Below are 55,050 nucleotides of genomic sequence, written 5' to 3'. Positions count from 1 at the left end.
GCCGGATCAGATCCAGCGGCAGCGGGAACACGATGGTCGAGGACTTGCCGTTGTTGGACATGTCGGCCAGCGTCTGCAGGTAGCGCAGCTGCAGTGCCTGCGGCTGCTGCGACAGCATCGCGGCGGCGTCGCGCAGCTTCTCGGCGGCCTGCATCTCGCCCTCGGCGTGGATCACCTTGGCGCGGCGCTCGCGTTCGGCCTCGGCCTGGCGGGCGATCGCGCGCACCATCGTCTCGTTGAGGTCGACATCCTTGATCTCGACGTTGGCGACCTTGATGCCCCACGGGTCGGTGGCCTCGTCGAGGATGGTCTGCAAGGTGTGGTTGATCGAGTCGCGCTGCGACAGGATCTCGTCCAGCTCATGCTGGCCCAGCACCGAGCGCAGCCGTGTCTGCGCCAGCTGGCTGGTGGCCTGCAGGAAATTCTCCACCTGCAGAACGGATTTGTCCGGTTCCACCACGCGGAAGTAGACCACTGCATTCACGCGCACCGAAACGTTGTCGCGCGAGATCACGTCCTGCGGCGGCACGTCCATCACGGTCACCCGCAGATCGACCCGGATCATCCGCTGCACGGCGGGGATCAGCAGCACCAGCCCCGGTCCCTTGGTGCCGGTATAGCGGCCCAGCGTCAGCACCACGCCGCGCTGGTACTCCGGCAGGATCTTGACCGCGGAGAACAGCAGCAATATGCCAAGGACTACGAGTATTCCGACGAATCCGAACATGACGCTATCTCCTGTGAATCGGTGAGATTGCCAACCGTGCCTTTAGCAAACCTTGCCCTTGCAGATCATGCCTGGCAGATCATGCCCTTGTGGGAGCGACTTCAGTCGCGACTATAGGTGCCTGCGGGGCAAGGGCATCGCGACTGAAGTCGCTCCCACAACAGGTCGCTCCCACAACAATTGGTCCTGCAATACAGGTCCCTTGTGTGGATCACGCCGGCACCACCCACAACAGCAAACCCTGCCGGCGCACCACGCGCACCCGCGCGCCGGCTGGCAAGGCGCTGTCGCAGTGCACGCGCCAGCGCTCGCCATGCAGCATCACCCAGGCCTCGCCGCCGGCGCTCACCGGTTCCAGCAGCACGCCGGACTCCGCGGTCATCGCCACGTCGTTGAACTGATGGGCGCGCCGCGAACGCAAGACCAGCCAGACGATCAGCCCCAGCAAGGTCGCCGCGCCGAAGGCCAGGCCGCCGATGACGCCGAGGTTGACGCCGTAGCCCGGCACATCCGCCTTCATCAGCATCACCGAACCGATCACGAACGAGACCACGCCACCGGCGCCCAGCGCACCTATCGTGGGATTGACCGCCTCCGCCACCAGCAGGCCGACGCCGAGCGCCATCAGCGCCAGGCCCGCATAATTCACCGGCAGCAATTGCAGCGCGTACAGGCCGACCAGCAGGCAGATGCCGCCGACGATGCCCGGCAACATCGCGCCGGGGTGCATCGCTTCCATCACCAGGCCGAACATGCCGGCCAGCAGCAACAGGTAGGCGATGGTGGGGTTGGTGATGACGGCCAGAAAACGCGTGCGGGCGCCCGGCGCGTAGTTGCGCACGCTTGCGCCCTTGAGCTGCAGCGTGACGCTGCGATCGCCTACCTGCACCTGGCGACCGTCCGCCCTGGCCAGCAGATCGGCAACGTCGGCCGCCACGAAGTCGATCACGTGGTGTTGCGCCGCTTCGCTGGCGGTCAGCGTGGCCGCGCCGCGCACGGCCTGTTCGGCCCACTGCGCATTGCGCCCGCGCAGTTGCGCCAGCGAGCGGATGTAGGCGATCGAATCGTTCAGCACCTTGCGCGACTCGGCATCGTCGCCTTCGGCCGACTTGTCTTTCAGCACGGAACTGGCGGCCGCAGGCATCGGCGTGGCGCCACCCAGCTGGATCGGCGTCGCCGCACCCAGGTGCGTGGCCGGCGCCATCGCGGCGATCTGCCCGGCATACAGGATGTAGGTGCCGGCCGAGGCCGCGCGCGCGCCGCCGGGCGCGACATAGACCAGCACCGGCAGCTTGCAGCCCAGCATGCCGGTGATGATCTGCCGCATCGAATCGGCCAGGCCGCCGGGCGTGTCCAGCCGCAGCACGATCGCCACCGCGCCGTCGGCCAGCGCACGCTGCGAGGCATCGTCGAAGTATTCCGCTGCCGCCGGGCCGATCGGGCCGTCCAGCGAGATCTGCGCCACCATGGCCTGGGTCGCCGTGCGATCGGCAGGCGGCGGGGCCGCGACCGCTGGCATCGACAGCAGGCAGAAAATCGCCACCCCGCCCAACCAGGACCAACGTGTCATCCCATCGAACTCCCGGCGACATCAATGTCGATGCGGCTATCGTAGCGCGGACGATGTATACAAACCGATCATTCGTCGCTACCGGTACGGGTCCCGCACCGCCGTTCAGCACATGGGGAACGCCACCTTGGCCGGCCGCTTCCGCCCTGCGCTCCGGCGGCCCGCGGCCACGGCCGCATCAGGCGGCGAGCTCCTGCCCGGTGCGGGTCGAGAGTTCGGGCACGGCGTCGATTTCGAACGCCCTCCACCACGCCGATTGAAGAACGGAATCGGGCGCTACGGTTTCGCCCGGGCGCGGCTGCACCAGCCGTACGCCCTGCTCCGCCGCCAGCGCGCGGATGCGCTCGGCCGGCTCGTCCCAGCGATGCATGGCCAGATCGAACGTGCCCCAGTGCACCGGCATCATCGTTCCGCCGCGCACCAGTCGATGCGCGGCGATCGACTGCTCCGGCTGCATGTGCACGTCCGGCCACAGTTCGTTGTACGCGCCGCATTCGATCAAGGTGAGATCGAACGGCCCGTGGCGCTCGCCGATCTGCGCAAAGCCCTCGTGCATGCCGGTGTCGCCACTGAAGAACAGGCGCTCGTTTGCGCCGAGTACGCACCACGACGCCCACAGCGTGGAGTTGCCGTCGCGCAGCCCGCGACCGGAGAAATGCTGCGCCGGCGTGGCGACCAGGGTCAGCGGGCCGAAACTCGCTTCCTGCCACCAGTCCAGTTCCACCACGCGAGCGGCCTCCAGGCCCCAGGCGATCAACCGCCTGCCAACCCCCAGCGGCGTGTAGAAACGCTCGACCTTGCCGAACAGCGCGCGGATGGTGTCGCGATCCAGATGATCGAAGTGATCGTGCGAGAGCAGCACCGCGTCGACCGGAGGCAGCTGCGCCACCGTCAGCGCCGGCGGCGTGAAACGCTTCGGCCCCGCGAACGGCAGCGGCGAAGCGCGTTCGCTCAATACCGGATCGGTGAGCAGGCGCAGACCGTCGATCTCGATCAACGCGGTGGAGTGGCCCAGCCAGGTCACCCGCAACGCCTGTGAGGCCGGGCCGCCCAGTACATCGGCACGCACCGGCGCCACCGGCAACGCCGTGCGCGGCTTGCGCCGGATGCCGCGGTTGACCCAGAACTCGCGCATCACGGCGCGCAAACTGCCGGCGCGAGTATCGGCCACATTGCGGAAACGGCCGCCGTGCCAGGCGACCGCGCCGGCGTGGCCGGCATCCACCGGCGCGCGGTGCAGCACGCGCCACACCGCGAACACGAGCCCAGGCACAGCGAAGACGATCAAGCTGGTTACCATCACGAATGACTCCGTCAGCAAGTAAACGATATCGTGTACTTTATGCCGGCGCGCAAAGAAAGTAAACTACTCCGTATACTTTCAGGAGCCGCTCTTGAACCGCAGCCTCAGCAAACGCAACGCCATGCTCGACGCCGGTATCGCCGAACTCGCCGAACAGGGGCTCGCCGGCGCCAGCATGGAATCCATCGCCAGCCGCGCCGAGGTTTCCAAGCGCACGCTGTACAAACACTTCCCGTCCAAGGAGGCCGTGTTCGAGGCGGTACTGTTGCTGCTGATCGAGCGCGTGGCGCCGCTGGGCAAACTGCACTTCGACAAGAAGCGCGACTTCGCCGAGCAATTGCGCGAGATCGCCGTGCTGGAAATGCTGCTGATCTGCGATCCCGACTTCATCCGGCTGAGCCGCGTGCTGATGGTCGAATGCATGCGCTCGGAAGAGCGCAGCCTGACCTTGATGGCGCAGTTCGGCGAGAAGGAACACGGCCTGTTCCGCTGGTTCAGCGAGGCCGGCAAGGCCGGCAGACTGGGCAAGCTCGATCCGCGCGCCGCCGCCGACACCTTCATGGCGATGCTGAAATCGTCCACTTACTGGCATTCGGTGATCGCATGGCAACCGCCGCCGGACAAGGCCACGCAGAAACGCGTCATCGACGAAGCGTGCCTCACCTTGATCAGCCGGCTGAACAGCGTCGGCACCCACTGAAGTAGATCCATCGCGGTCAACCTTTTACGGTCCACTGGAGATAGACATGCCCAAGATCGATGTGACTTCCGTAGCCCGGCGCAAGGGCTCGGGCTATCCGGCCCCGTTCGCGCAACACGCCAGCGAACGCGTCAGGCAGGCTCTAGGCAACGCCGGCGGGCTGACCGATTTCGGGGTCAACCTCACGCAGCTGCCTACGGGCGCGTGGTCGAGCCAGCGCCACTGGCATTCGCGCGAGGACGAGTTCGTCTACGTGCTGTCGGGCGAGCTGACCTTGATCACCGACGCAGGCGAGCAACTGCTGCGCGGCGGGGATTGCGCCGCCTTTCCCGCGAATGTCGCGGACGGCCACCATCTGATCAACCGCAGCGACACGATGGCCGTCTATCTCGAAATCGGCAGCCGCCGCGACGACGATACCTGCAGCTACCCCGACATCGACCTGCACCTGACACGAGCGGACGGCGGTTTCACGCACAAGGACGGTACGAAGTACGCCTGATCAACCGTTGTTTCGTCATTACCGCAAAAGCGGAAATCCGGTGTCTTTCGCTTCGCGCGGTGATGGGCAAGGCGCTGGGTCCCGGATATCGCTTCGCGATTCCGGGATGACGGGCGCGAAGTCAGGACGTTCCACTCAATCCCGCAGCGGCCAGCGCCCCAATACCTGCTGCTGCGGCTGTCCGACTACGCCGTGGATCAGAGCGACTTCGTCCACCCGCCACGGCACCGGTTCGATCGCCGTGGGCTGCAACAGCACGCCATGGCTATAGGCCAGGGTGACATGCGGCGTGAATGTCCGTTCCAGTTGCCGGCCCTGCCCGGCCAGCAACAGTGCGCGACGCAGCTCCTGCCACAATTGTTGCAGCGGCTCGGGCACCACCGAACAGCGCAATACGCACGGCGGCTGGCGCCCATGGAAACCCGCCGCATGGTCCAGCAGCCACTCGAAAGGCGCAATGCGGATGCTGTCCGCCGCCGTTTTTGCGGCAGCGACGATATCCGGCCGCAGCATCGGGTGATCGCCGAGGAAATGCAGCGTGGCGTGATAACGGACCGGATTGACCCATCGTGCACGCAGCTCGGGGCACTGGAACCTGAGCGTGTCGGCCACCGCGGCGAGGCGGGCACGCACGGAATCGCCGGGTATCAGCGCGAGGAACAGGCGATGGATTTCGGCCGGCCCGGCCTGCGCGTCGCCAAGCAGGTCGAGCTGCGGGATATCGCCGGGAGTTTGTCGAATCGCCATCTGTCTATCATGCCGTCCGCAACAAGTGAGTGACCACTCTTTCCTGGTGCCCATGACGCGCAGGGAAAGATGGCAGAGTGGATTGGGACGCCTGGCAATCCGCGTCCGCCAGAGAACGTCTGGACAGGCTTCTGCCCGTCGTCGAGATGCCTGTGTACCTGTGGGGAGCGACTTCAGTCGCGATGGCCGCGGCATCGCGGCGCCGCAGCTGCTCGACGCACAAGCGAGCGGCGCAACGACTGCTACACCGTCGCGACTGAAGTGGCTCCCACACAATCAGCCGCGGCCGATGTGCACCTTTCTCCTGATCGCAGAAGACTTCGTCCCTAAGGGTGGGTCTGGATAAGTCCGAATTTTCCAATGCCTGTCACCGCAAGTCATCAAGATAAAGCGCGCTCAATTTTTGCGTCTGGGCTTGTTTGGACCATCCCCTGAGACCAGCTTCTACGGCATGCGAGCCTGTCCGGCCGTACCCGCCGGCTCCGGCGTGGCACGTAGATGCTGGCCGACCAGGGCCGCACGGATCGCGCGCAGCTTGTTCTTGATCGTCGCCTCGTTGGCGGGGCCGACACGGAGCAGCAGCTTCTGGCCGGCCGACAGCGATTCCAGCGCCGGGTCGGCGTAGACGTAATAAGTCCTGGAGTGCACCAGTGCGGGCGGTTGCGCCGGTTCCGGCGCCGTCAGCAGGTCGTCGATCACCGCGATCAGCCGATCGTTGAAGTAGCCCTTGGGATAGCCAAGCTGCCGGTAGGCCTCCTGGAACAAGGGATACGCGTGCACGTACCAGGCCACCAGCGCCTGCGGATCGGCAGCTTCGATGATCTTCATGTAAGCCGCGTAGCGTGCCGCATTCCTGGCGCCGATCACGGTGGCGCTGCCGTTGTCGTCCGTGCTGAATGCACCTTTCGGCGTGCGTACCGGCAGCATGTAGACGCTCAATCCGCGGCGCGGCAGCGAATCGATGGTGGCCACGATGCGCGCGATGAGCTGCTGGCGCACCAGCAGCGACGACAGCTCGTCGCCGGCCAGCCTGGTGAGCGCCGAGGCTGCATCGGCGTCGCTGTCGCTCAGGGCCGGCAGCGCCGCGGTCGAGGCGGATGCCGGTCCCGCCTGCGCCTGTTCGATCGGATGCCGGACCGGCACGCTGGCAGCTGCAGCCGGCGTGAGGTTCGAGGCGGTTGAAGCTGCCGGTGCCACCGCGATCTGCGGCGCACTCAAATGCATGGCCTTGTATGCGAGGTACCCGCCTGCCAGCAGAATGCCCAGCACCACGATCACCGCGCCGATCCAGCTGCCCACCGATGCACGTCTTCTCACGATTTTTCCCGCCTCTTTGCTTGATCGTGGTGTTTGACTTGTCCACGCATGATTCGTTCATCCTGCTGCGGTTTTTCCCGTCCATCCGAGTCTGCGTGAACCCACCGCACAGGCATTCCATATAGGATGGTCGCGCTTGCGCTCCTTTCCGGCGTCTCGACGGTAAACGCCGCCTCGCTCCCTCTCACGCTTCATCCCGCCGGCATCGGCCGGGACGTCGCCCTCACTGGAGTGCCCATGCCGGGCTACACCACTCGCGAACTCGTGGTCCGCCTTGGCGGTCATGACTACCGCATCCGTGCGCTGAGCGACCTGCAGCAGTTCGCCGACCCTCATCAGCTGGCCGAGCGCGCCGGCATATCCTCGGCACTGTGGAGCCTGTTCGGGCAGGTGTGGCCGGCGGGCCGCGTGCTGGCGGAGGCGATGTCCACACACGACGTCGTGGGCAAGCGCATCCTCGAGCTCGGCTGCGGCCTGGGCCTGTCCAGCCTGGTGCTGCAGCAGCGCAGCGCCGACATCACCGCCAGCGACCACCACCCGCTTGCCGATCCGTTCCTGCGCCACAACGCCGCCCAGAACCAGCTGGCGGCGATCGGGTACTGCGACCTGCGCTGGGAAGTGCCCGACGTCGCGCTGGGCCGCTTCGACCTGATCATCGGCAGCGACATCCTGTACGAGAGCGGACACGCCGAGCTGCTCGCCGCGATGGTGCAGCGTCATGCCCTGCCCGATGCCGAGGTGCTGATCACCGATCCCGGCCGCGGCAACAGTGCACCGTTCACCCGCGCGCTCGCCGACCAGGGTTTCACCGTCATCGAACTGCGCAGCCGCTTCGATGCAGCCGATGTCGCACCGTTCCGCGGCCGCCTGCTGAGCTACCGGCGCGGCGACGTGATGGCGAATGGCCTGCCGACGCGGATCCACTGAACGGCGGCGGCCTGCCGATGCCGCTCCGGCATCCCTTCGATAACAACACGGTCACATGCCGGCGACACGGCTGCGACAAGAATCAGGCATCGCCGGTCTGCGCCCGCGCGGCACGCCCGTACCGACACGCTCCCCCGCGCGACCGATTGCCCGGCCGGAACAATGGAGAGAGCGCCCATGAAAACCCGATGCGTCTTCAGCACATCCGACCTGGCCGCCGCCCGAATCGCCATGGCCGCGGCACAGAAAGCCGGCATCGACGATGGCGACATCTCGCTGGTCGCCCGCGAGGACATCGAGCTGGAACGAATCCCCGATCACCTGATGCAGGGACGCAACGACTTCTATCCCGCCGCGCTGCGCGGCGGCGCCTGCGGCGGCGGCACCGGCCTGCTGCTGGGACTCATCGCGGTGGCCATACCGCCGCTGGGCGTGACTTTCGCGGGCGCGGCCGCGATCACCGTGGCGGGCGCCGTGTTCGGGAGCTGGATCGGCGAGCTGGTCGGGTTCGACGTACCCGACGTGGTCAGCCGCAAGTTCAAGGATGAAATCGCGGCCGGCTGCATCCTGGTGGTGATCGACGCCGACAAAGAACAGCTCGCGGTGGCCGAGCCCGCGGTCGCCCGCACCGGCGCCACTCCGCTGCCGTTCCATGCGCACACCGTATTGACCTAGGCAGCACATTGATCAGAGCGGGCTCGCGTCAGGTCTTGAGCCGGTAGCCGCTGCGGAAGATCCACCACACCAGTGCGAGGCAGGCGCCGAGAAACACCAGGGTCATGCCCACGCTGATGCCCAGGCTGACGTCGGACACGCCGTAGAAGCTCCAGCGGAAACCGCTGATCAGGTACACCACCGGGTTGAACAAGGTGACCTTCTGCCAGAACGGCGGCAGCATGTGGATCGAGTAGAAGCTGCCGCCCAGGAAGGTCAGCGGCGTCACGATCAGCAGCGGCACCAGCTGCAGTTTCTCGAAGTTGTCCGCCCAGATGCCGATGATGAAACCGAACAGGCTGAAGGTCAGCGCGGTGAGCACGAGGAAGGCCAGCATCCACAGCGGATGCGCGATCTCGAACGTGACGAACAGCCGCGCGGTGACCAGGATGATCAGGCCTAGGATGATCGACTTGCTGGCCGCCGCGCCCACATAGCCGGCCACGATCTCGAAGGCCGATACCGGTGCCGACAGGATCTCGTAGATCGTGCCCACGAATTTCGGAAAGTAGATGCCGAACGAGGCGTTCGAGATGCTCTGCGTCAACAGCGACAGCATCACCAGTCCCGGCACGATGTAAGCGCCGTAGCTGACGCCGTCGATCGCGGTCATGTGCGCGCCGATCGCCGCGCCGAACACCACGAAGTACAGCGAAGTGGAGATCACCGGCGAGACGATGCTCTGCAGCAGCGTGCGCCACGTGCGTGCCATCTCGAACAGGTAGATCGCGCGGATCGCGTAGATGTTCATGCACGCTCCCTCACCAGGTCCACGAAAATATCCTCCAGCGAGCTCTGGCTGGTCTTGAGATCCTTGAAGTCGATGCCCGCCTCGCCCAGCCGACGCAACAACGCGTCGATGCCGGTGTGCTCGCCCTGCGCATCGAACGTGTAGACCAGTTGCTGGCCGTCGGCCGACAACTCCAGCGGGTAACCGGACAGCGCGGCGGGAACGCCTTGCAGTGGATTCTGCAGCTGCAGGGTCAGCTGCTTGCGGCCCAGCTTGTTCATCAGCTCGGCCTTGTTCTCGACCAGGATGAGCTCGCCCTTGTTGATCACGCCGATGCGGTCGGCCATTTCCTCGGCCTCGTCGATGTAATGCGTGGTCAGGATGATGGTGACGCCGGTGTCGCGCAGCGCGCGCACCATCGCCCACATGTCGCGGCGCAGCTCCACGTCGACGCCAGCGGTGGGCTCGTCCAGAAACAGGATCTGCGGCTCGTGCGACAGCGCCTTGGCGATCATCACGCGCCGCTTCATGCCGCCGGACAACGTCATCAGCCGGCTGTCCTTCTTGTTCCACAGCGACAGCTCCTTCAGCACCTTCTCGACGTGCGCCGGGTTCGCGCTCCTGCCGAACAGGCCGCGACTGAAGCTGACCGTGTTCCACACCGTCTCGAACGCGTCAGTGGTCAGCTCCTGCGGCACCAGGCCGATTTTCGAGCGCGCCGCGCGATAGTCGCGCACCACGTCATGGCCGTCGGCCAGCACCGTGCCCTCACTCGGATTGACGATGCCGCAAATGATGCTGATCAGCGTGGTCTTGCCGGCGCCGTTGGGGCCCAGCAGCGCGAAGATCTCGCCTTGATGGATGTCCAGGTCGATGTGCTTGAGCGCATGGAAGCCGGACGCGTAAGTCTTGCTGAGTTGCCTGACTGAAATGATCGGCGGCACGTGAATTCCTCGATCGGTCGAAAAGCGGAGCGCCGATGGTATGCCCTGCACCGCTGCGCGGCCAACTCGCGGGGCCAGCGACGCCCCGATCCGCTCGCCGGGGCGGCATGATGTGCAGCCGCCCGGCCGACATTCCGTGAGCGGCGCGGTTGAACCATATCCGGCGCACGCGGTACTTACCCTTGCGTCTGGTCGGTTCAACCACTTCCGTGACTGCATCGACGCGCAGCACCTTCAAGCGAGGAGAACCGCATTGCTCCGCATATTGCTGATGGCGATACTGATGGCCGCCTGGTCTGGCGCGATGGGCGCCGTCGCCGTGCTGCCCAACCGGCCGGTGCCCACACTCGATCTTCAGCGCTATGCCGGCCGCTGGTACGAGATCGCGCATCTGCCGATGTTCTTCCAGCGCAAATGCCTGGATGCCGTCACCGCCACCTACACGCCGAACCCCGACGGCAGCATCCACATTCAAAACACCTGCCGTACCGGCGACGGCATGAAAAGCGTCGATGGCGTGGCAAAAGTCACGGCGGGCCGGCCCGCCGTGATCAAGGTGCGTTTCGCGCCAGCGTGGCTGGCTTGGCTGCCGCAGACATGGGCCGAGTACTGGGTAATCGAGGTGGACGCCGACTACCGCTGGGCCGTGGTCGGCAGTCCCAGCCGCAAATATCTGTGGATACTCTCGCGCCATCGCGAAATGCCGCACGAGTTGTTCGACGCCATCAAGCAGCGGGCACGGCAGCGCGGCTACCCGGTCGACAAGCTGGTGATGATGGCGCCGCTGAACTGACCGCGCTGCCCGGTCGGTCGCGTGATCGCAACTAGCCTGTACGCCCGCTGTCCCTCGCTTGAGAACGGAGGGGGGGGTCTCGCGTCGCGTTCACAATCCCGGGGCCACAGTGCGAGCTGCCCGAATCCGGGTTCCATCATCGGGCCAGCGTCATGGTGTTTGCGTATTCAGAAAACGTCGCATGCATGACGCGGCGGCCGTTCTGGATCCCGTTTAGAGAGAGGAAGGAGACGTGAAAGCGATCACGAGACGTGCGGGCGTCATCGCCATCCTGGCGGTGACGGTGTTGATGCTGGGCGCCTGCACCACCCTGCGCACCGACTACGTCAAGCAGCCATCGAAGGCGCTGCCCCCGGCTACCGCCACACCGAGTGGGCGCTACATCCGTGCGCAGATGAACCAGCACGTCGAGGAGTCCGGCTTCCGCCTGCTGACGCTCAGCAACAACGCCCTGATGAGCCGCGTGGTGCTCGCGGACCACGCGGAGCATTCGATCGATCTGCAGTACTACATCTTCAACAACGACGCGACCGGCCGGCTGATGGCGCAGCGTCTGCTGGCGGCGGCGGATCGCGGGGTACGGGTGCGCCTGCTGCTCGACGACATCAATTCGGCGAGCGCGGTCGACATGATGGACGCCCTGGACGCGCACCCGAACATCGAAGTCCGGCTGTTCAATCCGTTCCACACACGCAAGCCGTCGTTCCTCTCCAAGACCACGCAGTTCATGCTCGACGCGCACCGGCTCAACCGGCGCATGCACAACAAGTCGTTCATCGTGGACGGCAATGTGGCGATCATCGGCGGGCGCAATATCGGCGACGCCTATTTCGACGCCGGCAACGACACCAGCTTCCGCGACCTCGACCTGATCGCGATCGGTCCGGTGGTGAAGCAGGCCTCGCATGCCTTCGACGAATACTGGAATTGCGATGCCGTCTATCCGGTCCAGGCCTTCAAAGGCAAGCACGCCAGCCATTACGATCTGGCGCAGCTGCGCCTGGATCTGCGCCGCGATGCACGCACGTTCGCCCAGACCGACTACGCGCAGGCGACGCTGGACGAGCTGCCCAACGGCCCTTCCGGCGACCGCCCGGGCGCGTGGTTCTGGGGTCCGGCCACGCTGGTCGCCGACCAGCCGGCAAAGATCGATGCCGACAAGGAAGAGATTGGTGCGCTGCGCATCGGCCCGCAGATCGGGGCCATGATCGACCAGGCGCACCAGGACGTACTTCTGATCTCGCCCTATTTCATCCCCGGTGTCGAGGGCACGCGCTACCTCACCGGCCTGACGGGTCGCGGCGTAAAGGTAAAGGCGCTGACCAACTCGCTGGCCTCCACCGATGAGGCCGCCGTGCACGCGGGCTACTCGCGCTATCGCCGCGCGCTGCTCGAAGGCGGCGTGCAATTGTATGAACTGCGCCCCGCCGCCGGCGTGGAACAGCCGGCAACGTCGAAGGGAACCTCCTCCGGCGTCAGCCTGCACGCCAAGGCGATCGTGGTCGATGGAAAGATGGTCTTCGTCGGTTCGATGAACATGGACCCGCGCTCGCGACTGCTCAACACCGAGATGGGCATCATCATCGACTGCCCGGCGCTGGCCGTCGCGGTAACGAATTTCTTCGACGCCGCCACCCAGCCCGACAGTGCCTACCATGTGACGCTGAGCGAGCCGCACGGGGGGCGCATGCAATGGCAGGACAGCGAAAACGGCAAACTGGTGACCTATCACCACGATCCCAAGGCCAGCATGAAACGCCGCATGGAAGTGGACGTGCTGAGGCTCATGCCGATCGAAGGCTTGCTTTGAACGGCGCGCACGACAGCCACCCGGAGCGGTGCCGGCGGCACATCCTCGCCGGCGACGGAGCAAGTGCATGCGCAGGATGATCGCGGCGATGGTGCTGTTCGCTCTGCTGGCGCTGCCGGCATTCGCCCGGCAAGATGCCGAACAGCAGAGGATCGCCTACCTGATCGACTCGGTGGCCACATTGCAAGGTGCGACCTTCATCCGCAACGGCACCGGATACGACGCGACACAGGCGGCCGACCACATGCGCCTCAAACTGCGCTTTGCCGGCAGCCGCGTGAAGACCGCGGAAGACTTCATCACGTACTGCGCCACTGGCTCGTCGATGTCCGGAATCAAGTACACGATCCGGTTCCAGGATGGGCGCGTCGTCGATTCGGCGGCTTTCCTGCTGAGCAAGCTGGCCGACTACGCGAAGGTCCATGACGGTCAAGCCCCGAATCCGCCCGTCCACTGATGGGCGGAAATGATGGGCGGAGACCGGTCAGGTACCGACGGTGCCGCCTGATCCGCCGAGCCTGCGGCCCATCGGCCAAGAGCGCTCATCCAGATGGCTTGCAATTGTATAGCGCACTACTTAATATGCGCAGCCATGAGCACGTCCCGCCCGTCCCCGTCGGTCATCGTGGCGTCCACGCCGAGGCTGGATGCGCAGTTGTGTTTCGCGCTGTACTCGGCCGGTCTGGCGATGAACAAGGTGTATCGCAAGCTGCTCAAGCCGCTGGGCCTCACCTATCCGCAGTATCTGGTGATGATGGTGTTGTGGCAGGACAAGAGCCTGAGCGTGTCGGAGATCGGCGCGCGGCTGTTCCTCGACTCGGCCACGCTGACGCCGCTGCTCAAGCGCCTGGAAGCGGCCGGATTGGTGGCGCGGCTGCGCTCGCGCGAGGATGAGCGGCACGTCGTCATCACCCTGACCGCCCGCGGCAAGGCCTTGCAGGCCAGGGCCGGCAAGGTTCAGGAGTCGGTGTTCTGCGCCACCCGGTGCACGCCCAGCGAATTGAAGCACCTGAAAGGCGAATTGCAGGATCTGCGCAGCAAATTGTCCGACGGGGTCTGAACGACCCGGTTCTTTTTACCCATTCAAATAGTGCGCTATTGAATAGCCAACTATAGATAAGCAGCAATCCAACCACCCCAGCCAGGAAATATCCCATGTCCATCGAAAAAGTCCTGTACCGCTCCAAAGCCACCGCCACCGGCGGCCGTGACGGCCGCGCCACTTCGTCCGACAACATGCTCGACGTCAGGCTGACCACGCCGAAAGAGCTCGGCGGCACGGGCGGTGACGGTACCAATCCGGAGCAGTTGTTCGCCGCCGGCTACTCGGCCTGCTTCCTCGGTGCGATGAAGTTCGTGGCGGCCCAGCAGAAGCTGCAGTTGCCCGCCGATACCCAGGTGACCGGCCAGGTCGGCATCGGCCCGATCCCGACCGGCTTCGGCATCGAGGTGGAGCTGAGCATCTCGATTCCCGGCTTGCCGCGTGCCGAGGCCGAGGCGCTGGTGCAGAAGGCGCACATCGTATGCCCCTACTCCAACGCCACCCGCAACAACATCGACGTCACGCTGACTGTCGTCTGAGGCTGGTGCCCTTCCGAAGGCCCGGCGAGACGAAGACGGCGACCCGGAAGGCCCGTCTTCGTCCCGCAACCGCCTCTGGAGCAAGACGCTAGAACAACTGCAGCAGCAGCGGCACGCTGATGCCGGCGAACAGGACGGCGCCGAAAAGCCGGGGTTTGCGGCTATAGCGCCATGCCATGTACAGGCCGCTCGACACCGAAGTGAGCAGGCCCAACGCCACCAGGCCGAAGAAGGTCTTCATCGGCAGCAGGTTCTTTCCCGGTTTCGCATCGGCACGCCCGGCCGGCAACGGCTTCACTGTCGGGACATCCGGCTTTGCCACGGCGATCGGCGCTTCCGGTGGGCGCGCGCGCCGCAGCGGCATCACCGTAGTCTGCTTCTTGTGCAGTTGCGCCATGCTGGCCAGCCACGCCGGCGGCGCATAGCTGCTGCCCCGGCTGGTTTCGTGCAGGCCGAAGCTCTGCAACCCACCGGTAATCGCGAAGAACAGCAGCATCGGTGCGGTGAAGATGCCCAGATAGAGATGGACGGTGCGGGTGGTCCGCAGGAAATGATGGGACAGCGACATGAGCCTGCATGCGGCTAGGAAGGCCTGCGGATGTTAACCGGCCCGCCTCGAATCGGCAACGATAATCACTCTCATCTTGCGATACGCGGGGCCGCTTCACGAACGGGCCCGGCGACAGAGTTAATTCGACCGGCGCCGTGGCGCCGGTCGAAGCCTGCGGCGGCGCAACCGGCATCAGGCTTTTTTCAGGTAGCAGACCTTCAAGACCAGACCCTTGATCTTGTCCGAGTTGCCTTCGATGTGCTCGTCGTCGCCGTCGACCAGGCGGATATTGCGGATCACGCTGCCCTGCTTCAGCGGAATCGAGGAACCCTTCACCTTCAGGTCCTTGATCACCGTGACCGTGTCGCCACTGTTGAGGACGTTGCCGTTGACGTCCCGCACCACCACGCCGGCGTCCGCCGCCTCCGCGCCTGCCGCGATCGGCCATTCGTGGCCGCAGTCGGCACAGACATGGTTGTCTCCGTCCGGGTAGACGTTTTCCATGGCGCATAACGGACAAGCGGGAGTCTGGGGCATCGGTCGATCCTGGGCTGTTCAATCAGGCCGCAATTATAAGGACCAGTGCGCGCTTCTCCGCGGATGTGGCGCAACGCAATCCACTACTCGTCGTCCGCCAGGTCGAGCAGCTCCGGCATGCTGGCCATTTCCGCCAGCAGATCGTGCTTCTCGGGCTCGGGCTCGATCGCCAGCGGCCAGCGCCCTACCACTTCGTGCATCGACTGGCCGAAGAAGCTGCGGATCAGCACGAACTCACTCACCTGCCACTGAATCGACGCGATCGATTCCTCGATCGCGTCGACCGCATGCCCCCGCAGCAGGGTCACATGGGGCAGGAAGCTGGAAATTCCGCTTACCTGCAGCCCGACACGGGACTGCGCTGCGGCGATCGCCCTGCGCAATTGCAATGCCGACTCGATGGTGGCCGTGTCCGCACACAGCACGAACGGGAACTGTCCGTCCTTGGCGCTGAAGCGCATCGCCGAATCCAGGGCGGCGACAAAGCCTCTGGCGCGTACCTCGCCGGCCGCGGCCAGCAAGGCACTTTCCAGGGGTTGCCGCAACCGCTCGGGCTTGCCCATCGGGCAGAGCGACAGATGCAGGCTGTCGATGCCGACCGGCGCCCCGCTGACCCGGTGCGACTTGCGGAAACGATCGCCCACGCCGACGATCTCGGACCTCACGGCGTCGTCCGGCAGCACGGCAAAGAAGTAGTTGATGCCGGGCGCAAGTTCGGATCGGGTCGGCGAGGTCGAAATGGTCTGCGTCTCCATGACAATCAGGGCTGCGACAGGTTGCTTGTCCACACGATACCCCCGCCGGCCTGCGAGTTGCACGTCTGAACGATGCGTCGACTGCCTACGAGGTGCGAGATTGCCGTGTGTCGCGTGGCCGCACAAGTGCGTGCCGCTGGCCGGTTGCGCCATGCCGCCATCACCGGCATCAGGCCGTGCGCGCACCCGCAAGGTCGCTGGCTTGTGGATCCGGGTGAAGGCTCATTGCCGGCACCGATGTCGCCTGCGACCACCTTGCGGGATCGCAGGCAGCTGTTCAGCGCAGCTGGCTGTCCTTGCTGCCGCGGCGATTGTAGGGGCCTGCACCACGGCTCTCTTCGTCGTGCGCTTCCTGGCAGGCCACGCACAAGCGTACGCCCGGCACGGCCTTGCGCCGCGCCGCAGGAATCGGCGCATCGCATTCCTCGCAGCGCCTCAGGCCGGGGCCCTCGTGCAATTGCTGACGCGCACGCTGCACTGCGTCATCGACCGTGGCGTCGATCTGGTCCTGCACGGCGCCATCGCCTGCCCAACCCGTTGCCATGGCAATCTCCGGAAATCTCAGATTTGCTCAATGTGTGGGCATCGGCACGAATATCCACCGTAACTGGCCCCGCACTGCACCCATGGCTCACGCGACCTGCCGTATCCCGGCGAGTGCAAACGCCTCGCTCGTATCATCGACTCGGATCACGGCAGCCGACCGCGCTCGCCGCTTCGAGTCACGAACGTTGCGGTCGACGCCCCTTCGACGCGTAGCCTACCGCCAGCAGCACGAACCAGGCCGGGCTGGCCAGCAGCGCCTGGCGAGTATCCGGCTGCAGGCTGAGCAGGACCAGCACGAAGACGAAGAACGCCAGGCAGACCCAGCACATGAACACGCCACCGGGCATCTTGTATTCCGATGCTTCATGCAGTTGCGGACGCTTGCGGCGATAGGCGATGTACGCGAACAGGATCAGCGACCAGACGAACATGAAAAGCACCGCGGCCAGCGTGGTGACCAGGGTGAACGCGGTGACCAGGTCCGGGATCACATAGACCAGCGTCGCGCCGAGCAGCAGGCAGAAGCAGGAGAACAGCAGGCCGCGCGACGGCACCGCCGCGCTCGACAGCCGGGCGAATGCCTTCGGCGCGTGATTCTCTTCGGCCAGGCCGAAGAGCATGCGGCTGGTGGAGAAGATGCCGCTGTTCGCCGACGAGGTGGCCGAGGTCAGCACCACGAAGTTGATCAGGCTGGCCGCGGCCGGAATGCCGGCCAGCACAAACAATTCCACGAACGGGCTCTTGCCGGGTTCGACCATGCGCCACGGCGTGACCACCATGATCGCGAGCAACGCCAGCACGTAGAAGATGATGATGCGCACGGGAATCGAGTTGATCGCCTTGGGCAGGTTGCGCTTCGGATCGGCCGTCTCGGCGGCGGTGGTGCCGACCAGTTCGATACCGACGAAGGCGAACACCGCAATCTGGAAGCCTGCGAAGAAGCCGCCCAGCCCCTTCGGAAACACTCCGCCGTCGTTCCACAGGTTGGCCAGCGAGGCCTGATGCCCCGAAGGCGAACGAAAACCCCAGGCGACCAGCCCAAAGCCCGTCACGATCAACGCGCAGATCGCGATGATCTTGATCAGCGCGAACCAGAATTCCATCTCGCCGAAGAGCCTCACCGTCGCCAGATTCAGGCTCAGCAGCAGCAGCACGCACAGCACCGCCGGGATCCACGGCGCCAGTCCGGGAAACCAGAACTGGGCGTAGGACGCGATCGCGATCACATCGGCGATCGCGGTGATGATCCAGCAGAACCAGTAGGTCCAGCCGCAGAAAAAACCGGCCCATGGCCCGAGCAGGTCGGTGGAGAAATCGATGAACGATTTGTACTCGAGATTGGACAGCAGCAACTCGCCCATCGCCCGCATCACGAAGAACAGCATCACGCCGATGATCAGGTAGACCAGCACGATCGACGGCCCCGCCAGACTGATCGTCTTGCCCGAGCCCATGAACAGGCCCGTGCCGATGGCGCCGCCGATGGCGATCAGTTGCAGGTGCCGGTTCGACAGGCTGCGCCTGAGGTGATCGGGATGCTCCAGCGATGTGGTCATAGTGCGCGCCTTTGGCGTGTGGGATGCGCCAACATAGAAGAAACAGCGGCGCACCGCCAATGGCGCCTATGCCGGGCCGTGACGGACGACATCCGAAAGCGGAATCGGAATGAGCCTGACGCGCCAGCGCCACAAGCGACCGACGGCTGCCACTGCTTGAGCCACGACGGATCGGCCAAGGTGGTATCGACACGCGGCGCACGGGCCAGCAGAATCCAGCTGCTCGTCCGAAGAAATTCTCCGATCACCACGAAAGGAAGCCCATGCCGAAGCGCATGAAGGGAATGCTGCGGCTGGGATTCCTCATCACCCTCGCCCTTGTGGCTGTGGTGGCAGGACCCGTCGCGTGGAAACGGCCGGACCGGGCGCTGCACGTCGCCACCGCCGATGTCGCGCAGACGCTGTGCGCTGACGTATTCGTTTCCGGCCTCGCACCGGATCGGGCGTTTGCCGAGAACATCGCAGCCGAACAAGGCATGCACATCCTGTTGCCGCATCTGCGCTACACCGTCGATACCGCGCGGCGACAGGTGACCGCGCGATGGCACGGGCGCTTCACCAGCGTAGCGACCTACTACCCGGGTTATGGTTGCGCGCTACCCGCGATGACGCCGGATGCCGCCACGCTGCAGGCAGCACGGAAAGCGGCATCCACCTCCACGGCGCCGGCTGCGCCGATCATCAATACCGACCCCGCCATCGTCGCGGCACTGGCGCGCGCGTTTGCGGAACCGGCCAGCGGCCCACGCCGCAACGTGCACGCGATCGTGGTGCTGCATGACGGCAAGATCATCGCCGAGCGCTACGCCCCCGGGTTTCGTCCGGACACGCTGCAACTCGGTTACTCGATGAGCAAGTCGGTGGTGAACGCGCTGCTCGGCATCCTGGTTCGCCAGGGCAAGCTGGACATGCAGGCGCCGGCGCCGGTGCAGGCCTGGAAGGCGCCCGACGATCCGCGTCACCGCATCACGCTGGATCAGTTGTCGAGAATGACCTCGGGACTCGCCCTCACCGAGGACGGCAGCGGTTTCGATCCGGTATCCGACATGCTGTTTCTGCAAAAGGATATGGCGGCATACGCCGCGCATGCCGCGCCACGCATCCCGCCTGGAAGGCAGTGGGAATACACCAGCGGCAATACCCTGATCCTGGGCGGTGTCCTGCGCGACGCGGTGGGTGGGGGCGCGCCCGGCCTGATCCGCTTCGCGCATCGCGAACTGTTCGATCCGCTCGGCATGCACCACGTGCTGATGGAATTCGACGGCGCGCAGACCCTGGTCGGTTCCACCCGCGTCTACGCTTCCGCTCGCGACTGGGCGCGCTTCGGCCAGCTCTACCTCGATGACGGCATGTTCGACGGTCGCCGCATCCTGCCCGCAGGATGGAGCGCCTATGTCAGCAAGCAGACGCTCGACAGCCTCTACGGCTCCGGTTTCTGGACCAACACCGGTACCGAAGCGGACGGCAGCCACATCATCGCCGGTATGCCTGGCGATGCGTACTTCGCCTCGGGCAAGAACGGACAGCGCATCGTCATCGTGCCATCCAGACGACTGGTGATCGTGCGGCTGGGTTCCACCCTCGATCCGCCGTACTTCGACATGCGCGGTCTGGAGCGCCTGGTCAACGACGTATCGGCGGCCGTGGCCTTGCCGCACGAATGACGTCCGCAGCCACGAAAAGGCAGTCGCCCATGTCAGCTCATGTTGATGTGGTCCTGCGCGCATTGCGCGAAGCCAGCGTGACCATGCTGGCCACGCTCGCCACTCTTCTGTGCGCACTGGCAATCGCCCCCGGACCGGGTCCGGCGGTGCTGGCCGTGGTGCTGTGCCTCTCGCTCTCGCGCAGCCAGCTCGACCGTGACCTGCGCGGCCGCATCGAGGCGGCCATTGCGCTGCCGATCGTCGGTCTGGTCGCGATGGGCGTCGGCATCCTGCTGCATCATGCGCCGTGGCTCGGTGCGCTGGTCTTCGTCTGCGGCATGTTCGTGTCGATCTGGCTGCGCCGGTTCGGCCCGATGGCGCGGCGAGCCGGTTCACTGATCGCGCTGCCGTTCGTCGTGCTGCTCACCACGCCGCATATCCAGGCGACATCGGCCGGCACCATCCCGGCGCCGCTGGTACCGATAGTCATTGCACTGCTGGCCTTGCTATGGGTAGGTGTGCTGCACGCGCTGGCCCGGCGCCTGGGTTTTCTGCCACCGATGCACGCACCGGAACGCCTGGCACCGGCGCTCACGCGCGAGAGCTCGCTGCGCCCGATCGCGAGCACCCGGATGGCCATCCAGATGGCCGTCGCGCTCAGCGCATCCTTCGTCCTCGGCTACCTCTTCTTCGCCGAGCGCTGGGCATGGATCGTGCTCACCGCCTTCATCGTCATCAGCGGCAACCGCGGCCGACTGGATGTTGCGTACAAGAGCGTGCTGCGCGTGCTGGGAGCGGCTGCCGGCACCGTTCTCGCGGTAACGCTCACCCTCCACATCGGATCGCACGACATGACGACAGTGCTGCTGATCCTCGCCGCAATCTTCTTCGGCGTGTGGCTGCGCCCGCTGGGCTACGCGTGGTGGACGCTGTTCGTGACCCTCGCACTGGCCTTGCTGCAAGGTTTCGCGGGCGCATCGGCGCCGCGCATCCTGTGGCCGCGGCTGGAGGAAATCGTGATCGGGGCGATTATCGGCGTGGCCTCCGCCTGGTTCGTGCTGCCCGTGCGCTCGACGCCCGTGCTGCGGCGACGAATCGCCGACACCTTGGCCGTTCTTGCCGATGCGCTGGACCCGGCGACACCCGCACGCCGATCCGATGATTTCGTCGCCGCCATGGCATCGGTGGAACAGATCGCGCCGGCATTCCGGGCCAGTCGTCCGCTCATGCGGCACTTCAGTGCCATCCCGCCGGTGGACTGGGTCGATGCGTTGATGGCGTGCCGGGCACCGGCGGTCGCGCTGATCGACCTGGGCGAAACGCCGGTCACCGTGCGCAGAGCCGTCGGAGCCGCGCGCAAATCGCTGCGCGAGCCCGCGGAACTCCAGCAGGCACTGCGGGAATTGTGCCGTTCGCTGCAGAACGGCACATCGGACACGGATCAGGCATCCGACTGAAAGCTGCCCAGCTTCATCGCCAGTTTCGGAAAATCCATCAGAAAACCCAGTTGACTGCCACCGCAGGGGTGACCGTGGCCACCGTGCTGCGGTTGCCCAGAATCACGCGGGTGCCAAGCAGCACACCCAGGTTGGAAGTCCAGCTGTATTCGACCGCCAGCGCGAGGCCGAACGCTTCGCAGGAGCCGGAGTCCAGCTGGATATCGGGCAAAGGCAGCGCACCGCCCGAATGCATCACGTCTTGTCCGCGAACGTGCGTGTTGCTGTTGTGGCTGTACGTGGCATCGAGCGCCAGCACCCAGCGACGCGTCAGGCTGTATTCCCACGCGGCGTCGACGTAGAGCGAGTTTCCGGGGCTGGCGCGGCCACGAAAACCTTCGCCCGTGCCGTAGACGCTGACTCCCTGCACGTTCGCGCTGCCGGGAAACGTCTTCGATACGTTGAAGCGCATGCGCAGGATCCGGCCATTCGGCATCCAGAAGTAGGTCTGCGAGTTGAGCGCCAGCGTGGTGGCGTAGACGCCGCTGCCGAGCCCATCACCGGGGCGGTTGCCCAGCCGGTCGTACTTCGCGATCGGCAAGGCCTCCTGCAACTGGAGGGCGATCGTGGGAAACCAGCTGCCTTCATGGAATTCCGTGAGCCGGTACTGGGCCTGCAAGGCAATATCGCCCCATCCGATGCGGGAACTGCTGCGACCGTCGTCCGCCTTGTTGTAGCCGATGATCGGGATCAGACCCACCGTCAGGTTGTCCACGAGCCCGTAAAGCACGTAGGCACGCGAACCGAAACCATCGGTGTGGCTGGAATGCACATCGTAAAGATACGGTTCGATCAGAAAGTGCCCTGGCGGCAACGTCTCGGCCGAGTTGGCCAGCATCGGGCCGGTCCACCATGCGTCGTCCCGGCTCTGCCGATTGGGTGATGGTGGAAGCGCCACCTGCGCAGTATCGGCGTCGGGGGCGACTCCATCGGTTCCGTCAACAATCCGCCCGGAGGCATCGGTCCCGATGACTTTCGCGACGCCGGGATCGGTCCACGAGGCGTACGCGTTTTCCCACGCATGGCCGGAAACAGGCAGCAACGCGCTGAGCAGGCTGCAAAGCAGCAGGCGGCAGGTTCGGTGCAAGTGGAGTGTGTTCATTTGTCCTTTCATGCTCGATGAGGTCAGTCCAAAACTAACCCGGCCAGTGGCTCGCGAGGATAGCCACTTTGCTGGAATTCGACCCGGCCACTCAATATCCGCGATGGATGCGGGCGCCTGGCTCGTTCCGGCGCCTGCAGATCATGAGGGCCTGGACGAGGCAATCTGTCGGGGACGCCGTGCCCGCGTCGTCCATGCCACACCCTCGCATCGGTCCCGGCTTGGCCTGACGATGAACACCGTGCAACGGATGCAACTGCTGAGCCGGGCGACACGCAACGCGTGGATTATTGGGATGACTACGACAGCGAATACCGCTCGGGAGCGTCCAATCGTCTCACTGCCAGACCTGGACACGGACGAGCGGGTTATCTACGTGGCCCCGGCAGGTGACCCCGCCATTCACCACGGATGCTCCGGGTAATAACGCTGCATCATGCGGGCGACGTAGGCGATGAGGTTCGGATGCGTTTCCACCGCGCGGCGCAGCGGCGTGTCGAAGAACGGCGTGGCCACACAGGCGAGCATGCCGAACGCGGTGGCGTCCACGCCGCTGTGCGTTTCGCCCATCAGCCAGGGCTTGTCGCCCAGCAGCTGCGCCAGTGCATCGATCGAGCGCTCGCCCAGCACGGCGATCCGCGCTGGCGTATGCCGGCCCAGTCCCTGCGCATGCAGCTCGACCGCCTTGCGGGCCTGCATGTCGTGGCGCAGTTGCTCACGGTCGGCTTCGGGCGCGCCATCGGCGAAATGCGCGGGGCCCTTGGCGAAGTTCTCCGGATCGATCCAGCGAAACCAGACCATCGCGAAGTAGAGATGGTCTTCGAGCAGACGCTCGATCGCCCAGGCCTGCGCCCGCTGGCAGGCGTCCAGCCCCTCGTCCAGATCCACTCCGTACTTGCGCTCGATATGCGCGCGGATGAAGGTGGAGTCGCTCACCACCTCGTCGTGGTCGTTGATGAAAGGCAGCTTGCCGTTCGGCGCCTGCGGCGGAATGACGGACGCCCGGTCATAGACCAGGCCGGCCATCTTCAGCTGCACCTCGGTCTTGATCACGAACGGGCTGGTGTCTGGCAGCCCGAAGCCGGCGCGGGTGGCATACAAGGTAAGGCTCGATGACGACATGGGCGCGCTCTGCGGCGAAGGGTGCGTACAGCTTGACCAAGTGCTGCTGACAGCATCGTGTCAGCAGTACCGGCCGGTGGCACTGCCGTCATACCTCGCGCCCGCCCGCTTTTTGTGGACTATCCGGATACCGTATCCATCGGGACCAGCTGCCCGCGCTTGAGCGTGCCCAGCGCCACACGCGTCTGGAAGCGCCGCACGTTGGCGTTCTCGGCGACCATTTTTTTCATGAGCGCATCGTAGCCCTCGACATCGCGCACCGAGACGATCAGGACGTAATCGCCCTCTCCCGTCACGTACCACGCCTCCTGGATGGCGGGCTCGGCGGCGATCCAGGTTTTCAGGCTCACCAGCAGTTCGGGACGCTCGCGCTCCACCTCGACGTCGACGATCAAGGTCAGCGGGCGCCCGACGATCCGCGCATCGACGATGGCTACCTCGGCCGCGATCACCGCTTCGTCCCGCAGGCGCGCGATCCGTCGCTGCACCGCCGACGACGACAAGCCGATGGCCGCGCCGATCAGCTCGGCCGAGCGGCGCGCATCGCGCTGGAGGATCGCGAGGATTCCGCGATCGAATTTGTCGAGTTCCAACGGCATCAGGCGTACGGCTTCCGCAAGTCAGGGAAAAAACCCGCCTGGACGGCGAGAGATGCGGCAACGCCGCGGGGCCGAACCTCAGCATGGGGCGTCGGTGGCGCCGCCTCGCGACCTACCCGCCTCAGGTACTGAATTCATGCTCGACCTCGCTTCCATCCACGCCGCCTCGCGCCACATCGATCCGACATTTCCCGACTCCCCGATCGACACCGACAGTCGGCTCGACAGGCTGCTGGGTTGCCGCGTGCTGGCCAAGGTCGAGCTGGACAATCCGGTGGACTCGTTCAAGGGCCGCGGCACCGAATGGTTCTGCGCAACCAGCCTGCGGGAGGCAGAACATCTGGCTTGTGCCTCGGCCGGCAATTTCGGGCAAGGGCTTGCGCGTGCGGCGGCAAGACGCGGCCACCCCTGCGCGGTGCTTGCGGCGGGAAACGCCAATCGCGTCAAGGTCGACGCGATGCGCGGATTCGGTGCGGACGTCCATCTCGCCGGCGTCGATTTCGACGCCGCCAAGGCAGCCGCGCGCCGCTACGCCGAAGCGCATGAATTGCGCTTCGTAGAGGATGGCCTCGAACTGGCACTTGCCGAAGGACCGGGAACGATCGCACTGGAATTGCTGCGCGACGCAAGCTTCGACACCATCGTGTTGCCGCTGGGCAACGGCGCGCTGCTTGCTGGCATCGGCACGGTTCTGCGCGAGCTGGCGCCGCTCACTGAAATCATCGCGGTGGTGGCGAACAACGCGCCGGCGATGAAGCTTTCGCTCGATGCCGGCAGGGTCGTCGAAACCGGTCGCGCGGAAACCATCGCCGATGGCATAGCGGCGCGGGTGCCCATCGCATCCACGCTCGCCTACCTGCGAGCCTGCCGCGACGACATCGTCGCCGTGTCCGAGCAGGACATTTTCGATGCCATGTTGCTGGTCCACCGATATCTCGGTCGCGTGACGGAGCCGGCCGGCGCGTCGCCACCCTTCTGAGCGGCGGAAACATTTCGCCAGCACTGCGCGACCGCCTGCTGATATCCCCGTGACATCGCCATGTCGCGGCCACGCCGTCGACGACGATATTTCCCCAAAGGCAAAGCCCATCCATGAAACTCCTGTATCAGACGCACTCGCCCTACGCCCGCAAGGTCCTCGTCGCCGCCCATGAGCTGGACCTCGCCGGGTCGGTACAGGTCATCCATTACGAAACCAGTCCGACGCGGCAAAACGCCGAGGTGTTCGCGCTCAATCCGCTGGGCAAGGTGCCGGTCCTGCTGTGCGACGACGGCCAGGTATTGTTCGACTCGAGCGTGATCTGCGATTACCTGGACAGCCTGCACGGGCGCCCGCTGTTGATCCCGGCCGATTCGAAGCAGCGATACCGAGCCCTGCAATGGCAGGCGCTTGCGCAAGGCCTGGCGTATGCCGGCATCGCCGTGCGATGGGAGGCCGAGCGGCGCCCCGAATCGCTGCGCTGGCCGATGATGCGGGATGGACAGTTGCAGAAGGTCGTCGCCGCCTGCGATTTCCTGGAGCGGGAAATCGGCACATATGCCGCCGTCGATATCGGAGCCATCGCCATCGCCACCACCTTGAGCTGGATCGAATTCCGCGACGTCTATCCGTTCCGCACAGGACGGCCGCATCTGTCGTCCTGATATGCGGCGTTCTGCGCGCGGCCGTCGATGCGCGCGACGACTCTCAGTGGCGACACGAACGACTGACCAACACGACAGCGCGGGCAAAGTCGGGATACGCGCTATCGCCGATGCCACGCAACCTCTTCCCTTCGCGACAAGGCAACGAACATGAGTTCCCTCTGGACCGGCCTGCTCTTTCTGCATGGCCACATCACCGACTGGCGGCTGGCGCGACGACTGTCCCACACGCCGACGCCACAGGAACCGGTGCCTGCTGCAGTCCCTGCCATCGATCAGCATCCCGTCCCCCCGCGTCGACGCACGCTGATGCTGCGCTTGTGCCTTGGCATCGGCAGCGGCGAGTTGCATAGGCAATGACCGGCCGGCAACCGAGCTAACGCGGGCCCGGCCAGGGGCCAGAAAGTTTCCCGGCGCATGTCGATTTCCTTCGATCTCGTTCGTCGTCAGTGAAAGCACCTCTTTCTCGACCAAGGCGACCCGCAATGACGTTGAAGCTCTACTTTCACCCCTTTTCCTCCTACTCCCAGAAGGCGCTCGTCGCGCTCTACGAGAACGGCACACCGTTCGAACGGCGCCTGCTGTCGCCCGACCATCCCGAAGTACTGGGGGAATTCGCGGCGTTATGGCCGCTGAAGCGCTTTCCCATGCTGGTGGACGGAAGCCGTACGGTGATCGAGGCGAGCATCATCATCGAGTATCTGGATCTGCATCACCCCGGCCCGGTGCGGCTGGTTCGCGGCGACGCGAAGGACGCGCTGGAAGTGCGGATGATGGACCGCTTCTTCGACAACTACATCTCGACGCCGCAGCAGAAAGTCGTGTTCGACAGCTTGCGACCGGAGGCGGAGCGGGACGCCCGCGGCGTGGCCGACGCGCGCGCGATGCTCGACACCGCTTACGGCTGGCTCGACAAGATCATGGCCGACCGCGAATGGGCGGCCGGCGACCATTTCAGCCTCGCCGACTGCGGCGCCGCGCCGTTCCTGTTCTATGCGGACTGGACCCACCGCATCGACGCGTCGTTCGCCAACGTCATCGCCTACCGCAAGCGACTGCTGGCGCGTCCGTCGTTTGCGCGCGCCGTCGACGAGGCACGCCCGTACCGCCCGCTGTTCCCGCTCGGCGCGCCCAATCGCGATTGATGCATCGCGACCGATCCTTCACCCCCACCTGAGACCGACCATGACGCACATCCCATCCCTCGTTCCCGCCGCCGAGCTGGCGAAACGCAATAGCATGACCTTCCCGAACGAGAGCGCCGACTACCGCCGCGCGCGCAATGCGCTGTTCATCGAGGAGATCGAGCTGCGCCGGCACATCGAACGTGTCGCCGAGCAGCGTCGCGCACTGCCCCCTGGCGGCGAGGCCACCGGCGACTACCGCTTCGAAGGCGAACACGGACCGCTCGATCTCGCCGGCCTGTTCGGCGACAAGCAGACCCTGGTCGTCTACAGCTACATGTTCGGCCCGCAGCGCGAGCGGCCCTGCCCGATGTGCACGTCGCTGCTCAGCGCATGGGACGGCGAGGCGCGCGATATCCAGCAGCGCGTCGCGCTGGCCGTGGTAGCGCGTTCGCCGATCGAGCGCCTTCTCGCCTTCAAGCGGGAACGCGGCTGGCGCGACCTCGCGCTGTATTCCGATACCAACGGCAACTACAGCCGCGATTACCACGGCATCGACAAGAATGGCGGCGACGACGCGGCCTTCACCGTATTCACCCGCCGCGACGGCACCATCCGCCACTTCTGGAGCGGCGAAATGGGCGGCGAAAGCGCCGACCCCGGCCAGGACGCGCGCGGCGCACCCGACCTGATGCCGCTCTGGACCATTCTCGACGTGACACCCGAAGGGCGCGGCACCGACTGGTATCCGAAGCTCGACTACCCGCGCTGATCCAGGCGACTAGCCGCCGGGCGGCGTATCGAACATGTATGGCGTACGTTGCGCCGATGCCCGCTCGCCGAACGCGCGGGCCAACGCCGTCAGATGGCCGTAAGGCAGCAGAGGAACCGTCGCACGGAATGCCAGGTGCTCGATGAGGCAGAAGAGCGACGCCTCGAGCAGGCTGATGTCGCGGGGCGGCATGGCGTCGATGATGGGCGGCAGCCTTTCATCGAGCCACTCCAGCGCATTGCGCATCCCTGCAGCCGACTTGGCGAAGTAGATGCTGTCCGCCGGCAACTTCGCGACCTGCGTGCCGAAAGCGAGCTGCACTTGTGCCTGCATGGCGTGCCAGACGAGTTCCTGCGCATTGCGCGCCGGTAAGTCGCGCAGGTCCTCGGGCCAGACGACCCGACGACGCTCCGGCGCGGACTCCGCCAGCGTGCGACAGATGTTCTCGGCACCGAATACCCTCACATCGCCCAGCTTCAGCACGGGCAGCTTGAGCGCTGGGTTTCCCGCGTAATCGGATGGATTCAGCGACGAAAGATCGTAGACCGGTGCAAACTCGCAGGCCACGCCCAATTCCTCCGCGAACACGCGCACGAGACGCGTGAAGTGCGAACTGCTGCGTCCGACGATGCACGGAACCGGCATCCCGCCGCGGGTGCCATGTTCAACGCTCAAGGCTCTGCGCCTCGAAGAAAATCAGCTTGCTCCTGTCGTCTGCACGGCACTGCTCCCGTCGTGCATTTCGGGCAACTCGACCAACACCCATCTCAGCCATCCTGCTTTCTGGCGGCGGCCTGTCTGCGTTTGGCGGCGCGGGCGCGCTCCGCGGACTGAATGCCATGGGCCTTCAGGATCGCTGAAAGCAGCCCCGGAAAGCGCTGTTCGATCTCGGCGCAGCGGCTGGTGTTGTGCATCTCCACGCCGTGCCGCTCGCTGCGCACCAGCCCCGCTTCCCTGAGTGCGCGGAAGTGCTGTGAAAGCGTGGACTTGGGGATGCTGCGGTCGCTCATCTGCAGGAAGTTCGAGCAGATATTGGTGCAGTTCGAGCCGGCCAGTTCCGCATAGATCGCCACCCGCACGGGATCGGACAAGGCATGCAGGATGCCCTCCACGGTGATGTCTTCGATCGACGGGTGAATCAGCGGCCTCATGGCAGCCATCCTAGCAGCTCTTGATATCTAGTTCTTTAGTTCATAAGTTACGAACTATTGAAGAACAAACCCCCTCCCGCCCCCACACACAGGAAATGTCATGAGCAAGCTCAACGGTAAAGTCGCCATCGTCACCGGCGCATCCAAAGGCATAGGCGCAGCCATTGCCAAGTCGCTGGCTGCCGCAGGCGCGTCGGTGGTCGTCAACTACGCTTCCAGCAAGTCGGGCGCCGAGGCTGTCGTCGCCGAGATCGACGCGGCCGGCGGCAAGGCGGTTTCCGTTCGCGGGGACGTCTCCAAGGCGGCCGATGCGCAGGCCATCGTCGACGCGGCCATCGCGCATTTCGGCCGGCTGGACATTCTCGTCAACAACTCGGGCGTCTACGGCTTTTCCCCGCTCGAGAGCATCACCGAGGAAGACTTCCACCGGCACTTCAACGTCAACGTGCTCGGCCTGCTGCTGACGACCCAGGCCGCCAGCAAGCATCTCGGCGAAGGCTCCAGCATCATCAACATCGGATCGGTCGTCACCCGCATCACCCCGCCGGGCAGCGCGATCTACACCGGCACCAAGGGTGCCGTGGACGCCATCACCGGCGTGCTGTCGCGCGAACTGGGCCCGCGCAAGATCCGTGTCAATGCGCTGAACCCGGGCATGATCGAAACCGAAGGCACCCATGCCGCCGGCTTCATCGGTTCGGACTTCGAAGCCGATGCCGTCTCGCGCACGCCGCTGGGGCGTATCGGTCAGCCCAACGATATCGCTTCGATCGCCGTGTTCCTGGCCTCCGACGATTCCTACTGGCTCACCGGCGAGCAGCTGCTCGCCGGCGGCGGCGTGCGCTGACCGGCAAATCGCGAAGGGCGCATTCCGGCATCGGAATGCGCCCTGCCTGGTCGCATCCACCGCTTGCCGTATCAGGGATGGGTCTCCATCTGGCGCACTTCGCAGGTGATATCCCATTCGTCACCGTGGATCTTCAGAAACCGCTCCGTCCAATGGATGGCCTCCTCCATCGACTTGGTCTCCATCAGCGCATAACCGCCGATCACCTCCTTGGCTTCGGTGAACGGGCCGTCGACCACGCTGATCTTGCCGTGGGAAAGCCGTACACGAACACCTTCCGACGTCGGCCGCAGCCCTGCGGTGTCGAGCATGACCCCGGCCCGGGTCACTTCCTCGAGCAGCTTGCCCATATCGCTCATCAGTTGCTCGCTGGGCTGCAGTCCGCTGTTCTCGTTGATCCTGACTATCGAAAGGAATCGCATAGCTCCATCTCCTGTGACTGTCTGGGGGGACCGTACGCCGGATGGCTGCGCAGCCTGCAAGCACCTCGGCTATCCATGCAACGAATGGCAGGCGGCCGAATCGACATGTGCGGGGAAACCATCTTCCATTACGCGCTCAACGTCTTCGTGCCATTGACCGTCCACCCGTCGTCGTAGCGTGGAACGCATGGCGAATCAGGGCATCGACGCAACCTGACCCTCTTCCGCCGCCGCCGGGCTCGCGCGCAGCATCGCCGCACCGAGCAGCGCGCCCAGCGCGGCGAAACAGGCGCCGACCAAGAAGGCTGCCTGGTAGCCGCCGGCAAGTGCGGCAAGTGGCAGGTGATCGCTCGTCAGCAAACCTTCGCTGCGCGAAGCCGCGAGGCTGGCAAGAATGGCCAGGCCCAACGCACCGCCCATCATGAAGGCCGTGTTGACCACACCTGAAGCCAGACCGGACTCGGATGGCGACACGTCGCTCATGGCGGCCAGCAGCACCGGGTTGAACGCGATGCCGGCGCCCAGGCCGAGCAACACCATGCCGGGCAGGATATCCATCAGGAAATGCCCGTCGACGGGCGCGCGCGCGAACAGCAACAAGCCAGCCGCCGCCAGCAGCAGTCCCGCTGCCAGGGGGCGGCGGATACCGAAACGCATCACCAGTTTCGCCGAGATGCCCAGCGAGAACACGGCCATGATCAGGTTCGCCGGCAGAAAGGCCAGCCCCACTTCCATCGGGTTGTAGCCCAGCACCAGCTGCATATACAGCGCGCAGAGGAAGAACCAGGCAAACATCGCCGCCGCCCACAGCACGCCGACGATATTGGATACCGCCAGATTGCGCAGCTTGAACAGCCGCAGCGGCATCAGTGGCGTGTGCACGCGCGTTTCGATCAGCAGGAACGCCGCCAGCAAGGCGATCGCGATGAGCAGCTGTCCCAGCGTGCGCTGCGATGTCCAGCCCAATTCGTTGCCGTTGACGATCGCGTAAACCGCAAGCATCAGCGCCGCGGTCACGGTCACCGCACCGAGCACATCCAGATGCCGCGACGTCGACCCGCCCGATACCGCCGGCAGCAAGCGCAGGGAAAGCACGACCACGCCGATGCCGATCGGCAGATTGACCAGGAACACCCAATGCCAGCTCAGGCTGCTGGTCAGCACGCCGCCCAGCATCGCGCCGAGGCTGCCGCCGCCGGCGCAGACGAAACCGTAGATGCCCATCGCCTTGGCGCGATCGGCCGCTTCGGTAAACAGATCCATGATCAACGATAACGCCACCGCCGTGACCACGGCTCCGCCCAGCCCTTGCACACAGCGTGCGATGACCAGCACGTCTTGGGTGGCGGACAGCCCGCAGCCCAGCGACGCCAGCGTGAACACCACGATGCCGATCAGGAACAGGCGTCGATGTCCGTACAGATCGCCGAGCCGGCCGCCGAGCAGCAAAAAGCCGCCATAGGTCAGCATGTATGCATTCACCACCCAGGCCAGCGACGTATCGGAGAACTTCAAATCCGTCTTGATCGATGGCAGCGCCACGTTCACGATCGTCGTGTCGAGCACGATCATCAGGACGCCCAGGCACAGGACCGTCAAGGCCAGCCAGCGGCGGTCGTGATGCGCATGCCTGCCTAGTGGCGTCATGGCCGGGGTTTCGGTCGGTGCTGTGTCCATGCATGGGTCTCGTGGATGGCGGGGTCGGCGCTGCCGAACGGGCAGCCTCATTCCAGCGTCGAACGAGCGCCTCCGAAATCGACATGCTCCCGGTCCCGCCAGGGAATCGCGGATAACCCGGCTCCGGCACCTGTATTGGCACACCTTGTGCGCGAACACACGGTGCGCTGAGGTGACAAGATTCGCGCACAAGGTGCGCACCTGCAAACAAATCGGGGTTGTTCAAGGTACCCAGAGCACCATACTGCGCCGAGAGTAAGCAAGGAGGTTACCGGGGCCCTACCCTCTTTTTCCTGCAAACCGAATGCAGGAAGCAGCGCGACGTGCCAGGCACGTCTCAGCCCGACATGCCGTTGTCAGGCGAGAGTGTCGCGACGCGGCAGCCTCCAGCCGGGGCGCACGAAGTGACAGGTGTAACCGTCGGGATAGCGCTCGAGGTAATCCTGATGCTCGGGCTCGGCCTCCCAGAAGTCGCCGGCGGGCGCCAGCTCCGTCGCGACTTTGCCAGGCCACAGGCCGGAGGCATCCACATCGGCGATGGTGTCCTCGGCCACCAGCTTCTGTTCCGTGGACGTGTAGAAAATCGCCGAACGGTAAGAGCTGCCGCGGTCATTGCCCTGCCGGTTCGGCGTGGACGGATCGTGGATCTGGAAAAAGAACTCCAGCAGCGCGCGATAGCTGAGCTTCGACGGATCGAAGATGATTTCGACGCCTTCGGCGTGGCTGCCGTGATGACGGTAAGTCGCGTTCGGCACATCGCCGCCGGTGTAACCCACGCGGGTGGCGATCACGCCGGGATAGCGGCGCAGCAGATCCTGCACACCCCAGAAGCAGCCACCGGCCAGCACGGCACGTTCGGTACTCATCGCACATCCTCCACTTGAGCCAAGTAGTCCGCGTAACCCTCGGCCGCCATGTCGTCGCGGTGGATGAACCGCAGCGAGGCCGAATTGATGCAGTAGCGCAGGCCGCCCCGATCTTTCGGGCCATCGGGAAAGACGTGCCCAAGATGGCTGTCGCCGTGTACCGAGCGCACCTCCGTGCGAACCATGCCGTGCGTGCCGTCGCGCAATTCGTTGACGTTGGCGGGCTCGACCGGCTTGGTGAAACTCGGCCAGCCGCATCCCGACTCGAATTTGTCGGACGAGGCAAACAGCGGCTCGCCCGACACGATGTCGACGTAGATGCCCGGCTGCTTGTTGTCCAGGTACTCGCCGGTGCCGGGCCGCTCGGTGGCATTTTGCTGGGTGACGCGATGCTGCTCGGGCGAGAGCCTCGCGACGGCATCGGGCGTCTTGCTGTACTTGTTCATGGGCTTCTCCTGCTTTGGACAATCATCCCCGGTTCGAACCGATAAACCGATCCAGGCCGGCAACGTCATCCATAGGTTGAATGGTGCATAGATTGGGGCCGACCAGGCGAACCCAACCTGCACACCGATGCATTACGTACCGAAGCGGCGCACGGTTACGTGCCGGGCTCTGTCCACGTGAGGCGCCGCGATCGACGAGCCCCGGATCCGGTCACGTGCCATGGATGCGTACCTTTTCTCTTGTGACCCCCTCCATTGTGGTGCCGAGGCAGGCTACCCGGGAGGGCACTGGCAGCGGGAGACCGACGTCCGGCGCCTGCTTCGATTGCAATGCCGTAACCTGCGCGGCGAAACTCGCATCGGATAAACCTCCACCTGCTCGCCCTCTTCGTCGCATCGCGGCCAACTGCCACCGATGCGGCACAGCTATTTCAGGAGATTGCCCGTCGTGTCCCATTATTCCGGCCCCCTGTTGACGCAGCCCACTGCCGAAGCCCTGCTCACTGCACGCGATGCCGGCGCGGGCGAGTGGACCGGCTCGCTGGACCTGGGGCTATCGAGCGGCAGCGCCTCGCTGGAGATGGACGCGTGGCACTGGCGAGGCCAGCGCTATCCCTATCCGCGCGTGCTGAAGGACCGCACCATCTATTACTGGGACGGCGACGAGTTCGCGTCGGTCTCGCGCTATTCCGGCTCGCTGATCAAGCTGGTGCCTACCGAGTGGGGCGCACCCACCTTCGAGATCGACGGCATCAAGATGCTGCCTACCTCGAAGGAATCGCCGTTCGAGGATGCGCGCCGCAAGGTGGCGCTGATCGAGCCGCACGGCAAGGTGGTGCTCGATACCTGCGGCGGCCTCGGCTACTTCGCTGCCTGCTGTCTGGAGGCGGGCGTGGCACGCATCCTCTCGTTCGAGAAGAATGCCGACGTGCTGTGGCTGCGCACGCTCAATCCGTGGTCGCCCGACCTCGATGAGGTTGACCCGGACGCGGCCGCCGGCGCCGACCGCTTCCAGCTCACCCATGCCGACGTGTCGCAGGCGATCGCGCAGATCGCCGACGCTTCGGTGGACGCGCTGCTGCACGACCCGCCGCGCTTCGGCATCGCCGGCGAGCTGTACTCGCAGATGTTCTACGACCAGCTGGCGCGCGTGCTGCGCCGCGGCGGCCGCCTGTTCCACTACACCGGCAGCCCGAACAAACTCACCAGCGGCCGCGATGTCCCGCGCGAGGTGGAAAAACGGCTTCAGAAAGCCGGCTTCAAGGCTCAGCTCGCGCTGGATGGGGTTCTGGCGACGCGACGTTGAGCCAGGCCGGGTCCAGTCGCTCTTGAACGGCACCGGACCCGCCTCGCGCATGAAGGTCCGCACCGTCACCGCACCCACGCCCTTGAAGCCGCGCAGTCGACGTTCGAAATCCGCGCGACTTTCGGATGCCTCGAAAATTCCGAGGATCCGTCCGTGATACTGATCGATCAGCGTCTCGCACAGCAGCGCGAGCCGATTGGCGATGGACTCGTCGTAACGCGCATAGCCGTCCTCGTCCAGAATCTTCACCAACTCCGCATGGCTGCAATGACACAGCTTGCGCGGCGTATCCCGTTCGTGCGTTTCGACCAGCGCGCGCCAGGTGGCGGCCGCGATCTTCTGCCCGATGCGCTTGCCGAACAGGAAACTGGCGAGAAACCATTTGAACAGGCTTTGCTCGTCGCCCTTCTTCACCGTGATGCCGAGATCGGCGGCAGACATGTATCGACTCATGGGAATGATCTCGATCGTGGCGCTAACGCCCTGACATCCGATGCAAGCGACGATAAGACCGCCCTGCGGATAGTCAGGTGAAAGCCGTATAAACCGCATGAATAGCAGGGACACGGACGGAGGCTCGCAGTTCGACAACACAACGTCGTGCCTGTCGGGGCCTCGACTCGGGTCATGTCGCCCACCTCCTCGGCGCCCTCCCGCTCCCGAAATTGCCCTACCATCAAGCCATGGACACAGCGCCGCTCCCTCCATCGAACGATGCCCGACGCGGCAGCCTGGCATGCGTCGGCATGGGCATGACCCTGGGCTCCCACCTCACTCCACTGGCACGCAGCCAGATCGAGCAGGCGGACGTGGTGTTTGCAGCACTTTCCGATGGCATCGTGGAGCTGTGGCTGGAACGCATGCACCCGGATGTGCGCAGCCTCCAGCCCTATTACGCCGAAGGCAAGTCGCGGATGAAGACTTATCGGCAGTGGGTCGACCTGATGATGGACGAGGTGCGCGCCGGCAAGAGGGTCTGCGGCGTGTTCTACGGTCATCCCGGCATCTTTGCCTGGTCGCCGCACAAGGCCATCGAGGTGGCTCGTGCGGAAGGCTTCAATGCACACATGGAGCCGGGCATTTCCGCCGAGGACTGCCTCTACGCCGACCTGGGGATCGATCCCGGCCGCTTCGGATGCCAGCACTTCGAGGCCAGCCAGCTGCTTTTCTATGAACGGCGAATTGATACCGCCGGCTATCTGGTGCTGTGGCAAGTCGGGCTGGTAGGCGACCTGTCGCTGAAACGCTTTTCCACCGGAGCGGCATACCGTCAGGTACTGGTAGACGTGCTGAGCGCGGACTATCCGCTCGACCACGAGGTGATCGTCTATCGCGGCGCTACCTTGCCGATCCAGAAGCCGCGGGTCCGCCGCATGGCGCTGCGCGACCTGCCCTGCGCCGAACTGACCGCCGAGGAGACGGTCGTGCTACCGCCCGGCGCGGCGTTGAAGCAGAATCCAGCCGTGCGTGAGCGGCTGACAGCACTGGACAAGGAAGCTTCCATCGCCTGACCCACTCCGGTGGTCCGCGGCACTCACCAGTGCGAACACTTTGGAACCACCGTAAACAGGGGAAAAACATGTCGGACACGATCGAACTGCTGGAAGCCATCGGCCGGAACGCCACGCTGCGCCACGCATCCGCGGACGAGCTCGCGCCCATTCTCGAACAGGCGAAGGCATCCGCAGCCCTGAAGTCTGCCGTCGCTGCCGGCGACAGCTCGCTCCTGTCCGAAGAGTTCGGGCACAAGCCGAATCATTCACCGCAGATCTCCAATTCGCCTGGGCATGAGGAGGACGAGCCGGACCATGACGACGACGACAAGCCGCACCATCCATCCGAACCCGGCCACGGTGCGTCGCACAAACATACGCCGCACAAACAATAATCTCGGTCACCGTGCCCATCGACCAGCGGTGCAGACGATGGGGGACCGTTTTGACGGCCCTGTTCTTCTGCGCCCTGATGCAGGCAAGCCACGCCAGCAAAACTCCCGAGATCACCGACGCCGGCGCATTCCTGGACCAAACCGAAAGCCTGCGCATCAAGGATCACCGGCATTTCGCCGAACGGCTGGCGCAGATCCATCGCGAGTCGCCCGCGCTGACGATGGCCGAGCAATGGCATCTGCGCTATCTCGATGCGCTCGAGTCCTCGCTGGAAGGCAATTACGCTGCGGCGGAGAAGCCGCTGCACGAGGTAATCGATCATTCGGGCGATCCGATGCTTGCCGCCAAAGCATCGGCGCTTCTCATGAACAACCTGGCAGTCGAGCGTCGTTACGAAGACGCCTTCAAGCTGGCCCAACAGCTGACCATCGACCTGCCCCGGATCCAGGACAAGACGGTTCGCCTCCAAGTCCTCAGCTACCTGTCGCAGATGTTGAACCTGGCCGGACAGACGGATCTGGCGATCAAGTACGCCCATATGATGGAGGACACCGTTCCTTCGGTCACAAACTCGTGCTACGCGCGCTCCAAGCTGGTCGCCGCGCTCTATAACGCCAAACGGCTCACGTCCTCGAGCCCGGAACTGAAGCAAGTCATTAATACGTGCGAAGCGGCTGGACAGCCCATCTTGACAACGACCGGACAGCTCATCCTCGGCACGCTCTTCCTGGAAGAACACCAGCCTGCCAAGACGTTGTCGCTGCTGGACCGGATAGCGCCCGCCATCCGGCTCAACCAGTACTACCCGCACGCGCTGTCTGCGCAGGCACAGCGAGCCCAGGCGTATGAACAGCTTGGTGAAGATGAATACGCCCGGAAGGCCGCGCTCGCCGCCCTGGCGATGGCCAGCCCGAACGACATCAGCGACTATCTCAAGGATGCCTACGAGGTGCTCTACCGGGTCGCGAAGCGACACGACGATACGGCGTCCGCACTTGTCTACTACGAACACTATGTCGCCCAGAACAAGGGTTCGCTCGATGATGCCGCCGCACAGGCATTGGCCTATCAAACAGTCCAGCAGCGGGTCCTGACCCGCAAGCTGGAAACCGAAGAGCTGAGCAAGCAGAACAGCGTCCTCAAGTTGCAGCAAGCGTTGGATGCCAAGGCTGCGGAGGCCAGCCGGCTCTACATCACGCTGCTGATCATCTTGCTGGCGGCCATCGCATTCTGGCTGTTCCGCACCTTGCACTCGCAGAAGCGCTTCAAGCGCATGGCCATCCGCGACGGCCTCACCGGCATCTTCAACCACCAGCATTTCATCAGCGAGGCCGGTCGAGTCTTGCGTCTCATGGAGAAAAGGCGCGGCCACGCCTGCCTGATGTCGATCGACCTGGACCACTTCAAGCAGGTCAACGATACCCATGGCCACGTCATGGGCGATGCCGTGCTGAAGCATGCCGTCGCCATCTGCCAGCAACACCTGCGGCCCGTCGACTTGTTCGGGCGCCTGGGCGGCGAGGAATTCGGCATACTGCTGCACGAGTGCTGCCACAATCAAGGTATGGATATCGCCAATCAGATCCGGCTAGCCATCGAAGCGTCGCCGATGGAAAAAGACGGAAGCGCCATATCGATTTCCGCCAGCGTCGGCCTGGCCGCCACCGACACTTCCGGCTACGAGCTGCTGCGGCTATGCACGGAAGCCGATGCGGCGCTTTATCGCGCCAAGCGCGCCGGACGCAATCGCGTCATCGCCGATACCGAAAGCGACGGTCTGCTCGAAGCCTGAGGTCTCTAGCGGGTCCGGCGGGATGATCGCCGCTGAAGGAGAGCCCAGGCGCCATGGCGCAAGGCAGCGAACACCACGCCGGCCGCGAGAAGAACGCAAGTTGAGCGGTGCCGCGCACTCGCGAATTGGTGGGAAAGCCCCAGGTCGCGCCGCCCGTTATGGACGCATGCCAACCCACTTGGATCCTGGGCTGGTACGCCGCCGCAACCCTCGCTTCTCGTACCAATGATGGGCATAGGGATTGGTGTTGTAGGGAGGAATCTCCGCGTAGCCGTTTCGGGCATACAGCGCCCGGGCTTCGTCGAGGCTGCGGTTGGTATCCAGCTGCAATACGTCCAGACCGAATTCCACAGCGTGCTTTTCTAGCGCCTCGAGCAGGCGTTGTGCGATACCCATGCCGCGGGCGGAAGGCGCCACCCACATGCGCTTGATCTCGCCTACCCGGCGGCCGGTGACCTTGAGCGCGCCGCAGCCCACCGGCTGTCCGTCCAGCCGCGCGACGAGAAAGATCCCGGCCGGCGGCACGAGCTCCCCGGGATCGGCCGATGTGCTGCGCGCGGGATCGAATCCCGTCTCGAAACGCTCCTCCAATTCGTGGAAATACGCCTCGACGCACAGACGGGCATCGGCACTGCCGGGGTCGGCGGCTTCGATGGCTACCGAGGAGGCGCGCATGAGCCGCTCCACCTCTTCCATCGCCGCGAGCAGGCGCTCGCGCTGTCGGTCGCCCAACGGAGCCAGCAACGAAATGGCGAGATCCTGCGAACGCCGATCCAGCAGGCTCCACTCCTTCCGCCCTTTCGGCGTCAGCGCGACGCGCCGTACCCTGGCATCGTCGGCAGCACGCTGCGACGTCGCCAGGCCTTGTCGCTCCAGCGAGCGCAGCAGCCGGCTGAGATAGCCCGAGTCCAGCGACAGGCGTGCGCGCAGATCGCGTACATTCGCGCCACCCCTGCCGATCTCGAAAAGCAGCCGCGCCTCACCCAGCGGACGGCCGCTGCCGAGGTAGTTGTCGCTGAGCACGCCGATCCGCTCCGTGACCACGCGGTTGAAACGACGGACCTGCCGGAACTGTTCCGTATCCATTGCCTGACTATAGTCAGATAATCGCGCGCGTCAATCCCACGACCGCACTTGCGGTTCGGCACTTCAAGGATGCGATGGGACCGGCCGAAAGCACGCAGCCTGTCCTTCGCCGCCGAGGCCCTGTTCCATGCGGAAGCGTGCGGCCGTATGGCGCCTCGACCGGGGAAATACCGGCCTTGCAGAACGCTACCGTCACACTTCGGCACTGCAGGCACTTCTGGCGTATAAATCTGCCGATCCGTCAGCCAGAGCAGGAATCACGCCCATGAAGTCCTTGTTGAAATTCGCGGTGCTCGCCCTCGTCGCCACCGCTACCTTCGCAACGCCTGCGTTTGCCGCACTGAAGGAAGGCACCCAGGCGCCCGACTTTTCCGCGCCGGCCTATCTCGCCGGCCAGCCCTTCACGTTCAAGCTCGCCGATGCCTTGAAGAACGGCCCCGTAGTGGTCTACTTCTTCCCGGCTGCACACACGGCGGGCTGCAACATCGAGGCGCACCTGTTCTCCGAGGCCATCGACCGGTTCAAGGCGCTGCATGCCACCGTGATCGGCGTCACCGCCGGCAACATCTCGGAGCTGGCGGCTTTCTCGAAGGAAACCGAACACTGCGGCGGCAAGTTCCCGGTCGCGGCCGACGACGGCGCAAAGATCGCCAAGCGATACGACGCCTTGCTGCTCATGCGGCCGGGCTGGTCGAACCGCACCTCGTACGTGATTGCTCCGTCGGGGAAGATCACGCACGTCTATTCGAGCCTCAGCCCGAAGAAGCATGTAAAGGAGACGCTGGACGCGGTGAGGGCGCTCGAAAAATAAGGCGTCGAGGCCGTCGGCTGGAATCCGGGCCTGCCTCCGGCCGGCGGCAGCGCCGCCCGCTCGGCGCGATGATCATTTCGTCCCCGTCCCTGCGTGCTCCCGCGCCAACCTCGCATCGAGCATCTTCGCAGCGGTCGCGGCATAGGTGCGACAGGCGCCGGCGTCGATCAATGGAGCGGCATCGGCATCGGACTTGCGCCCTGCCACTTTCTGCCAGAAGTCGCTGGCGTCGGGGTGCGGCGTGAGCAGGATGTCGCAGGGCAATGCGGCCACGGTGGCTATCGCCTGATGAAACGCCGCGACGTGGCGCGGATGGTCGCTGAAACGGAAGCCGGGTGCACCGATCGGCGTCAGGCTGTCGGCATAGGCCATGCGCAGGCAGCGCCCGCCCGCGCATGAGATCCAGGTCCATGAGGTGCTGCCCTGCGTGTGGCCCGGGGTGTAGTGCGCGGTGATCGCCACATCGCCCAGCCGCGCCACCTCTCCATCGCGCAACACCTTCGCGTGGTGCACCGGCGGATAGTCCGGCATGTCGCCGTACTGGGGATCGTCGCGGTCGGCGCCGCCCAGCGCCATCTCCCGCGCGCCGGCCGCACTGGCCAGCACCTGGGCGCCGCTGTCGCGCTGCAATGCGGCGATGCCGCCGGCATGATCGGAATGCGCGTGCGAGTTGAGTATCCATTTGATGTCGCGCACGCGGAACCCCAGAGCGCGGATGTTTGCCTCGATCAGCGGCACAGACTCCGGCAGGTCGCCGTCGAACAGCGCCAGTCCCTGCCCCGTGTCCAGCAGGATCGAGGACAAACCGTATGGCCCTACGTACCAGGTGTTGCCGTAGATGCGGAACGGCTTCTGCGGTGCATTCCATTGCCGCCGGTCGATGCCATGGGACGCCTTCGGCGGCGGCTGTTCCGCACGGGTGGCCGGCAGGATCAGGCTCAGCATCAGGGTGGGGGCAACCAGCAGGCGTAGAGACATCATGGGAAAGCTCCGTGATCGTAAAGCGCGCAGCATCGCTTCCATACCTGACCCGCGACGGGCGAAATCCTGACGCTTTGCGGACACCCGTCGTGCCGGGCCAGCTCGGCGACGCAGACCACGGGCCATACATCGCGTTTCGATGATCGTCCCGCACTGATCAGGGTCAAGGCAGCGGTTGCGGGGTCCGGGAGATGATGGAGCCGGCGCCGGCACGGCGTCGATGCGATCGAGGAGACCACGATGGAATATCACATCGACATGGACGGCATGAAGCCGGATATGCGCGCCATCGAGGATGTCCTGTACGACCTGGACCCGGCGGTGATCGTGGCCATGGCGCTGGACGGCAACACCCTCAGGATCGCCACTTACATTCCCATGACGGACCTGCTCGGCCTGATCCGGCAGGCGGGCTGCCAGGTGGAGCCGGGCCAGGTGGTGGAGCTGCCATCGATCTGTTGCGGCGGTTGCGGCGGGTAGGCCGCCTGGCCGCCTGAAATGGACGGCCACCTGTCTCGCAACTTCAGTCGATCCGCTGCCAGACCGAGATCGGCACATCGCCGTTCGGGCGCGGCACCACGCGGTAGCTCAGCACGTTGCCCTCGAGTTGGTAGTGCCTGCTCTGCACCTGCCCTTCCCAATTGGGAAACGAAGCCCCCTGTATGTGGAAGACCAGGACACCATCGCCCGGCCCGATGCTGAGCGTGCCGAAGTGGGTGCTCGAGCCCATGACGGCCGCCTTGTACTCGTTCTCGGTTCCCTTCGCCTTGTCGCCCGAGCCGAACCTGGGCCGCTCGGATTTGAAGATCTGCAGCGAGTAGTGGCCCTGCTTGTCGATCAGCAACAGTCCCGTGGGCCCGGCACCGAAATCCGGCGTCCGCGAACCGTCGGGATGCTGGACGTCCGCCGCCACCAGGGCCCAGCTTCCCGCCAGCGATGACACACCGGGCGGCGAGGCGGCGAAGGCACTCGAAGCCCAGAGCGAGGTTGCGGCGAAAAGCACGGCAAGGACGTTGCCGATGCGTGCTGTGCGAACTTTCATGCGTTGAGCTTTCCTGTGAGTGGGGGGCAATCCGCGTTGAAACGTGCCTGCGACGGGCAGTCAGATGGTAGGCTTCCCGCACGTTTAAGAAAATTCGATAATTTAAAACCATCGCATTAGAAAAACTGAAGTAATGGCACTGCCCAATCTCGATATGGATGCCATGCGAACGCTGGTTGCGATCTCTGCAACTGGGCAGCCTGGGCCGCGCCGCGGAAAAAATCGGTCGTTCCCAATCGGCCGTGAGCCAGCAGATGCGAAAGCTGGAAGGTCAATTGGGCCAGCCGTTGTTTCGCAGGCAAGGGCGCGTTGTGGTGCTGACGGAAACCGGGGAATTGGTGCACTCCTATGCACGCCGCATCCTCGACCTCAACGACGAAGCCGTCGGCGCCGCCGCCGGCACATCGGTGGAAGGCGCAGTGCGCTTCGGCCTGCCTGGCGACTTCGCCGAAACATGGCTGCCTGCAGCGCTGGGCCAATTCAGGAAAGCACACCCGGCGGTCCGGATCGATGTCGAAGTGGAACGCAACGGCGTTTTGCTGGAACGGCTGGATCGCGGCGAATTCGACCTCGTCCTGGCGATGGGCTACGGCAGCCGCCCCGACGCCAGGCGCCTGGCCACTCTGCCCATGACGTGGATCGGGCCCGCGGGTTCGGGTGCCGTCTTGCGGCCGGACGCGCCGCTGGATCTGGCGCTCTACCATTCGCCTTGTTTCTTTCGCCGCGCAGGCATCGAGGCACTCGACAAGGCTTCCATTTCCTGGCGGCTGGCCTACACCACGGCAAGCCTGCAGAGCCTGTGGGCCGGCGTTGCGGCCGGTCTCGGCATTACCTTGAGAACAACGGCCGGCATACCGCCGCTTCTCATGCGACTGGACGAAAGACACGGCTTGCCGCCCCTGCCGGTCGTTGAACTGTGCCTTCATTCGGGAAAGGGCGAGCCGTCCGCGGCGCTGAGTCGACTTGAACGCCTGGTGATCGACCACGCCGACGGCAATCTGGGGATGCTCTGATCAACCTCGATTTTCGTCATTCCCACGAAAGCGGGAACCCAGTGTCTTTCATGTAACGCGTGGATACACAAAGGCGCTGGGGCCCGGATATCGCTTCGCGATTCCGGGATGACGAGCAAAATCAGAGCATCCCTAGTGCGGCAATGCCTTGTCGATCGCCTGCTGCGCGAGCGGCGCCATAACGGCATAGCCCGTGGGCGTGGGGTGCACGCCGTCGCTGGCGAGGCGGGGGTCCATGCCGCCCTGCGCGTTGGCAAGCGCGCTGTAGTAGTCGAGGTAGGTCGCACCGCTGGAAGCCGCGTATTGCCTGAGCCAGGTATTGAGGGCGCGCACCTTGCCGGCCGGTTGCAGTCCCCGATGCCAGGGGTAGTCGCTCACCGGCAGCACCGAGGCGAGGATGACCCGGATGTGGTGGGCCTTGGCCAGCTCCGTCATGGAGCGGAAGTTGTCCTCGATCATCGGCAGCGTGGCGAGACCCGTGTTGCCGGCGAGGTCATTGGTGCCGGCGAGAATGAGTACCGCGGCGGGCTGCAGATCGATCACGTCCTGCCGGAAGCGCAGCAGCATCTGCGCGGTGGTCTGCCCCGAGATGCCGCGGTTGACGTAGGGCTTGCCCGGAAAAAAAGTGGTGCCCTTGGCTCGCCCCCAGACATCGGTGATCGAGTCTCCGTAGAAGACGACTCGCCCCTGGCCCGGCGCCAGCCGCGCGTTGTCGGCCCGGTAGCGGCCCAGCTGTGGCCAGTCGGCCAGCTGCTGCTGCATGGAGGCGACCTGGTCCGTGCTCAGCGATGTCGGGGGCGCCGTATATAACGGATTGATGGCGACCGGCGCCGATGCGGCGGATGTGGCCGCCTGTCCCCTGGCAGGTGACGAAACGGGAACAACGGCTAGCAGGGCGAAGGCCGCGACAAGGGTCGCTGGAAGCTTCATCGGCTGGGGTCTCCATGCACGGTTCAGAGAGCTGCCGAGTGTACCTGTCCGCGCGAGGAATCCGGGCTTGGACCTTAACGCTGAGTTGAGCTACCGGGCGTATCCTCGATCAACTTCTGAAACCTGCCGGAGCCCGCCATGAAAGCCCTGACCCTGCTCGTCGCCGCCACGCTCGCCCTGACCGGGATATCGAACGCCCGGGCACAGTCGTCCAGCGGCGTGCTGATGCGCCCCGACGGCATCTATTTGCGTTGCGACCAGTGCGGCACGGTGCAGAGAATCGAACACAACGTCACCCAGGGCGGCCAGCACGGTACGGCCGGCGCGATCATCGGCGCAGTCGCCGGCGGTGTACTGGGCAACCAGGTCGGCAGGGGCAACGGTCGCAAGCTGGCCACCGTCGGCGGTGCCGTCGGCGGCGGCTTTGCCGGGCACGCGATCGGCACTCGCGGCGGCAGCGAGAGCTGGACGGTGCGCCTGAAGATGGGCGACGGCACCTACTCCAATATCCAGGTGCCGGACGCCAGCGCCATCCGCGAAGGCGACGTGGTGCAGGTGGATCCCAACGGCAATATCGTGCGCATCCGCTGACAGCCGGAAGCGCCCGGATCAGGTACGACGTACCGTGCCTGATCCGAGTTCGCTCGCCGCTCGCTGCAGCGAGCGGAATCCGTCGGGCGAGCCGTCGACGAATTGTTCGGTGAGGATGCGGATGAAGGCGGATACCTTCCGGCTCACGTGGCGGTGCGGCGGATACAACGCCCACACTTCGATGCCGCGCCCGGCCACGTTGCCCCAGTCGAGCAGGCGGCCGGCATCCACGTCGGCCTGCACCAGCGAGCGCGGCATCATGGCGGCGCCTGCGCCATCGAGCACGGCGTCGTGCACCATCGCCATGGACGACAGGCGCAGGACGACATGCGTATGCAGGATCTGCGTTCGTCCGTCAGCGGTGATGTTCCATGCTGCGCTTTCCGGCGCGCCGACCAGGGTCACCGCAGGGACCGCCGCGGCCTCGCTTTCCGATTCGGGGCGAACGATCGAGGGATGCGCCACCACGATCAGCTGATCACGCAGAAAGCAGCGACCGGCCAGCTCTGTAGTGGGGCTGGGGTTGGCACGAATCACCAGGTCGTAGCCATCCACCAGCGGGTCGATGAAACGATCGTCCGCGGTGACCTCCAGTTGCACGTTCGGATAGGCGGCCGCATAGCGCGCAGCGATGCGGCCCAGTCCACGCTGGGCGAAAAGCACCGGCGCGTTGATGCGCAGGCGGCCATGCGGCAGGCCGACGTCTCCCATCAAGGCCTCTTTGATGTCGTCGATGCGATCGAGCAGCGACGAGGTCTGCTCGTGCAGCGCGGCACCCTCCTCGGTGAGCCGCAGGGTGCGCGCGCCACGTTCGATCAGGTGCACGCCCAGCGAGTCTTCCAGCTGGCGAACGCGGCGGGACAGCGTGGCCTTGGGCCGACCGGTTACCCGGCTGGCATGGCTGAAACCGCCGTGGCTGGCCACGGCGTTGAAATCGACCAAGGTTTCAAGATCCATGTTCGTTCCATTGATGATACGTCGCGTATCAGTTTTGCATCTTTCGTTCCTAAACTGGAACAGTCAGATTAGCCCTGTACCCGTTTCAAACCCATCCTCAACACGAAAGGACTAATGACATGAGCATTCTCGTCACCGGAAGCACCGGCGCCATTGGCAGCCAGGTGGTCGACGGTCTGGCCACCCGCCACGCCACCGTTCACGCCCTCACCCGCAACCCGGACAAGGCCCGCTTTCCAAAAGGCGTGCGTGCCGTCGCCGGCGAAATGACCGATGTGGAATCGATGCGCGCCGCGCTGCAGGGCATCGACACGCTGTTCCTGCTCAACGCCGTGGTCGCCGACGAAGTGACACAGGCACTGATCACGCTGAACCTGGCGCGCGAGGCCGGCATCCAGCGCATCGTCTATTTCTCGGTGCAGAACAGCGACGCGTTCGCCGACGTGCCGCACTTCGCCGGCAAGTACACGGTTGAGCGCGCGATCGAACAGTTCAACCTGCCAGCCACCGTGTTGCGCCCGTCCTACTTCATGCAGAACGACGCGATGATGAAGGGCGCGCTGGAGAACGGCGTGTATCCGATGCCGCTGGGCGAGCTGGGCGTATCGATGGTCGATACGCGCGACATCGCGGAGATCGCGGTGACCTCGCTGCTGCGTCGCGAACAGTCCGCCACGCCGCTGCCGCGCGAAGTGATCGAACTGATCGGACCGGATGCCATCACCGGAAGGGACGCCGCGGCGATCTGGTCCGAACTGCTCGGCAAGCCGGTGGCCTACGGCGGCAACGACCTCGTCGGTTTCGAAAAAAACATGGCCGGCCGCGCACCATCGTGGTCCGCCTACGACATCCGCCTCATGCTGGCGCGCTTCCAGAGCGACGGCATGCTGCCCAAGCCCGGCAGCCTCGACATCATGACCGGCATCCTCGGCCACGCGCCGCGCTCGTACCGTGAGTTTGCCCGGGAGACCGCGGCCTCGTGGCACGCCGCCAGCTGATAAAACCGGGACGAAACCGGACATGCAGCGTCGACGACTGCGGACGAACCGAACCGGGCCAAGCACAAGCGGCCCGGCATCGGACACTCTCCTCGATCCGGGACCCGCATCAAATTTTTCGCCGCGAGCTGTCTCTCAACGTTCATGGGCGGGTGGTTCAATTTCGTGCATCCCGGGAGTTCCTTGCCGATCGCGCTCCCGGTCGCCCACAGGGGATGCGTTGAATGGGGGATTCAACCTCAGCCTTGTGCCATTGAATGCATACCAGGAGTCCTCGCATGTTCCGAAAGACACTGTTACCGGTTTCTATCGCCGCCATGGCATTCGCCGTTGCCGCCTATGCCCAGGTTGGCCACATTCCTTATCACGGCTTTCCATTTCACCCCAATCACCCGTGGCCGGGGTCCGGGGAGTCGCCCCAGGACACCGTCCCGACGGCCACGCCGATCAAGCATCTGGTCGTCATCTTTGACGAGAACCGTTCGTTCGACCACTACTTCGGCGTCTATCCGGTGGCGGCGAATCCCGCTGGCGAGCCTGCGTTCAAGGCCTTGCCGTGGACGCCCCGGGTCGATGGCCTCACACCCCAGCTGCTGACGCAGAATCCGAACAGGTTCAACCCGGCCAACGGTATCAACGCGGCCAATCCGTTCCGGCTCGACCGCACGCAGGCCAACACCGAGGGCCAGAACCACAACTACACGCCGGAACAGCTGGCCTACGACGACGGCGCGGCGGATCGTTTTCCCGCCTATACCGGCAACAACACCGTCAGCAATACCGGCACCTTCGGTACGAATGGCCTGGTGATGGGCTACTACGACGGCAACACGGTGACGGCGTTGTGGAACTACGCGCAGCACTTCGCGATGAACGACAACGCCTATACCGACACCTATGGTCCCTCGACGCCCGGCGCGATAGGCATCGTGTCGGGCACCAACAACGGCGCCAGGATAGTTCTCGGCTCGGCGGCGGCCATTCCCGACGGCCAGGGCGGGCTGACTCTGATCGGCGACACCGACCCTGCCTATGACGTCTGCTCGTCGCCCCACAACACGGTAGCCATGGCCTCGAAAAACATCGGCGATCTGCTGAATGCCCATCACCTGTCATGGGGTGGATTCATGGGCGGCTTCGACCTCGCGTCGGTCAACCCCAACGGAACGACAGGCTGCCAGCGCAGCTCCTATTCGAATGTGCTCGCTACCACCAAGACCGACTACATCCCCCACCACAACTGGTTCCAGTACTACGCCTCCACGGCGAACGCAGCCCACACGCGCCCCACGTCGGTGGCCGAGATCGGCCATACCGACGAAAAGGACAGCAGCCCGACCCCGGTTCACCACGAATACGATCTGCACGATTTCTTCTCTGCGGTTTCGGCGGGCAACTTTCCCTCGGTCAGCTATTTGAAGGCTCCCGCCGTGGGCGACGCGCATCCGGGCAATTCGGATCCGCTGGACGAGCAGGCCTTCATCGTACAAGTGGTCAACTTTCTGCAGCGCCAGCCGGATTGGAAGAACACGGCGATCATCATCACTTACGACGACTCCGACGGCTGGTACGACCATCGCTACGCGTCGCCCACCACGTCTTCGTTCGATTCGATCACGCCCGAGGGGACGGCCCAGGGTACGGTGACCGGGGCCGACCAGCTCAATGGCGCCGGCGTGTGCAATGGACCCGATGCCAGGCCCGGTATCGGTGTGGATGGAGGTACGGTCAACGGCCGTTGCGGTCCCGGCACCCGGATCCCGTTCCTGGTCATCTCGCCTTATGCGCGCGTGAATTACGTCGATGACGCCCGCATCACCCACTCGTCGGTCGTGCGCTTCATCGAGGACAACTGGCTGCACGGGGAGCGGATCGGACAAGGCTCGAACGATGCCACGGCCGGCAGCATCATGGGCATGTTCGACTTCAGCCACCGTGAAGCCTCGACGTTGTATCTCGATCCCGACCAGGGCACGCGGATCGCGGCGCCCCGCCACTCCTGAACCCGGGACCGCGCCGGCATCGGCGGTAATCATGCCGGCGGGGAAGATCGATCCCCTGCTCTGCCCGGTCATCCGGCAGAGCAAGGGATGTCTCCCGGGACATATCGTCACGTCATGTCTTTTCGCCTGGAGCGCATCTTGCCGAAGGATCCCCGGCCGTCACGCCGATTGTCGTACCGGAAGCGGCACCGCCTGTTCGAGGTCGCTTTCTGTCTGGCCTGCACACTCGGTTGCTTCGCGAGCTACGCGTTCCTGCAGCAGCCTTCGGGTCGCGGGAACGACAGCGCGGACGGGATCCATCCGCACCCCGTTCATTTGAAGCTTCCCGCCGTGAAGCCGCTGAGCGCGATGGCCCAACTCGGCAAGTCGCTGTTCTTCGATCCTTCGCTATCGGCCTCGGGGCGGCAATCCTGCGCCTCGTGCCACAGCCCCGCCCGCGGCTATAACCCGCCCAACGCGCTGACCGTGCAACCGGGCGGACCGGATCTGAAAAAGACCGGCTACCGGCCGCCTCCCTCGCTCGCCTATTTGTATCGGCAGCCTCCCTTCAGCATCGGGCCGGACACCGCCGACGTCGACGTGCCCGTCGATTTGAACACGCTGGCCGCCTCCGCCCGCAATGATCCGCGGTCCCGGAAGTCGGCCGGCCGCGCGCCGGCCAGCGCGATTGCCATGGTGCCGCAGGGAGGGCTTTTCTGGGACGGCCGTGCCGATTCGCTGCAACGGCAGGCTTATCTTCCGATGCTCAATCCGGTGGAAATGGCCAACGCCAGCGTGGCCGACGTCGCTCGCAAACTGGTGCGCAGCCGCTATCGCCAGTCATTCGCCCAGCTGTTCGGTCCGGCCATTCTCAGCGACCCGGACCCGCTGGTTTCCGAGGCGATGTTCGCCATCGGCCGCTACGAGATCGAAGATCCCTCTTTCCATCCGTTCACCAGCAAGTACGACGCTTCGCTGCAGGGCCGCGCCCGGTTGACTGCCGCCGAGCTCCACGGGCTACAGGTTTTCGACGACCCGAAGAAAGGCAATTGCGCGGCCTGCCATGTGAGCCGGGTCGGGCGTGACGGGTTGCCGCCGCTGTTCACCGACTCCCAGTACGAATCCCTGGGCGTGCCGCGCAACCCCGGGCTGCCGGTCAACGAGAATCCGCACTTTTTCGATCTTGGGTTGTGCGGTCCTCTCCGGAAAGACCTCGCCCGTCAGACCCAATATTGCGGCATGTTCCTCACCCCTACCCTGCGCAATGTCGACAGACGCTCTGTGTTCTTCCACAACGGCGTCTACCGCAGCCTGAAACAGGTATTGGACTTCTACAACCTGCGCAGCGTGGCACCCGACAAGATCTATCCACGCAACGCGAGCGGCAAGCCGGAGCTGTACGACGATCTCCCCGTCGCCTATCGCGGCAACGTGGACACCACCGATGCCCCGTTTGACCGCCATCCCGGCGACCCGCCTCCGATGACGGACCGGGACATGCAAGACATCATCGCCTTTCTCCACACGCTCGACGACGGTTATATCCCGGCCTCGATGCCGGCAGCGCAGGTTCCATCTCGGCAAGGATACTGAAGAGGTCTGCGGGTGTCGGTGCAGGTTGGGCACCGGCACGATTTCGCGCGAAGGAACCGGGGGAGTCAAGCGTCGAAGCGGCGCGCTTCAACCCATCGATACGGCGCGCTGCATATTTCGTTCAAACCCGTCCCCAAAATGCTCTCAAACTGGTCAGTCGGAACTCTCCCGCCCCACCCCAGGCCATTGAACCGCACGCTCCAGCGACGCCTTCCGATCGGCGCAGATCGGGCAAGAAGCCACCGCGAAGTTCTACGCGATCGGCAGAGATCGGCCACCGGCCGGTCGCCAAATACAAATGCATGCCACAAAGCAGTCATTGCCGTGAGCGTAAGAGTTGTGGCGCGGCTACGACTTGAGCCGTAGGTCTTTCTCCGCACTTCATCTTCGCAGGGCCGCTTCCACGGCCGTCTGCTCGAACGCGTACCAGTGTTCAAGTCGGTCCTTTCGATCGAGCGACGCGTGCGGCGCGTGCTCCGACTTACGGGACTTCCTTGATGCGCATGACGTATCACCAGCCTTTGGGGCATCATCGACGCCTTGTGCCGATCACGTGACCTGATGCCAGTGCAGAGCTTGCCGATCTTCCTCTTCGCCATCGTCCTCGCTGCGGCAGTTGCGGCATCGCCAGCGTGCGCTGAGGATGCTCAACCCGCTGCCAAATCCGGTTTCTCGCATGCGTTCGTCTACACCGGCGAGGTATTTGCCGACGTGCACGGTGGGTTGCAACGCGGCGCGACTTACACCGGACTTGCGCAGCTGTCACTCGATTGGGCGGATGCGGACTGGCTCGCCCACACCGACATTTACATGCCGCATGGGGAGAGTTTTAACCGGCGCTACGTCGGAGGATTTTCTGATGTCAGCAACATCGATGCCGTGCATCAGTTGCGCGTGCACGAGCTCTGGGCGCAGCGCACATTCGGTCGTGTCTCGTTGCGAACCGGCCTATTGGCCGCGGACACCGAGTTCTGGGGTCCGGGTACCGCGAACCTGTTTATCAGCAGCGCATTCGGTGCGCCGAGCGTAGTCAGCGGTGATTTGCCGAACTCGCCGATCTTTCCACAAGGTGTGTTGGGGGCGCGGCTGGCATTCGATCTGGAGCATGCCGGAACCCTGCGTCTGGCCGTGCTCGATGGCGATGGCGGCGATCAGGCCAGCGTCAATCGCCACGGGCTGCACATCTCGCTCGATGAAGGCGCGCTATTGCTTGCCGAATACCAGCGCGTGATCGACAGGGATGGCGAGAAAAAAACCGATGTGCGACTGGCGGCGTACTACCATACCGGAACCTTCACCAACACGCAGGGCGACAGGGTACGCGGGAACAGCGGTTTCATCGGTAGCATGGACCATGCGCTCGATGCGCGTCTGAGCGTGTTCGCGCGCGTCGGCACCGCACTGAGCGACCGCAGCGTTGTTCCCTGGTCGGTCGAAACCGGCTTCAATCTGCGTCCGGTGTTCGGTACGGGCGACAAGCTCGGTGTGGGTTTGGCGTACGTCGATCTGAATGGCAGCACGGCCATTACCAGCAAAGCAACACCCTTACGGCGTGAGGTCATCCTCGAAAGCACGCTCGATTGGCCGATCAGCAAATCGCTGGATCTACAGCCGGAGGTGCAATACATCATCGATCCAGGTGGTACGGCAGCCGCACACAACGCGAGGGTCGTCGGCCTGCGTGCAACTGTGCACCTTTAACCCATGTGCCCATTTGTCAGGATGGATTTGCCATGAGTCCAAAGTGCGGATTCCGGCAATTGTTGACCATCGTTCCGGCATGTCCTGACCAGCCCGCTGGTGTTGGGCACCCTGCTGCCATTGCTCAGCTATTCGGTCGGCTCATCCAGCGCCGCAGGCTCGCCTGAACGTCACCCGGAAGCCTCTGGATCTGCCGAGCTACCAGAGCCGTGTAGGAATCCAGGTCTGGCGCCTCGGGGTGGTTCTTCCCGAACCAGACAAGTACGTTAGGTGGCTCCGCCACATGGCCATCATCCAAGCCGTAGTGAGCCACCGCTTCCATACGCGCGGTCTGGACTGCTAATTCCTGAAAGTCAGGATTGAGGAGGAGCCAGGACTCGGCAACGGTTGCAGCCTCGTGTGGAGTGAAGAGGCTTGCATGTTGGGTTTCCAACGTGCCCTGAAATATCCAGTTGGAGATCTCGGCGGCCCGCTTTGCCGCAATCGCCTCATCTGATTCTTGGTCGTGAAAGTGCAACTGCAGTGCGCAAGCCGTGACCATGCGACCGGCCGCAGCTATACCTAGCGTGCGACCCATTAGTCGTTTTTTTCGACGCTTGAACAAGCCGAACATGAGCGCACCCAAGGGCTGTATCCGTCAGTAATATAGCCGGTAGCGCCAAGTTGAAGGAGTATTCATGGCTTCGGCCATCACCAGCGGGCCGGTCAGGGCGCGCCGGAAACAATGTTCAACTCGACTGGAATCCGCACAAAGCAAAAAGGTGCCTGCACCGATCCCAAACGGCATGTGCATCATGAGGGCGAGTTGTTGCAGCAGGTCGGTCGCGTTTGCGGCAAGCGCGGTCTGCGTTTGACGCCGCTACGCGTCGACATCCTGCGTCTGGTGGCTCGATCGGATCGACCAGGCCAGCTACCGTTGCGAAATACTCATCAGCCGGCGATTCAGCGAACGACGACCCACAGTCGCTGACCGGCCAGGAGCGGTCGGTTGGTGAGTCGTATTGGCTGGCTGTTCTAAGCTGTAACCGGTCATGGATGTTTGTGTGCTGACCGACATCGATTGCCATTCGAGGCGCCGGTTACTCGATTTGAACGTGCCGCGACCTAGTCAGGCCGTTGAACGGCGCATTTCGAATACTGAATCCGCCGTCGGTTCCACGCCCTGCATAAACGTCTTCTGTACCCAAGAATGGTGGCATCCCCTCGCCTAATGCGGCCTACGATTGAGTACTCAAAGTAGTCTGATAGACATGAGTACGCTTGTGGATATGCTGGTGGTTCGCGTAGTACTCGTGCAGGTTGTGCGCCTCGGCTGACCGGTGATGGATGCCACGCTCTCCCCACATGAGCCACACCAGCGCCTTGCCGGACTGTCTCAAGTAGTTGTCAAGAAGGTCACGACGCAGATAGCTGAAAGAGCCGCTGATCTGCGAGCCATACTCACCGACCTCTCGGTACAGGGACGCCACGCCTGAAGCATCGTGCAAGTCACATCTGTTGGCGCGGTACCTGAGACTCAAAGCCTCACAGAGCAGTTTAGAGGGCAGGCTCGAACCGCTGTTCTGATTCACCACGCTGTGGTAGCTCTCCCAGCTGTATTTCTGCACTGGGATGCCGACCGTGACGCCATTGTTTGACCACCGATCAGCAGACACCATGTATTCGGTGCTGTCGCCCTCTTGCTCTTCAACAATGGGCAGTCCCGGAATCGAGGAGAAAGGCATCTCCCCCGCATAGGTGTAGTAGTAGCTTGGCGCTTCCGGAACGGCGTCATTGCCGGGATACTCAAAACCAGTGAACAACGTGCATAGGCGTTCGACCTCTCCGTTGTCCACGAGTACACCTCGAAGGAACGTAAAGATCTGTCGGTCATCAGCGGGAGCGTTCTGTTCGAGGAACCCGTCAAGTACAACCCACGGCCCTGTCGAGCCATCAATCTCCGCGATCTCGAGGATGCCGCGGTACTCTGGTTGCGGCCCTCTCACCACCCAGTCGCCAATACCCGTAGGCTGGCCGTTGAACAAGTCTGGGAGCAGCAGGTCGATGCTCGTTGTCTCGAGCGGGAACGTCGGGTCAATGTCCGCGTCTGAGGGGCGAGCGCCGCGCTCCTTGGCAAGGAGGCCCTGCGCATACCGAACACCCCACATCTCGAAGTAAGCGATCCAGCCGTACTTCTTCCCGTATCGGTCGACCTTGTGCTTGTCACCTCCCATACGAGAGCCTGAGTTCATTTGCCGGTCAATAGCTTCGAATTGCTCGGGGTCATAGCCAAGCATCAGCATTCGCGAAACGATTGCCGGCAGCACCCGCTGGTACTCTGGGTTGCGGTCGTCGTAGTTTGACCGGCCCGGGATCAGTCTCCCCATCGTGTAGTTGCCGAAGTCCATTCGAATCGCCGCACGCTTCGCACGTTCGATCATCGCCGCGTCGTACTTCGGCATGTTCTCAAAGGGACTAGGCAGATGGCAAAACGGTGGAAGGAGGTGAGCTGCCTCGTCCTCAAGCAAGCAAGCCGGATCAACCATCCTTGCGATGGCAATGGTTCCCAGACAGTACTGCTGATATAGGGCATGCCAAGTAGGATGCGTCGCGCCAGGTGCGAACATCGCTTGATAAATCTCACGAGCCCGCGGCGTCAGACTAGTTGTCGCCTCTGAAATTTCTTAATCAAGAAGCTCAGAGGTGTAAGTTGAAGATCAAACAAACGTATTCGTTGGCGTTTCGTGAGCAGGCGCTGGCCAAGGTATTTAGCCGTGGAAGTCGTACGATCGGCTCGGTGGCTGACGAATTGAACATGCACGCAGGGACATTGAAGAACTGGATGAAAGAAGAAAAGGCATTGAGCCGTGGCGAGGCTGCTGGCGAGGCGCGGCGCCCGGAAGACTGGTCGGCGGAAGAACGCTTGTTGGCCTTGCAGCAGAGCCACGGTCTGGTCGGCGAGACCCTGAACGCCTGGTGTCGCGAGCGCGGTTTATTTGCGCATCAGCTGACTCAATGGCGCGAGGATTTTTGCACGGTCAGCAGCCCGAGCCATCGCCGAGAGAGCGCGCAGGAAGTGCGCGAACTGAAGAATGCCAATGTCCAGCTACAACGCGAACTGACCCGCAAGGACAGGGCGTTGGCGGAGGCGGCTGCGCTGTTAGTTCTATCAAAAAAAT

The 55,050-nt window shown here is 64.4% G+C and carries 59 protein-coding genes (1 of these 59 only partly in view); 31 read left to right on the top strand and 28 right to left on the bottom strand.

What is annotated here, in order from left to right; all coding sequences use genetic code 11:
* The 3 genes from ACFPPB_RS02160 to ACFPPB_RS02150 all read right to left on the bottom strand — a co-directional run.
* Window positions 1–727, bottom strand: the 5' portion of a protein-coding gene (locus ACFPPB_RS02160; protein ID WP_377323959.1) for a slipin family protein. 50 nt of this gene lie to the left of the window's left edge; only the first 727 of its 777 coding nucleotides appear in the window; the start codon lies at window positions 725–727; its stop codon lies off the left edge, out of view.
* Window positions 728–938: 211 nt separating this feature from the next.
* Entirely contained in the window at window positions 939–2,246 is a 1,308-nt protein-coding gene (locus ACFPPB_RS02155; protein WP_377324475.1) for an NfeD family protein, read from the bottom strand.
* A gap of 229 nt (window positions 2,247–2,475) precedes the next feature.
* Window positions 2,476–3,597, bottom strand: a complete 1,122-nt coding sequence (locus tag ACFPPB_RS02150) for an MBL fold metallo-hydrolase (RefSeq protein ID WP_377324473.1) — start codon at window positions 3,595–3,597, stop codon at window positions 2,476–2,478.
* A gap of 94 nt (window positions 3,598–3,691) precedes the next feature.
* Between ACFPPB_RS02150 and ACFPPB_RS02145 the strand changes: the two genes are divergently transcribed.
* A complete protein-coding gene (locus ACFPPB_RS02145; protein WP_377323957.1) occupies window positions 3,692–4,300 on the top strand; it encodes a TetR/AcrR family transcriptional regulator in 609 nt (202 codons plus the stop codon).
* Between the two features lie 46 nt (window positions 4,301–4,346).
* Window positions 4,347–4,802: a cupin domain-containing protein gene (locus tag ACFPPB_RS02140; RefSeq protein WP_377323955.1), complete on the top strand. Its 456-nt coding sequence runs from the start codon at window positions 4,347–4,349 to the stop codon at window positions 4,800–4,802.
* A 135-nt stretch (window positions 4,803–4,937) separates the two neighbouring features.
* Here ACFPPB_RS02140 and ACFPPB_RS02135 read toward each other — a convergent pair whose 3' ends face one another.
* Both ACFPPB_RS02135 and ACFPPB_RS02130 read right to left on the bottom strand, forming a co-directional pair.
* Window positions 4,938–5,549 (bottom strand): 2'-5' RNA ligase family protein, encoded by a 612-nt coding sequence (locus ACFPPB_RS02135; protein ID WP_377323953.1) that lies wholly within the window; start codon window positions 5,547–5,549, stop codon window positions 4,938–4,940.
* Between the two features lie 444 nt (window positions 5,550–5,993).
* Window positions 5,994–6,866 (bottom strand): DUF3014 domain-containing protein, encoded by an 873-nt coding sequence (locus ACFPPB_RS02130; protein WP_377323951.1) that lies wholly within the window; start codon window positions 6,864–6,866, stop codon window positions 5,994–5,996.
* Window positions 6,867–7,103: 237 nt separating this feature from the next.
* On the opposite strand from ACFPPB_RS02130, the gene ACFPPB_RS02125 reads away from it, so the two are divergent.
* Both ACFPPB_RS02125 and ACFPPB_RS02120 read left to right on the top strand, forming a co-directional pair.
* Window positions 7,104–7,793, top strand: a complete 690-nt coding sequence (locus tag ACFPPB_RS02125; protein ID WP_377323949.1) for a class I SAM-dependent methyltransferase — start codon at window positions 7,104–7,106, stop codon at window positions 7,791–7,793.
* 177 nt (window positions 7,794–7,970) lie between these two features.
* A complete protein-coding gene (locus tag ACFPPB_RS02120) occupies window positions 7,971–8,468 on the top strand; it encodes a hypothetical protein (protein WP_377323947.1) in 498 nt (165 codons plus the stop codon).
* A gap of 28 nt (window positions 8,469–8,496) precedes the next feature.
* Here the strand turns inward: ACFPPB_RS02120 and ACFPPB_RS02115 are convergent, their stop codons facing one another.
* Complete coding sequence (locus ACFPPB_RS02115) at window positions 8,497–9,258, bottom strand: ABC transporter permease (protein ID WP_377323945.1); 762 nt, start codon at window positions 9,256–9,258, stop codon at window positions 8,497–8,499.
* Window positions 9,255–10,181 (bottom strand): ABC transporter ATP-binding protein, encoded by a 927-nt coding sequence (locus tag ACFPPB_RS02110; protein ID WP_377323943.1) that lies wholly within the window; start codon window positions 10,179–10,181, stop codon window positions 9,255–9,257. Before ACFPPB_RS02110 ends, ACFPPB_RS02115 begins: the two co-directional genes overlap by 4 nt.
* 271 nt (window positions 10,182–10,452) lie before the next feature.
* Between ACFPPB_RS02110 and ACFPPB_RS02105 the strand changes: the two genes are divergently transcribed.
* From ACFPPB_RS02105 to ACFPPB_RS02085, 5 genes are all read left to right on the top strand, one after another.
* Complete coding sequence (locus ACFPPB_RS02105; protein WP_377324471.1) at window positions 10,453–10,974, top strand: lipocalin family protein; 522 nt, start codon at window positions 10,453–10,455, stop codon at window positions 10,972–10,974.
* Between the two features lie 232 nt (window positions 10,975–11,206).
* Window positions 11,207–12,784: a phospholipase D family protein gene (locus ACFPPB_RS02100; RefSeq protein ID WP_377323941.1), complete on the top strand. Its 1,578-nt coding sequence runs from the start codon at window positions 11,207–11,209 to the stop codon at window positions 12,782–12,784.
* Between the two features lie 76 nt (window positions 12,785–12,860).
* Window positions 12,861–13,241, top strand: coding sequence for a DUF5329 family protein (locus ACFPPB_RS02095; protein WP_377323939.1), 381 nt, complete (start codon window positions 12,861–12,863; stop codon window positions 13,239–13,241).
* A 135-nt stretch (window positions 13,242–13,376) separates the two neighbouring features.
* Window positions 13,377–13,844: a MarR family winged helix-turn-helix transcriptional regulator gene (locus ACFPPB_RS02090; RefSeq protein ID WP_377323937.1), complete on the top strand. Its 468-nt coding sequence runs from the start codon at window positions 13,377–13,379 to the stop codon at window positions 13,842–13,844.
* A gap of 95 nt (window positions 13,845–13,939) precedes the next feature.
* On the top strand, window positions 13,940–14,365 hold the full coding sequence (locus ACFPPB_RS02085) for an organic hydroperoxide resistance protein (protein WP_377323935.1): 426 nt from the start codon (window positions 13,940–13,942) through the stop codon (window positions 14,363–14,365).
* 88 nt (window positions 14,366–14,453) lie between these two features.
* On the opposite strand, the gene ACFPPB_RS02080 is transcribed toward ACFPPB_RS02085, so the two are convergent.
* From ACFPPB_RS02080 to cycA, 5 genes are all read right to left on the bottom strand, one after another.
* Window positions 14,454–14,933, bottom strand: coding sequence for a PepSY domain-containing protein (locus ACFPPB_RS02080; protein ID WP_377323933.1), 480 nt, complete (start codon window positions 14,931–14,933; stop codon window positions 14,454–14,456).
* A 174-nt stretch (window positions 14,934–15,107) separates the two neighbouring features.
* Entirely contained in the window at window positions 15,108–15,452 is a 345-nt protein-coding gene (locus tag ACFPPB_RS02075; RefSeq protein ID WP_377323931.1) for a zinc ribbon domain-containing protein YjdM, read from the bottom strand.
* 83 nt (window positions 15,453–15,535) lie between these two features.
* Complete coding sequence (locus ACFPPB_RS02070) at window positions 15,536–16,207, bottom strand: 2'-5' RNA ligase family protein (protein ID WP_377323929.1); 672 nt, start codon at window positions 16,205–16,207, stop codon at window positions 15,536–15,538.
* 277 nt (window positions 16,208–16,484) lie between these two features.
* On the bottom strand, window positions 16,485–16,751 hold the full coding sequence (locus ACFPPB_RS02065) for a DksA/TraR family C4-type zinc finger protein (protein WP_377323927.1): 267 nt from the start codon (window positions 16,749–16,751) through the stop codon (window positions 16,485–16,487).
* A gap of 178 nt (window positions 16,752–16,929) precedes the next feature.
* Window positions 16,930–18,309 carry a D-serine/D-alanine/glycine transporter gene (gene cycA, locus ACFPPB_RS02060; protein ID WP_377323925.1) on the bottom strand — a complete coding sequence of 460 codons (1,380 nt, stop codon included), beginning with the start codon at window positions 18,307–18,309 and terminating at the stop codon, window positions 16,930–16,932.
* A gap of 263 nt (window positions 18,310–18,572) precedes the next feature.
* Here cycA and ACFPPB_RS02055 point away from each other — a divergent pair, with 263 nt between their 5' ends.
* Together ACFPPB_RS02055 and ACFPPB_RS02050 are read left to right on the top strand one after the other, a co-directional pair.
* A complete protein-coding gene (locus ACFPPB_RS02055; RefSeq protein WP_377323923.1) occupies window positions 18,573–19,973 on the top strand; it encodes a serine hydrolase domain-containing protein in 1,401 nt (466 codons plus the stop codon).
* A 29-nt stretch (window positions 19,974–20,002) separates the two neighbouring features.
* A complete protein-coding gene (locus ACFPPB_RS02050; protein WP_377323921.1) occupies window positions 20,003–21,409 on the top strand; it encodes an FUSC family protein in 1,407 nt (468 codons plus the stop codon).
* Between the two features lie 37 nt (window positions 21,410–21,446).
* On the opposite strand, the gene ACFPPB_RS02045 is transcribed toward ACFPPB_RS02050, so the two are convergent.
* The 3 genes from ACFPPB_RS02045 to ACFPPB_RS02035 all read right to left on the bottom strand — a co-directional run bounded on the left by ACFPPB_RS02045 (window position 21,447) and on the right by ACFPPB_RS02035 (window position 24,271).
* A complete protein-coding gene (locus ACFPPB_RS02045; RefSeq protein WP_377323919.1) occupies window positions 21,447–22,550 on the bottom strand; it encodes a transporter in 1,104 nt (367 codons plus the stop codon).
* A gap of 402 nt (window positions 22,551–22,952) precedes the next feature.
* A complete protein-coding gene (locus tag ACFPPB_RS02040; RefSeq protein ID WP_377323917.1) occupies window positions 22,953–23,672 on the bottom strand; it encodes a glutathione S-transferase family protein in 720 nt (239 codons plus the stop codon).
* 119 nt (window positions 23,673–23,791) lie between these two features.
* Complete coding sequence (locus ACFPPB_RS02035) at window positions 23,792–24,271, bottom strand: Lrp/AsnC family transcriptional regulator (protein ID WP_377323915.1); 480 nt, start codon at window positions 24,269–24,271, stop codon at window positions 23,792–23,794.
* Between the two features lie 136 nt (window positions 24,272–24,407).
* On the opposite strand from ACFPPB_RS02035, the gene ACFPPB_RS02030 reads away from it, so the two are divergent.
* The 5 genes from ACFPPB_RS02030 to ACFPPB_RS02010 all read left to right on the top strand — a co-directional run bounded on the left by ACFPPB_RS02030 (window position 24,408) and on the right by ACFPPB_RS02010 (window position 27,811).
* Window positions 24,408–25,250, top strand: coding sequence for a threonine ammonia-lyase (locus ACFPPB_RS02030; protein ID WP_377323913.1), 843 nt, complete (start codon window positions 24,408–24,410; stop codon window positions 25,248–25,250).
* Between the two features lie 113 nt (window positions 25,251–25,363).
* Window positions 25,364–25,915 (top strand): glutathione S-transferase family protein, encoded by a 552-nt coding sequence (locus tag ACFPPB_RS02025; RefSeq protein ID WP_377323911.1) that lies wholly within the window; start codon window positions 25,364–25,366, stop codon window positions 25,913–25,915.
* 150 nt (window positions 25,916–26,065) lie between these two features.
* On the top strand, window positions 26,066–26,275 hold the full coding sequence (locus ACFPPB_RS02020; RefSeq protein WP_377323909.1) for a hypothetical protein: 210 nt from the start codon (window positions 26,066–26,068) through the stop codon (window positions 26,273–26,275).
* Between the two features lie 125 nt (window positions 26,276–26,400).
* On the top strand, window positions 26,401–27,060 hold the full coding sequence (locus ACFPPB_RS02015) for a glutathione S-transferase family protein (protein ID WP_377323907.1): 660 nt from the start codon (window positions 26,401–26,403) through the stop codon (window positions 27,058–27,060).
* A 40-nt stretch (window positions 27,061–27,100) separates the two neighbouring features.
* Complete coding sequence (locus tag ACFPPB_RS02010; RefSeq protein WP_377323905.1) at window positions 27,101–27,811, top strand: DUF899 family protein; 711 nt, start codon at window positions 27,101–27,103, stop codon at window positions 27,809–27,811.
* A gap of 9 nt (window positions 27,812–27,820) precedes the next feature.
* Here the strand turns inward: ACFPPB_RS02010 and ACFPPB_RS02005 are convergent, their stop codons facing one another.
* Together ACFPPB_RS02005 and ACFPPB_RS02000 are read right to left on the bottom strand one after the other, a co-directional pair.
* Window positions 27,821–28,486, bottom strand: a complete 666-nt coding sequence (locus ACFPPB_RS02005) for a glutathione S-transferase family protein (protein WP_377323903.1) — start codon at window positions 28,484–28,486, stop codon at window positions 27,821–27,823.
* A 92-nt stretch (window positions 28,487–28,578) separates the two neighbouring features.
* A complete protein-coding gene (locus ACFPPB_RS02000) occupies window positions 28,579–28,962 on the bottom strand; it encodes an ArsR/SmtB family transcription factor (RefSeq protein ID WP_377323901.1) in 384 nt (127 codons plus the stop codon).
* 100 nt (window positions 28,963–29,062) lie between these two features.
* Between ACFPPB_RS02000 and ACFPPB_RS01995 the strand changes: the two genes are divergently transcribed.
* Entirely contained in the window at window positions 29,063–29,809 is a 747-nt protein-coding gene (locus ACFPPB_RS01995) for a glucose 1-dehydrogenase (RefSeq protein ID WP_377323899.1), read from the top strand.
* A gap of 71 nt (window positions 29,810–29,880) precedes the next feature.
* On the opposite strand, the gene ACFPPB_RS01990 is transcribed toward ACFPPB_RS01995, so the two are convergent.
* The 4 genes from ACFPPB_RS01990 to msrB form a co-directional block, all read right to left on the bottom strand.
* Entirely contained in the window at window positions 29,881–30,231 is a 351-nt protein-coding gene (locus tag ACFPPB_RS01990) for a YciI family protein (RefSeq protein ID WP_377323897.1), read from the bottom strand.
* Window positions 30,232–30,426: 195 nt separating this feature from the next.
* Window positions 30,427–31,908, bottom strand: coding sequence for an MFS transporter (locus ACFPPB_RS01985; protein WP_377323895.1), 1,482 nt, complete (start codon window positions 31,906–31,908; stop codon window positions 30,427–30,429).
* Window positions 31,909–32,264: 356 nt separating this feature from the next.
* Window positions 32,265–32,774 carry a peptide-methionine (S)-S-oxide reductase MsrA gene (gene msrA, locus ACFPPB_RS01980; protein ID WP_377323893.1) on the bottom strand — a complete coding sequence of 170 codons (510 nt, stop codon included), beginning with the start codon at window positions 32,772–32,774 and terminating at the stop codon, window positions 32,265–32,267.
* Complete coding sequence (gene msrB, locus ACFPPB_RS01975; RefSeq protein WP_377323891.1) at window positions 32,771–33,220, bottom strand: peptide-methionine (R)-S-oxide reductase MsrB; 450 nt, start codon at window positions 33,218–33,220, stop codon at window positions 32,771–32,773. Before msrB ends, msrA begins: the two co-directional genes overlap by 4 nt.
* A gap of 415 nt (window positions 33,221–33,635) precedes the next feature.
* Here msrB and ACFPPB_RS01970 point away from each other — a divergent pair, with 415 nt between their 5' ends.
* The 5 genes from ACFPPB_RS01970 to ACFPPB_RS01950 all read left to right on the top strand — a co-directional run bounded on the left by ACFPPB_RS01970 (window position 33,636) and on the right by ACFPPB_RS01950 (window position 38,207).
* Entirely contained in the window at window positions 33,636–34,526 is an 891-nt protein-coding gene (locus tag ACFPPB_RS01970; protein ID WP_377323889.1) for a class I SAM-dependent methyltransferase, read from the top strand.
* A gap of 153 nt (window positions 34,527–34,679) precedes the next feature.
* On the top strand, window positions 34,680–35,060 hold the full coding sequence (locus tag ACFPPB_RS01965; protein ID WP_377323887.1) for a hypothetical protein: 381 nt from the start codon (window positions 34,680–34,682) through the stop codon (window positions 35,058–35,060).
* A 149-nt stretch (window positions 35,061–35,209) separates the two neighbouring features.
* Complete coding sequence (locus ACFPPB_RS01960; protein ID WP_377323885.1) at window positions 35,210–36,037, top strand: SAM-dependent methyltransferase; 828 nt, start codon at window positions 35,210–35,212, stop codon at window positions 36,035–36,037.
* A gap of 68 nt (window positions 36,038–36,105) precedes the next feature.
* Complete coding sequence (locus tag ACFPPB_RS01955) at window positions 36,106–36,414, top strand: hypothetical protein (RefSeq protein ID WP_377323883.1); 309 nt, start codon at window positions 36,106–36,108, stop codon at window positions 36,412–36,414.
* A 50-nt stretch (window positions 36,415–36,464) separates the two neighbouring features.
* Window positions 36,465–38,207 carry a GGDEF domain-containing protein gene (locus tag ACFPPB_RS01950; protein WP_377323881.1) on the top strand — a complete coding sequence of 581 codons (1,743 nt, stop codon included), beginning with the start codon at window positions 36,465–36,467 and terminating at the stop codon, window positions 38,205–38,207.
* A 156-nt stretch (window positions 38,208–38,363) separates the two neighbouring features.
* Here the strand turns inward: ACFPPB_RS01950 and ACFPPB_RS01945 are convergent, their stop codons facing one another.
* Window positions 38,364–39,293, bottom strand: coding sequence for a bifunctional helix-turn-helix transcriptional regulator/GNAT family N-acetyltransferase (locus ACFPPB_RS01945; RefSeq protein ID WP_377323879.1), 930 nt, complete (start codon window positions 39,291–39,293; stop codon window positions 38,364–38,366).
* Window positions 39,294–39,558: 265 nt separating this feature from the next.
* Here ACFPPB_RS01945 and ACFPPB_RS01940 point away from each other — a divergent pair, with 265 nt between their 5' ends.
* Window positions 39,559–40,104, top strand: coding sequence for a peroxiredoxin (locus tag ACFPPB_RS01940; protein WP_377324469.1), 546 nt, complete (start codon window positions 39,559–39,561; stop codon window positions 40,102–40,104).
* A gap of 72 nt (window positions 40,105–40,176) precedes the next feature.
* Here the strand turns inward: ACFPPB_RS01940 and bla are convergent, their stop codons facing one another.
* Window positions 40,177–41,085, bottom strand: a complete 909-nt coding sequence (bla, locus tag ACFPPB_RS01935; RefSeq protein WP_377323877.1) for a subclass B3 metallo-beta-lactamase — start codon at window positions 41,083–41,085, stop codon at window positions 40,177–40,179.
* A 240-nt stretch (window positions 41,086–41,325) separates the two neighbouring features.
* On the opposite strand from bla, the gene ACFPPB_RS01930 reads away from it, so the two are divergent.
* Entirely contained in the window at window positions 41,326–41,565 is a 240-nt protein-coding gene (locus ACFPPB_RS01930; protein WP_377323875.1) for a hypothetical protein, read from the top strand.
* Between the two features lie 43 nt (window positions 41,566–41,608).
* Here the strand turns inward: ACFPPB_RS01930 and ACFPPB_RS01925 are convergent, their stop codons facing one another.
* Entirely contained in the window at window positions 41,609–42,127 is a 519-nt protein-coding gene (locus ACFPPB_RS01925) for a lipocalin-like domain-containing protein (RefSeq protein ID WP_377323873.1), read from the bottom strand.
* Between the two features lie 158 nt (window positions 42,128–42,285).
* Between ACFPPB_RS01925 and ACFPPB_RS01920 the strand changes: the two genes are divergently transcribed.
* Window positions 42,286–43,140 carry a LysR substrate-binding domain-containing protein gene (locus tag ACFPPB_RS01920; protein ID WP_377323871.1) on the top strand — a complete coding sequence of 285 codons (855 nt, stop codon included), beginning with the start codon at window positions 42,286–42,288 and terminating at the stop codon, window positions 43,138–43,140.
* Between the two features lie 132 nt (window positions 43,141–43,272).
* Here the strand turns inward: ACFPPB_RS01920 and ACFPPB_RS01915 are convergent, their stop codons facing one another.
* Complete coding sequence (locus ACFPPB_RS01915) at window positions 43,273–44,070, bottom strand: SGNH/GDSL hydrolase family protein (RefSeq protein ID WP_377323869.1); 798 nt, start codon at window positions 44,068–44,070, stop codon at window positions 43,273–43,275.
* Window positions 44,071–44,208: 138 nt separating this feature from the next.
* Here ACFPPB_RS01915 and ACFPPB_RS01910 point away from each other — a divergent pair, with 138 nt between their 5' ends.
* The gene (locus ACFPPB_RS01910; RefSeq protein ID WP_377323867.1) at window positions 44,209–44,661 is read left to right on the top strand and encodes a glycine zipper 2TM domain-containing protein; all 453 of its coding nucleotides are present in this window, start codon (window positions 44,209–44,211) and stop codon (window positions 44,659–44,661) included.
* An 18-nt stretch (window positions 44,662–44,679) separates the two neighbouring features.
* Here ACFPPB_RS01910 and ACFPPB_RS01905 read toward each other — a convergent pair whose 3' ends face one another.
* Window positions 44,680–45,618 carry a LysR family transcriptional regulator gene (locus tag ACFPPB_RS01905; protein WP_377323865.1) on the bottom strand — a complete coding sequence of 313 codons (939 nt, stop codon included), beginning with the start codon at window positions 45,616–45,618 and terminating at the stop codon, window positions 44,680–44,682.
* Between the two features lie 119 nt (window positions 45,619–45,737).
* On the opposite strand from ACFPPB_RS01905, the gene ACFPPB_RS01900 reads away from it, so the two are divergent.
* From ACFPPB_RS01900 to ACFPPB_RS01885, 4 genes are all read left to right on the top strand, one after another.
* A complete protein-coding gene (locus tag ACFPPB_RS01900) occupies window positions 45,738–46,616 on the top strand; it encodes an NmrA/HSCARG family protein (RefSeq protein ID WP_377323863.1) in 879 nt (292 codons plus the stop codon).
* A gap of 278 nt (window positions 46,617–46,894) precedes the next feature.
* Window positions 46,895–48,619 (top strand): phospholipase C, encoded by a 1,725-nt coding sequence (locus ACFPPB_RS01895; RefSeq protein WP_377323861.1) that lies wholly within the window; start codon window positions 46,895–46,897, stop codon window positions 48,617–48,619.
* Window positions 48,620–48,757: 138 nt separating this feature from the next.
* Window positions 48,758–50,191, top strand: coding sequence for a cytochrome-c peroxidase (locus ACFPPB_RS01890; protein ID WP_377323859.1), 1,434 nt, complete (start codon window positions 48,758–48,760; stop codon window positions 50,189–50,191).
* A gap of 561 nt (window positions 50,192–50,752) precedes the next feature.
* Window positions 50,753–51,892, top strand: coding sequence for a carbohydrate porin (locus tag ACFPPB_RS01885; protein ID WP_377323857.1), 1,140 nt, complete (start codon window positions 50,753–50,755; stop codon window positions 51,890–51,892).
* 124 nt (window positions 51,893–52,016) lie between these two features.
* Here the strand turns inward: ACFPPB_RS01885 and ACFPPB_RS01880 are convergent, their stop codons facing one another.
* Window positions 52,017–52,517: a hypothetical protein gene (locus tag ACFPPB_RS01880; RefSeq protein WP_377323856.1), complete on the bottom strand. Its 501-nt coding sequence runs from the start codon at window positions 52,515–52,517 to the stop codon at window positions 52,017–52,019.
* Between the two features lie 592 nt (window positions 52,518–53,109).
* The gene (locus tag ACFPPB_RS01875; RefSeq protein WP_377323854.1) at window positions 53,110–54,333 is read right to left on the bottom strand and encodes a hypothetical protein; all 1,224 of its coding nucleotides are present in this window, start codon (window positions 54,331–54,333) and stop codon (window positions 53,110–53,112) included.
* A 248-nt stretch (window positions 54,334–54,581) separates the two neighbouring features.
* On the opposite strand from ACFPPB_RS01875, the gene ACFPPB_RS01870 reads away from it, so the two are divergent.
* A partial coding sequence (locus tag ACFPPB_RS01870) for a transposase (RefSeq protein ID WP_377323852.1) occupies window positions 54,582–55,050 on the top strand: 469 nt, incomplete at its 3' end.

It is taken from the genome of Rhodanobacter terrae (assembly GCF_042657005.1).
In the GTDB taxonomy this organism is placed as follows: domain Bacteria; phylum Pseudomonadota; class Gammaproteobacteria; order Xanthomonadales; family Rhodanobacteraceae; genus Rhodanobacter; species Rhodanobacter terrae.
The sequence above is the reverse complement of the archived record's forward strand: the minus strand, read 5'-3'. Positions and strand labels throughout refer to the sequence as shown.

Excerpts from the sequence above, each read along its gene's own strand:
- ACFPPB_RS02035 (WP_377323915.1), bottom strand. The coding sequence starts at position 24,271 with ATGCCGTTGGAACTCGACAAATTCGATCGCGGAATCCTCGCGATCCTC.
- ACFPPB_RS01995 (WP_377323899.1), top strand. The coding sequence starts at position 29,063 with ATGAGCAAGCTCAACGGTAAAGTCGCCATCGTCACCGGCGCATCCAAA.
- ACFPPB_RS01940 (WP_377324469.1), top strand. The coding sequence starts at position 39,559 with ATGAAGTCCTTGTTGAAATTCGCGGTGCTCGCCCTCGTCGCCACCGCT.
- ACFPPB_RS02095 (WP_377323939.1), top strand. The coding sequence starts at position 12,861 with ATGATCGCGGCGATGGTGCTGTTCGCTCTGCTGGCGCTGCCGGCATTC.
- ACFPPB_RS01885 (WP_377323857.1), top strand. The coding sequence starts at position 50,753 with ATGCCAGTGCAGAGCTTGCCGATCTTCCTCTTCGCCATCGTCCTCGCT.
- ACFPPB_RS02090 (WP_377323937.1), top strand. The coding sequence starts at position 13,377 with ATGAGCACGTCCCGCCCGTCCCCGTCGGTCATCGTGGCGTCCACGCCG.
- ACFPPB_RS01930 (WP_377323875.1), top strand. The coding sequence starts at position 41,326 with ATGGAATATCACATCGACATGGACGGCATGAAGCCGGATATGCGCGCC.
- ACFPPB_RS01875 (WP_377323854.1), bottom strand. The coding sequence starts at position 54,333 with ATGCCGAAGTACGACGCGGCGATGATCGAACGTGCGAAGCGTGCGGCG.
- ACFPPB_RS02025 (WP_377323911.1), top strand. The coding sequence starts at position 25,364 with ATGAAACTCCTGTATCAGACGCACTCGCCCTACGCCCGCAAGGTCCTC.
- ACFPPB_RS02055 (WP_377323923.1), top strand. The coding sequence starts at position 18,573 with ATGCCGAAGCGCATGAAGGGAATGCTGCGGCTGGGATTCCTCATCACC.
- ACFPPB_RS02075 (WP_377323931.1), bottom strand. The coding sequence starts at position 15,452 with ATGCCCCAGACTCCCGCTTGTCCGTTATGCGCCATGGAAAACGTCTAC.
- ACFPPB_RS01915 (WP_377323869.1), bottom strand. The coding sequence starts at position 44,070 with ATGAAGCTTCCAGCGACCCTTGTCGCGGCCTTCGCCCTGCTAGCCGTT.
- ACFPPB_RS01925 (WP_377323873.1), bottom strand. The coding sequence starts at position 42,127 with ATGAAAGTTCGCACAGCACGCATCGGCAACGTCCTTGCCGTGCTTTTC.
- ACFPPB_RS02045 (WP_377323919.1), bottom strand. The coding sequence starts at position 22,550 with ATGAACACACTCCACTTGCACCGAACCTGCCGCCTGCTGCTTTGCAGC.
- ACFPPB_RS01985 (WP_377323895.1), bottom strand. The coding sequence starts at position 31,908 with ATGGACACAGCACCGACCGAAACCCCGGCCATGACGCCACTAGGCAGG.
- ACFPPB_RS01905 (WP_377323865.1), bottom strand. The coding sequence starts at position 45,618 with ATGGATCTTGAAACCTTGGTCGATTTCAACGCCGTGGCCAGCCACGGC.
- ACFPPB_RS02015 (WP_377323907.1), top strand. The coding sequence starts at position 26,401 with ATGACGTTGAAGCTCTACTTTCACCCCTTTTCCTCCTACTCCCAGAAG.
- msrA (WP_377323893.1), bottom strand. The coding sequence starts at position 32,774 with ATGAGTACCGAACGTGCCGTGCTGGCCGGTGGCTGCTTCTGGGGTGTG.
- ACFPPB_RS01970 (WP_377323889.1), top strand. The coding sequence starts at position 33,636 with ATGCGGCACAGCTATTTCAGGAGATTGCCCGTCGTGTCCCATTATTCC.
- ACFPPB_RS02040 (WP_377323917.1), bottom strand. The coding sequence starts at position 23,672 with ATGTCGTCATCGAGCCTTACCTTGTATGCCACCCGCGCCGGCTTCGGG.
- bla (WP_377323877.1), bottom strand. The coding sequence starts at position 41,085 with ATGATGTCTCTACGCCTGCTGGTTGCCCCCACCCTGATGCTGAGCCTG.
- ACFPPB_RS02065 (WP_377323927.1), bottom strand. The coding sequence starts at position 16,751 with ATGGCAACGGGTTGGGCAGGCGATGGCGCCGTGCAGGACCAGATCGAC.
- ACFPPB_RS02030 (WP_377323913.1), top strand. The coding sequence starts at position 24,408 with ATGCTCGACCTCGCTTCCATCCACGCCGCCTCGCGCCACATCGATCCG.
- cycA (WP_377323925.1), bottom strand. The coding sequence starts at position 18,309 with ATGACCACATCGCTGGAGCATCCCGATCACCTCAGGCGCAGCCTGTCG.
- ACFPPB_RS01920 (WP_377323871.1), top strand. The coding sequence starts at position 42,286 with ATGCCATGCGAACGCTGGTTGCGATCTCTGCAACTGGGCAGCCTGGGC.
- ACFPPB_RS02105 (WP_377324471.1), top strand. The coding sequence starts at position 10,453 with ATGGCGATACTGATGGCCGCCTGGTCTGGCGCGATGGGCGCCGTCGCC.
- ACFPPB_RS01960 (WP_377323885.1), top strand. The coding sequence starts at position 35,210 with ATGGACACAGCGCCGCTCCCTCCATCGAACGATGCCCGACGCGGCAGC.
- ACFPPB_RS02155 (WP_377324475.1), bottom strand. The coding sequence starts at position 2,246 with ATGCCAGCGGTCGCGGCCCCGCCGCCTGCCGATCGCACGGCGACCCAG.
- ACFPPB_RS02000 (WP_377323901.1), bottom strand. The coding sequence starts at position 28,962 with ATGAGGCCGCTGATTCACCCGTCGATCGAAGACATCACCGTGGAGGGC.
- ACFPPB_RS02010 (WP_377323905.1), top strand. The coding sequence starts at position 27,101 with ATGACGCACATCCCATCCCTCGTTCCCGCCGCCGAGCTGGCGAAACGC.
- msrB (WP_377323891.1), bottom strand. The coding sequence starts at position 33,220 with ATGAACAAGTACAGCAAGACGCCCGATGCCGTCGCGAGGCTCTCGCCC.
- ACFPPB_RS02125 (WP_377323949.1), top strand. The coding sequence starts at position 7,104 with ATGCCGGGCTACACCACTCGCGAACTCGTGGTCCGCCTTGGCGGTCAT.
- ACFPPB_RS02150 (WP_377324473.1), bottom strand. The coding sequence starts at position 3,597 with ATGGTAACCAGCTTGATCGTCTTCGCTGTGCCTGGGCTCGTGTTCGCG.
- ACFPPB_RS02140 (WP_377323955.1), top strand. The coding sequence starts at position 4,347 with ATGCCCAAGATCGATGTGACTTCCGTAGCCCGGCGCAAGGGCTCGGGC.
- ACFPPB_RS02080 (WP_377323933.1), bottom strand. The coding sequence starts at position 14,933 with ATGTCGCTGTCCCATCATTTCCTGCGGACCACCCGCACCGTCCATCTC.
- ACFPPB_RS01945 (WP_377323879.1), bottom strand. The coding sequence starts at position 39,293 with ATGGATACGGAACAGTTCCGGCAGGTCCGTCGTTTCAACCGCGTGGTC.
- ACFPPB_RS02070 (WP_377323929.1), bottom strand. The coding sequence starts at position 16,207 with ATGGAGACGCAGACCATTTCGACCTCGCCGACCCGATCCGAACTTGCG.
- ACFPPB_RS02020 (WP_377323909.1), top strand. The coding sequence starts at position 26,066 with ATGAGTTCCCTCTGGACCGGCCTGCTCTTTCTGCATGGCCACATCACC.
- ACFPPB_RS02135 (WP_377323953.1), bottom strand. The coding sequence starts at position 5,549 with ATGGCGATTCGACAAACTCCCGGCGATATCCCGCAGCTCGACCTGCTT.
- ACFPPB_RS01990 (WP_377323897.1), bottom strand. The coding sequence starts at position 30,231 with ATGCGATTCCTTTCGATAGTCAGGATCAACGAGAACAGCGGACTGCAG.
- ACFPPB_RS01895 (WP_377323861.1), top strand. The coding sequence starts at position 46,895 with ATGTTCCGAAAGACACTGTTACCGGTTTCTATCGCCGCCATGGCATTC.
- ACFPPB_RS02050 (WP_377323921.1), top strand. The coding sequence starts at position 20,003 with ATGTCAGCTCATGTTGATGTGGTCCTGCGCGCATTGCGCGAAGCCAGC.
- ACFPPB_RS02115 (WP_377323945.1), bottom strand. The coding sequence starts at position 9,258 with ATGAACATCTACGCGATCCGCGCGATCTACCTGTTCGAGATGGCACGC.
- ACFPPB_RS01910 (WP_377323867.1), top strand. The coding sequence starts at position 44,209 with ATGAAAGCCCTGACCCTGCTCGTCGCCGCCACGCTCGCCCTGACCGGG.
- ACFPPB_RS02085 (WP_377323935.1), top strand. The coding sequence starts at position 13,940 with ATGTCCATCGAAAAAGTCCTGTACCGCTCCAAAGCCACCGCCACCGGC.
- ACFPPB_RS01955 (WP_377323883.1), top strand. The coding sequence starts at position 36,106 with ATGTCGGACACGATCGAACTGCTGGAAGCCATCGGCCGGAACGCCACG.
- ACFPPB_RS02120 (WP_377323947.1), top strand. The coding sequence starts at position 7,971 with ATGAAAACCCGATGCGTCTTCAGCACATCCGACCTGGCCGCCGCCCGA.
- ACFPPB_RS01900 (WP_377323863.1), top strand. The coding sequence starts at position 45,738 with ATGAGCATTCTCGTCACCGGAAGCACCGGCGCCATTGGCAGCCAGGTG.